The following is a 54,034-nucleotide window of genomic DNA, read 5'->3' on the forward strand; positions in this document are numbered from 1 at the left end:
CAGCCGCAGATTCCCCTACGGCTACCTTGTTACGACTTAAGCCCCCTTGCGAAGCCCAGATTCGACCTGGCAACCCAGGCCTCATCCGGACCTCACTCGGGTGCTTTGACGGGCGGTGTGTGCAAGGAGCAGGGACGTATTCACCGCGCGCTTGTGACACGCGATTACTACCGAATCCAGCTTCATGTGGGCGAGTTTCAGCCCACAATCCGAACTACGACCGGGTTTCTGAGATTACCGTCCCCTCTCGGGGTAGGAACCCATTGTCCCGACCATTGTAGCCCGCGTGTAGCCCAGCTCATTCGGGGCATACTGACCTACCGTTGCCCGTTCCTTCCTCCGCCTTGGCGGCGGCAGTCCTCCTAATGTACCCATCAGCCACAAGGGCCATGCTGGCAATTAGGAGCGCGGGTCTCGCTCGTTGCCTGACTTAACAGGACGCCTCACGGTACGAGCTGACGGCGGCCATGCACCTCCTCTCTGATCGTCTGACAAGCTCATCACACTGGTCTTCATTCGAACAGTCGGAGCTGGTGAGATGTCCGGCGTTGAGTCCAATTAAACCGCAGGCTCCTCCGGTTGTAGTGCTCCCCCGCCAATTCCTTTAAGTTTCATCCTTGCGGACGTACTTCCCAGGCGGTTCGCTTCTCGGCTTCCCTACGGCACAACACAGACTCGTAGTCTGCGTCGCACCTAGCGAACATCGTTTACAGCTGGGACTACCCGGGTATCTAATCCGGTTCGAGACCCCAGCTTTCGTTCCTGACCGTCGGATCAGTTCTCTCAAGGTGCTTTCGCCATCGGTGGTCCGTCCAGGATTACGGGATTTCACTCCTACCCCGAACGTACCCCTTGAGTCTCCCTGTCCCAAGCCGAGCAGTTTTCGCCGGACGCCTACCAGTTGAGCTGGTAGATTTCCCGACGAACTTGCCCGGCCGGCTACGAACGCTTTAGGCCCAATAAGATCGGTCATCACTCGAGCTGCCGGTGTTACCGCGGCGGCTGGCACCGGTCTTGCCCAGCTCTTATTCCTGTACCGCCTTAGGGTACAGAAAAGCGAAGGCACTATGCCTCCGCACTCGGAGTCCCCCTATCGCACTGTCGTGCAGTGTAAAGGTTTCGCGCCTGCTGCGCCCCGTAGGGCCCGGAATCTTGTCTCAGATTCCGTCTCCGGGTTCTTGCTCTCACAACCCGTACCGATTAATGGCACGGTGGGCCGTTACCCCACCGTCTACCTAATCGGCCGCAGCCTCATCCTACAGCGCCGGAGCGTTTCCGGTCCCGGCTGTTCAAAGCGTGGGACCGTATTCGCTATTGACCTCAGTTTCCCGAGGATATCGCGATCTGTAGGGCAGATTGGCCACGTGTTACTGAGCTTTCCGCCACGGGTCTAACCCCGTGCGACTAGCATGGCTAAATCGGACTCCGATAGCAATGACCTCCGGCAGGATCAACCGGAATGTCTCCCCGTGAAGGGAGGGTGGCGGGTCATATCGTGGCGACATCGTGGAACCGACCAGATGTCACCGAACTATCGGGGCTCACATCAGATACCGTCTTGCGGCGGACCGCAGGGGCGGAATCCTCATAGCGTGACGCCGCGCCGACCGCGGCGCGCTTCACATCACATCGAATGGCAGTGGTACGTATAAGCCCGTCGTCTCGCAGTCGGCGAGTTACTGCACCACGTGGGTACGGATCCCACAGTCGACTCCGGGGATGGGTGGCTGACGGGTGGCCGTCACAAACTATTCAACTCGGTGACTGAATCTTCGGCCACGTGGCCCTCCGAACGCGTCTCACGGTCGTCAGCTGTGCCCTCCGGACGGCACTCGCGCGCAGGCTGTTCGTCGACAGACGAGCGCTCGCCGTCCTCAGGGTCGCGCTGGGGGCGCTGTTGCTCGCGGATCTGCTGTTGCGCGCACGGTCGCTGGCGTTCTTCTACACGGATGCGGGCGTCCTCCCGCGGTCAGTCCTGTTCGCCCGCTATCCGATCACATCGACCCTCTCACTGCACGCCTGGTTCGGGGGGAGCTGGTGGATCACACTCCTGTTTGTGACCGCCGGCGTCGCCGCACTCGCGCTCGCGCTCGGGTATCGTACCAAGGTGGCGGCGGTCTGTTCGCTGCTCCTCCTGGTCTCGCTACACGCACGGAACCCGCTCGTGTTGAACGGGGGGGACTCGCTGTTGCGACGGACCCTCCTGTGGGGCCTCTTCGTTCCGCTCGGGACCGGTTTGGCCCTCGAAGATCGGACTCGATGCCGCCACCCGGCGGCCATCGGGCTGTTGCTTCAGCCGATCGTCCTCTACATGGTCAACGCGGTGATCAAACTACGGGGGAGCGCGTGGCCGAGCGGGCGGGCGGTGCAGATGGTGTTCAGCATCGACTCGCTGACCGTCCTCCTGGGGGAACGACTCGCAGCGTATCCGCAACTGCTCGGCGGGCTGGGTGCCGCGTGGGTTGTACTGCTGTGTTGTTCACCCCTGCTCGTGCTCACTACCGGTTCGAGACGAACGGCAGTCGTCGCCGTGTTCGCGGCCGCGCACACGGGGATGGCGTTCACCCTCGGGGTCGGGTTGTTCCCGGTCATCAGTCTCGCCGCGTTGCTCCCCTACCTTCCACCCGCCGTGTGGGAGTCGATCGAGGGGCCGTGGAATCGGACGGTTCGGAGGATCGACGGGGTGGCGACCGCGGGATCGAGTCGGGCGATCGGAGTGCTCGGGGCGAACAGGGTTGCCCGAGCGGGGTCACGACTCACCCGGCGACTCGGGAGCGGCGCGCGAGCGGGGATCGCGGCGGTCCCCCCGACGCTGACGGCGTCGGGTCGTCTCACGGGCCGGATCGAGGCCGACGGCGGGTCTGAAGGAGAGAACGGAACCGGAAAGATCGATAGCGCGTGGAACGCGGCCGGCGTCGGACGGATGGCTCGCGGCGCCGCGACGGCGCTGTTGCTCGTCGTCGTGCTGTGGAACGCGGCCGCGTTGGGCTACATCGACGCCCCGGAGACGGACGCGATCGGAGTTGGTCCCCAGGAGACCCGGTGGGACATGTTCGCGCCGTCGCCGCCGACCGAGGACGTCTGGTACGTCGCGATCGGGACGCTCGATTCCGGCGAGGAGGCGGACGTGATCCACGGCGGGGACCCGAGTCTGCATCGAACGGGCGATCGCGCGAGTACCTATCCCAGCGCGCGCTGGCGAAAGTACCTGGAGGTCGTCCGCTGGAACGACGACGACGTGCTCCGCGAGCAGTTCGCGTCGGCGCTGTGTGCGAGGTGGAGCGCGACCCACCGGACACGCGTCGAAACGATCACGGTACACGTGCGTTCGCAGCCGACTCGGCTGGACGGACCGGAGCCGGTGGAGGAGGTACGCACTCGGAGATACGCATGCTGAACGGGCGTACGTGGCTTACCGAGTGGTCGCGGGTGTGGCCAGCAGGGGGACGGAACGTTGCCGGCGGGGGTGAGGAGTGTGGTTGGCGGCGGTGAGGAGTGTGACCGGCGGCGATGAGGAGTGTACTCGACGGAAGTGTACACCGTGACTGCCCCTGTCCGGGTCGAGGGGGAGAGCACTCGAAAACCGGTGTCGGTGCGCGTGGGAGGTCGAACCGGCGGTGCGGGGGCCGGATGGGGTCGGATCGGAGGGGTAACAGCTCAGGTGTCGACGAGGCCGGCGTCACGGAGGATCCGTTCGATGTCGAGGGACACGCCGTCGAGCGGGAGTTCCGACTCGGCGATCGCGTCCCGGACCTGCGCGACGGTGAGCGCCTCGGACAGTTCGTAGGTGTTGTACTGGCCGCCGCGGAGCCCCTCGTTGTTCTGGTACGAGTGGAGGAACCCGAGCATGTCGAGCCGGGTGAGGTGGTTGTACATCCCGCGCTGGCTCAGCGGATCGTCGCCGGCGGCCTGCGCGAGCCGGCGGTACGCCGCGTGGATGGCCTTCGTCCGAACCGGCGTTCGGCCGTCGGCGTCGAGGCGCGCGACCGCCGAGAGGATGAGCTGTTTGTGCTGGTCCTGATCGGCGACCGACTCGACCATGTCCCCGTAGTCGAGTTCCTCCTTCGCCGCGTACACGTCGTCGGGCTCGATCGGGACGTGCCCCTCGTTCTCGGCGTGTTCGGCCGCCTGTTTGAGGAGGTCCATCGCGCGGCGCGCGCTCCCGGAGGAGTTCCGGACGGCGAGAGCGGCACACAGCGAGAGGACCTCCTTACCGTACGTGTCGGGATGGAGCGCGCGTTCGGCGCGCGCCTCGATGATCTCCTCCAACTCCTCGGCGGTGTACGCGGGGAACTTGATCTCCGTCTCACATAGCGTGTCGCGGACCTTCGGGGAGAGGTTCGACCGGAACGTGTAGTCGTTCGAGATCCCGATGAGCCCGATCCGCGTGTTCTCCACGTAACCGATGTCTCGCGCACGCGGGAGATCGTACAGCAGCGTATCGGACTCGCCGACGCGGTCGACCTCGTCGAGGACGATGAGGACGGTACCGCCGATGGCGTCGAGTTCGTCGTACAGCATCTCGTACACCTCGCGCGCGGCGTAGCCCGTCGACGAGACGGTCTCGCCGTCGCGAAGCTCGTTCACCAGCGCGATGGCGACCTGATAGGAGGAGGCGGTCCCGTCCGCCGGCGCGAGGTTCTGACAGTTGACGCGGACGTATGTGAACCCCCGCTCGTCGCCGGGCGCGTCGGCGTTGCGCGAGTCGATGTCGGCGTCGAGTTCCTGAAGCAGGTACTTCGTCGCCGCCGTCTTCCCGACGCCGGTGTCGCCGTAGAGGAAGGCGTTTCTCGGGGGCCTCCCCTTGTAAACGGGTTTCAGGGCGTTCACGTAGTCCTGCATCACGTCGTCGCGGCAGAGGATCTCCGCCGGCGTGTGCTCCTCCGTGAAGAGGTCCGCGTTCCGGATGATCTCCACGTCGTCCTCGAATATCGAACTCGACCCCATATCGCACCAACTCGTCCGGCCACCCGAGTGATAAGGCTGTGGAAGTTCGAGTGCTTTCGCGTGCTTTCGAGTGTTCCACCGGGTCCTTGCGAGTGCTCTGCGAGTGACTGCGGGTGACTGCGAGTGTTCCGGCCGACTACGAGGAGGACAACACCGGTTTTCGAATGCTTCCGGCGGGAAACACGCCGGGACGGTGGGAGGCGACGGCTCGAACACTCGCGGGGTGGTCGAACGATGGGATGGACCCGGTGCCGTGCGGTGGCCCGGCCGGAGATGAACCGGCCCGGGAACACACACCAGTTTTCGAGTGCTTTCGGGCCGGCTCCCCGTCGCGGGTTCGAGTCGATCGACGGTCGGACGTCGCGACACCGTATTTCGAGTGCTCTTCCCGTTCGGGGCTCCCGGGGATCCGCCGTCTCCGCGAAACCTCCGCCGTCTGGCGGCTGTAACGGAGTTCTTGAACGACCGCCGAGCTACGGCTCAGGGCTCTCGACTCACCCTCCCGGTCGTTCTCGGTGCCACCTGTCACACCGTATTTCGAGTGCTCTGCTCGATCGGGTATGTGGTCGACCTCACGGAGCGGAGGTTCTCGGACACATCGTATATAAATGGTGCAAATGTGTAGACTACATATCACATCTCGGCGGCTTGAACTAGCGTATTCACCGGATACAGGTGTGTTCTTCTCTCTCTTCTAGCTAGGATCGATAACGATATAATATACGCGAGAGCGACTCGTCTCGTTCTCACCGGGCCCGCTCGTGAGGAAAGCACATGAAAACTGGTGTCAGAGGGTGATACCCCCGACCACACCACTTTGCGAATGCTTCACAGACGGCCGAACCGCCCGGGCGTCACGTCAGCCGAGGCGACGACTCGACACCGGCACAGTCGCGACGGCACACACCGGATTTCGAGTGCTCACGAGCCCCTCCCGCCACGAGGACCCGTGTCTCATACGGGCGTCAACGACGCCGATCGAGGTCCGAACGGGTCACTCGATCCGCAACGAACGCACAGGTCACTCGAGCCCTACCCGTTCGCCGTCGTCGGGGACCACGACGTCGTCGACGGCGTCCCGGAGATCGTCGCGCGTCACGAGGCAGTGGTTGATCGCGTCCATGTGCACGGCGGCGACCGTCGCGTCGTCCGGCGTCGCCTCACGGACTTGCTTCACGTCGTCCGCGTCCATCGTTATCGGCTCCCCCTCGCGGAACCGCGCTCCGCCGGCGTTCGCGATCACGGCGCTCGGTCGGGTCTCCGCCAGCGTCTCCTCGACGCTGTCGTACCAGACGGTATCGCCGGTGAGGTAGATCGAGGGCGTCGCGTCCGGACCGCGCACGACGGCCCCGGTCACGGGCGCCATCGCCGCCGCGAGGTCCCCGTGTCCGTGTCGAGCGGGGGTGGGCGAGAGTCGTAGGTCCCCGACCGATAGCTCCCCGTCGAGCGGACGAACGTCGGTGAACCCCTCCGACTCGAACTCGTGTGCCTCCTCCGGGTGGGCGATCAGCGGCACGTCCGAGTCCAGTCGCTCGCGGGCGGCGTCGTCGAAGTGGTCGTTGTGGCGGTGGGTGACGAGCACCGCGTCGTAACCGAGATCGACCGACGGCAGCTCGACGAGCGGGTTGCGGCGCTGGTTCGGGGTGTTCTCGACCGGCGGGTCGCCGCCGCGGTCCCCGAGCATCGGATCCACGAGCAGCGTCGTGTCGCCAACCGTGACCAGAAGCGTTGCGTGACGGACGAGTCGAACGGTTGCGACCGGATCAGTCGACATGGCGACGACTGCGGACGCCGTGTGTATGGTACTGTCGACGGCATCTCGGACCGTCGGGCTGTCATACGAGACGGACGAGCCATCGAGGCCGCGACGCCGCGAACGGAACCGTGAACGAGTTCGTCCCCGACCGGTTCGACGAGTACGTTCAAGCCATGGGCGGCCCTTTCGGTGTCCATGCCGGAAGTCTCCCTCATCGACCGCGGTCGAGTCCGCGCGGATCAGGCGTACGTCGTCGACGGCGCGTCGATGGCCAGCGCGGCCGAGCCGAACCCTGAGCACACTCGCATCGAGTTCGTCGTCTGGAACGCCGTGATCGAGGCCGGCGGTCGAACGTACCTGTGGGACACGGGCGTGCCGACCGACGCCGCCGACTACTGGCCCGACCCGCTGTACGGCGCGTTCGAGGCGCACGACGCGAGCGAGCACTCCCTTGAGGGCGATCTCGCGAACGCGGGGTACGAACTCGCCGACGTCGACGCGGTGGTGATGAGCCACCTCCATCTCGATCACGCGGGGGAACTCGACGCGTTCGCCGGCACCGACACCCCCGTGTACGTCCATCGCGACGAGTTGCCGTTCGCATTCTACTCGGCACACACCGACGAGGGATCGATCGCGTACCTCGCGTCGGACTTCGACGGCGACCTGAACTGGCGGGTGATCCACCGCCACCGCCACACGCTCGCGGACGGGTTCGAGCTGCTGCACCTGCCGGGGCACACGCCGGGGCTCCTCGGCGCGCGGATCGAAACCCCGGAGGGAACCCTCCTCGTCGCCGGCGACGAGTGTTACGTCGACGCGAACTACGCGGAGGGCGCGCCGCTGGGACCGGGACTGCTGTGGAGCGAGCGTGACTGGCACGAGAGCCTCGAGACCCTCCGTGAACTGGAGCGACGGACCGACGCCGACGTGCTGTACGGCCACGACCTCGATCGGTTCGAGACGCTCGCGGCGCGCTACTGACTGCGACTCCTGCGCGGCCTCGGAGCTGTAGCTGCATCCGCGTGTGGTTGCTCCACCGCACGAAGCCGGGGATCGCCGTCGATCGCCCGCACCGACCACCCCGCCGTGACCCCGACGGCGTCATACCCGAAGGCGTCGATTCCTGCCGCCGCCAGTTCCCCCGGGAGGGGCGTCCGACGGCTGACCGTGCACGCCGCGGGAACGCTTCCGCCCCCGGAGCACACCGTACGAGTCGCCCCTGCTGTCGCGGCCATGATCGTGCCGCACTCGCTGAACGGGTCGTCGCTCGCGTCGTGGTCCGAGTGCACGGGGAGGGGCGACGGTCCGAAGTTCCCTTCGCCGGCGAACGCTGGGAACGATGGCGATTTGGAGGCCCGGCGGCGCCGGGACCCTCCCGGGCAATCTCGTAAAGTCTAACAACTATCTCGATTTACGAGCGGGCACATGAGTACCGCAACTGAGGACGTCGACCTCGTCGGAGAGGAGATCGCCGCCAACGTGGCGCGCGCCGCGCTGTTCGCGGCGCTGACCGGCGTGTTCGCGTACGTGTCGTTCCAGCTCCCGGTGACATCGGTCCCGTTCACCCTGCAGGTGTTGGGCGTGTTCCTCGCCGGGGTGTTCCTCGGCCCCGTGTGGGGCGCCGCGTCGATGGTCATCTACGTCGTCGCCGGGGCGGTGGGCGCGCCAGTGTTCGCCTACGGTTCCGCCGGACTCGGCTCGCTGTTCGGTCAGTGGGGCGGATACCTGTGGTCGTACCCGTTCGCCGCCGCAGTCGTCGGCGTGGGCGTCCACGGCGCGGGCGATCTCGTCGACCCGGACACGGTGGGCCTCGGACGCCTCGTCGGCGCGATGGCGGCCGGAACGGTCCTGATCTACGCGTTCGGGACCGTCGGATACGCGGTCGTCGGCGAGGTGAGCCTCGTGACGGCGGTGCTGGCCGCGGCGGTCCCGTTCGTCCCCGCGGAGGCGATCAAGGCGGCGGCGACGGTGGCGATCGTTCGCAGCGACGCCGTCGTCGCGCGGTAGCCCCGAGCAGTGATCGAGGTTCGCGGACTCACACACCGCTACGGTGGCGGTGAGTCCGGAGCCGACTCCGGCGACGCCGGCGGATCCGTTTCTGACGGCGACGCCGGCGGATCCGTTTCTGACGGCGACGCCGGCGGGTCGACCGCGCTTCGGGAGGTGTCCCTCCGGATCCCCGACGGCGAGTTCCTCGTGATCGCGGGGGCCAACGGCTCCGGAAAGTCGACGCTCGTCCGACAGTTCAACGGCCTGCTCACGCCCGACGAGGGCGAGGTGCTCGTGGACGGCACCCCGGTCGGCGACGACCTCGTCGCCGCACGCACGCGCGTCGGCATGGTGTTTCAGGAGCCGCGCGACTGCTTCGTCGCCGCGACCGTCGCCCGCGACGTGGCGTTCGGGCCGGAGAACCTCGGGTTGCCCCGCGACGAGATCGACCGCCGGGTCGAGCGCGCGCTCGCGGCCGTGAACATGGCCGGCCGCGGCGACGAGCGCATCGACAGGCTCTCCGGGGGCGAACAGGAGCGGGTCGCCGTCGCCGGCGCGCTCGCGATGGAGCCGTCGCATCTCGTCCTCGACGAGCCGTTCACCGGCCTCGACGAGCCGGCCCGCGAGTCCGTCCTCGCTCGCCTGATCGAACTCAACCGCGGCGGCACCGGGGTCGTGGTCGTGACCCACGACCTGCGGGACGTGCTCGAACACGCCGACCGCCTCGTCGTCCTCGCGGACGGCGAGGTCGCGGTCGACGTGCCGCCGGCAGCGGCCGTCGACGCCCTCGGCGACCTCCCGGTGCGCCGTCCAGAGCGATGCTGACGTACGAGCCGGGCGACTCGGTCGGCCATCGGCTCGACGCGCGCAGCAAACTCCTCCTGCAGGCGTCGTTCGCGGCGGCGGCGTTCGGACACACCGACCCGGTCGGCCTCGCCGTGCTCACCGGGCTCACGCTCGCGCTGCTCGCGCTCGCGTCGACGACGCCCGGAGTCGTTCTCGCCGAGTACCGCGGGGTGCTCCCCTTCCTTGCGGCGGCGCCGGTGATCGAGTCGCTACGGTTCGGCGCGCCGTGGGTCGACCCCGTGGCTGCCGTCGATCCGGCGCTGGCGGCGTACCGAACGGTCCTGTTGCTCGCGCTCGTCGCGGCGTACGTCCGAACGACGCCCGTCCGCGAGTCCGAGGCCGCCGTCGCGCGTCTCGTCCCCGGCAAGCTCGGGCGACTACTGGGCCTCGGCGTGGGGCTCGTGTTCCGGTTCCTCCCCGTGTTACAGGCGGATCTGGCCCGGACTCGCGAGGCGATGGCGGCACGGCTCGGCGACCGACGACCGCTGCGCGACCGCGTGCGGATCGTCGCGACCGCGGGGCTGACCCGCGCGCTCTCCCGCACCGACCGGCTGGCCGTCGCGTTGCGTGCGCGCTGTCTCTCGTGGAACCCCACGCCTCCGGAGGCGACGTTCGGGCGGGAGGACGCGCTCGCGCTTGGACTGGCGGCCGCGCTCGCGGGATGGGCGATGTGGCCGGCGGCCGCGACGGCGCCGTGGTAGCGGCGCCGCGCGCCCGCGCACCGTGATCCAGGTATCACGGTCACGACCCGTCGACCGACGCGACCATCCGACGCGCTTTTACCGGATCGAGAAGCAACCTCCGGACAACAATGAGTGAGCGCGAGGCTGAGGACTGGCTGATCCGGTATCTGGTCGTGATGGTCGTCGCCGCGACGGCCCTCTTGATGCTCATCTACGGGCTCGTGTTCGCGCCGAGCATGGCCGTGACCGCCGGCGCGGTCGTCGCGCTCGTGGCGGTCACGGCGGTCATCATCGTCGACCTGCGGTCGTGGCGGACGGCGTAGGACGGGACGCATCGGACCCGCCGAACCGATCGAATCGACCGAATCGACCGGACCGATCGCGACAGTTACGCTCCGGCGTCGGTGAGCCGCGAAACCTCCTCCTCCGTGAGCGACAGCGACGCCGCGGCCACGTTCTCCCGCAGGTGCTCGACGCTGGAGGTGCCCGGGATCGGGATCGTCACGTCCGAGTGGGCGAGCAGCCACGCGAGCGCGACCTGCCTGCGGGTCGCGTCGTGTGCCGTCGCGACCGAATCGAGCGCGTCCTCGACGGGGCCGAGGTCGCCGGCCGCGAGCGGATACCAGGGGATGAACCCGACCCCGGCGTCCTCACACGCCTCTAGGACCGCTTCGTCCTCTCGGTTGGCCACGTTGTACTGGTTCTGGACGGTCGCGATCTCGACCTGCTCGCGGGCCTCGTCCAGTTGCTCGACGCTGACGTTCGAGAGGCCGACGTGCTCGACGTGCCCCTCGTCCTTCAGCTCCGCGAACGCGGCCACGCTGTCGGCGAAGGGCGTGTCCGGGTCAGGACGGTGGAACTGGTACAGGTCGATGGTGTCGACGCCGAGCCGGTCCTTACTGACGAGTACCTGATTGCGAACGTAGTCGGGGTCGCCGTGGGGGAGCCAATCGCCGCCGGCCTCCCGGAGCAGTCCCGCCTTCGTGGCGACGACCGCCTCGTCGACGATCCCGGCCTCCCGAAGCAGGCGTTCGGAGGTGCCCGGCCCGTAGGAGTCGGCGGTGTCGACGAAGTCGACGCCGAGTTCGACGGCGCCGCGGGCGACCTCGCGGGCGTTCCCCTCGTCGTCGGGCGCGCCGATGATGTCGTCGCCGCACAGGCGCATCGCCCCGAACCCGAGCCGATTCACCGTCGTCTCGCCGTCCAGATCGAACGTCCCCGCGGCCGCCGCGTCGGGTGTCTCGCTCATACGTCGCCGTGAACGGGGGCCGAGGTCATAGTCGCGGCGGCGTCGGAACCCCGCGGCGGCGTCGGAACCTCGCCTAGCGGGAGGAAGCGCTCCAGGAACCGCTCACGTCGGCCCGAGGTATCCCCACGCCTGCAGGCGGTCGCCGTCGCCGCCGATCCACCGCTCCCCGATGTCGTCCCGGTAGTACATGTTGGGAATCACGATGTCGTCGATACGGTCGTACGCCTGCTCGCGTGCGGCGTGCATCGTGTCGCCCTTGCCGGTCACGACGATCGGCATCCCGTTGTCTCCAGCGACGCGCCACTGGCCGTCGACCCGCTTCGCGTCCTCGATGTGGATCCCCTCGCGGCTGTCCGTCTCGAACACCACGGCCGCGTTCCGGGAGTTCTCGTCGTACGTCTCCTCGTCGTCGAACGGGAACGGCGGGAGCACGACCCGAACGGCGATCTGGTAGCCGTTGTGCACCTCCGGCTCGGGATCGTTGCCGTTGGCGAGATCGTGGAAGAACTCGGCGGTGGACGACTCGATGGACTCCTCCTGCAGTGCGATCGTCGGATACCCGAACCGGGGGGTGAACTCCAACGGATAGATCCCGGACTCGTTCACGATACAGTTGATGTCGATGCTCCCGACGTAGCCCTCCTCGGCGAGCCAGTTCTCGAGCTTGCCGAGGGTCTCCTCGTACAGCTTGTTCTGCCCCGCCCAGAACATCGACGTTCCCATCTCGCCGGTCTGGGGGCCGATGTTTCCGGGGAACAACTTCTTGTGCTCGAAGTTGAAGTTGACCTGGTCGATGAACTCCTTGCCATTGAAGAACCCGCAGATGGCGATCTCCACGCCCTCGACTTTCCGCTGCAGCTGGAAACCCTTCATCCGGTGACCCCACGCCTTCTTGTACGCTCGAAGCACGTCGACCACGTCGCTGCCGTCGTCCTCGTTGCCGACGTACAGGAGCCGCTTGACGTTCTGCACCTCCCCGAGCGGCTTGATCACGTACGGCGCGGGGTTCTCTCGGACGTGCTGGATACCGGCATCGAAGTCATCGAAGATGTGGTGTTCGACGGTGTTGACGCCGTGCTCTTCGAGGATCTCCATCGCATATCCCCGGTCCTCCTCGAGATGGTCGGTGTTCGGCGTGCCACCGACGACGGCGTTCCCCTCCTCGCGGAGTTCCTGCGCGAGCTCGCCGGTGCCGATATCGGAGCCGACCCAGATGTCGTCGAAGACGATCACGTCGGCCCAGTCCACCTCCGCCTCCCAGTCGTCCGTCTTGGGGACGAAGCCGTCGCCGATCTCCCTGTCGCTCTCGGCCTCGATGTGGTACTTCACCGGGTGTCCCTCGCGGTGAACCTGACACGCGAGGTCAGTGATCAGCGCGGCGTCCGCGGATATGAACAGGAAGTTGTGCTCGTCCATACCGCCACAGCGGCGCGGACGGAGTTATAGCCGACGGCGTCGCCACCACGTGACTCGGTGGCCACACGCGACACAGTAGGGGAACGCCGCATGCCAGGGTGTGCCGAACCCCTCCGAATCCGAACCATTTTTGACTGACTGGCCAGTTAGTTATGACAGGCGCGACGACCGGTCCGTCGGGACCACTTGTCGCGGTCGGAGTCACACGATGAGTCAGGAGCGGGACACACGGACGGCGTTCATGGAGGCGACGTACCGCGCGCTGTGTACGCACGGGTACGCCGACCTCACCATGCAGGACATCGCCGACGAGACGGACAAGAGCAAGGCGGCCCTCCACTACCACTTCGACGGGAAGGACGACCTCTTCCGCGAGTTCCTCGCGTACCTCCACGAGGGGTTCGCCGAGACGATCGCCGATCACCCCGAGGGAACCCCCGTCGAGCGACTGGTCGCGCTCGTTCGCCGAGTCCTCGATCCCGTCGACGACAGCGCGGACCAACAGTTCAACACCGCGTTCATGGAGATCAAAGCGCAGGCACCGTACCGCGAGGGGTACCGCGAGGTCCTCCGTCGATTCGACGCCGATCTCCGGACCGAGGTCGCCGACCTGGTGCGGGAAGCGATCGAGAACGGGCAGTACGACGAGGAGACGGATCCTGAGGAGATCGCAGAGCACGTCCTCACCTACATCCACGGGACGTGGACCCGCGCGGCGGCCGTCGGCGCCGACGTGGTGGCGATGCGTGAGCACCTCGTCGACGACCTGCTCGACCTGCTCGTTGACGGCGCGAGCGTCCCCGTCGACGTGGATGCGACCGAGGACCGTGGGCTCGCCGCGGCTGATCCCGACGAGCCCCACGAGAACAGCTCTGAGGACGTGGTGGACCCCAGATGACCGTCCGCGACCGACTCTCGATGGTGTTCAAGGGGCGCGACGAGTTCGACCTCACCGACGGGAGTATCGGGAAGCCGCTGTTCTACCTGTCGCTGCCGATCGTGGTCACCAACCTCCTGCAGACGGCGTACAACCTCGCGGACACGCTGTGGCTCGGCCGCTACAGCACGGAGGCGCTGGCGGCGATCTCGTTCGCGTTCCCGATGGTGTTCCTCCTGTTCTCGCTGGGGATGGGGGTCACCGTCGCGGGATCGGTGCTCGTGGCACAGCACGTCGGCGCGGACGAGGAGAAGGAGGCGAGGTACGCGGCCTCGCAGACGGTCTCGTTCGCGATCATCGTCTCGCTGTTCCTCGGCGGCCTCGGCTACTTCGTCGTCGGCGATCTGCTCGGACTGCTCGGGGCGTCGCCCGACGTGCTCCCGCTCGCGACCGAGTACATGCGGGTCATCTCCTCCGGACTGGTGTTCATGTTCGGCTTCTTCGTGTTCACCGCGCTCATGCGCGGCTACGGGGACACGATCACGCCGATGCTGGTGATGCTGCTCACGGTCGTCGTGAACATCGTCATCGACCCGTTCCTCATCTTCGGCTGGTGGATATTTCCGGAGCTCGGCGTCGCCGGCGCCGCCTACGCGACCATCTTCTCGCGGGCGCTCGCGTTCGTTGTCGGCATGGCGATCATGCTTCGGGGCACGCGCGGCGTGCAGATCACCCCCGCCGACATGGTCCCGAACCTCACGTACGCGAAGAAGATCGTCCGCATCGGCGTTCCCGCCTCCATCGAGGGAACCGGCCGGTCGCTGTCGGTGAACCTGATGCTCGTCATCGTCGGGCTGTTCCCGACGACGGTCGTCGCCGGCTACGGGATCGGCGTCCGCGTGTTCTCTGTCATCTTCCTCCCGGCCATCGCCGTCGCTCGCGGGGTCGAGACGATGACGGGGCAGAACATCGGCGCCGAGAAACCCGATCGGGCGGCCGCCGCCGCCGGGATCGCCGCCAAGACGATGTTCGCCATCCTCGGAGCCCTCGGGATCGTGGTGATCCTCACGGCTCGGCCGATCGCGGCGGTGTTCACCAACGATTCGGCCGTAATCGCGGTGACCGCCGACTTCCTGCGGTGGGTCGCGCCGACGTTCGGGTGCATCGGCGTGATGCGCGCCTACACCGGTAGCTTCCGGGGTGCCGGCAAGACGATGACTGCCGCCGCCATCTCGATCCTGATGCTCGGGTTCATCCGGCTCCCGGTGGCGCTGGGGCTCGCGCGCCCGGACGTCCTCGGGCTGCCGCTGCCCGCGTTCGACTCGACCGGGATCTGGATGGCGTTCGCGGTCTCGAACACCGCCGGGGCGATCATCGCGTACCTCTGGTACCGGCGCGGTACTTGGCGCGACGCCGATCCCCGTGGGGAAGTCCCCGTCGGCGACGACGACGAGGACGACACGTCGGACGCGACAGTCGCGCCGACCGACGACTGAGACAGTCGCGCCGACCGACGACTGAGACAGTCGCGCCGACCGACGACTGAGACAGTCGCGCCGACCGACGACCGTCGCATCGGCTGGCGATCGACGACAGACCACGATCGGAAAACTGCGCTTCCGCTATCTGGACTACCGATCGGAGTACCCCGCTTCGACGTCGTTTTTGATGCTGACAGGCGACGCCGATATCGAGGATTCGGCAGGGTTCGGCGGCTCCGCGCCGTCGCTCTCGTCAGGATCCGCGGGACGAGGCGTCGCACACCCGTGTGCGCCCCGCGGCCGTGGTCAGGTGATACCGCGAGTGCCTCCGGCATCGGCTATGAACCTTCGTGGCGAGTCCGCCCCGTCGAATCCGCCGCGGCGGTTCGACCGCGCCCGGACGCGTGCCACCGAACCGCCGGGTCCCGAACGACGGTATTCGACGGGCCGTTTTTTGCTTCGACGCGGAAAGGTTCGGACATGAGCGCCGGATCGCACGAGGAGGAGGTAGACGGGGGCGAGGAGATCCGCGTGTGGCTCGTGGAGCGGACGTACGGCGACGACGAACTGAACATCGTCATCCTCGTGTACGCCGACGAGACCGGGACGCGGTACTTCCGGAAGGAGCGCGCGCTGACGAGCTTCGACGACGAGCGCGAGACGCCCGTCTCGATGGTCGTCCCCGCCGACGAGCTGGGAACGACCGACGAGGCGGATCGCGAACGCTACGCCGCGGAGGCGAGCAGGATGGCCGCCGATCACGATCCGACCGACAGCGTCTGAGCGCCGTTCGCTCCCCCGACCGCTCGCGACTGTCAAGCCGTTCACCCGACGGACTCTTGCGGGGTCGCCGAGTATCGGGGAGCGATGAGCGACGACGGATCCGACGCGACTGCGGCCGACATCGAGGGTGTGCCCACCGGGGACGGTGCGCCCGACACCGGTGACGATCCGGACGGGGACACGTTCGGCGTCGGTGTCCACGTGACGAGCGAGGAGTTCAGATTCGTCGTCCACGTTCCCTCGGAGATCGACTCCGGGTGGAGCGACCCCGACGAGTTTCAGCGGCTGATCGAGGAGGTGACGTGGGACACACTCGACCAGCGAGCGACGCTGCAGGCGGTCGCGCGGACGACCGCCGAGGGCGAGACCGCGACGCTGGGGACGGTGACGATGCGACCCGACGGCGAGGTCGTCGATCGGTCGTTGGCACCGCCCGAGGAGTGAGGAATCGCCGAGGTACGCCGCGGGATCACCGAGGCGACTCGTCCTCGACGGCTATCGACTCGAGCGACGAGCCGATCGTGTCGATACGGGCGGCGTCGTACCGGGTGAGGTCGTAGCGGTTCGCCCCGACGGTGTCGCCCCAGACGTCGAGCGCGCCGAGCGTGACGAGCCCCTGTAGCGCGGCCCCCAGCGTTCGGGGCGTCGTCTCGGGATCGGGGATGCACGCGTGGATCTGTTTCGACTGGGGATAGGTCATCTCCACCGCGGTCAGCCCCCGTCGCGCCTCGCGCCAGTGGTTACGGAGGTAGCCGAAATTCGTCGGATCGCTGCTGCGGAGGTGTGCGATCAGCCGCTCGGTCAGCGCTCGGTCGGCCTCGTCGTCGGCGGTCGGGAGTCGGCGCGAGAGCGCCGAGAGGGCGGCGTCACCGTTGGTCGCGGCCGCCGTGTGGAACCGGAAGCCGGCGGCCGCTGCCGCGTCCACCAGCCCCTCAACCACGGAGTCGACGCCGGTTCCGTCGGGAACCAGCGCGCCGATGTCGTCGACGACGACCGTGCCGCCGCCGCCGGATCCGCCGTCGGCCTCTGACAGCGCCGTCTCGAGGTACCCGACGGGATCGGAGAGCGGCGCCTCGACCGAGCCGACGACGATCTGCCGGTCGCCGGCGTCCGGCGGTGCGGTTGCCGCGCCGCCCCGGACCGTCTCGTCGACGCCGATGAGATACGAGCGACCGGGTGAGGACGGTCCCGCGGACTCGATGGCGCGGTACCACGCGTCGACCGATCGGCCGGCGAGGAGCGCGACGTGGACCCCCCCGGCGCCGGCGGCCTCGCTCGCGAGCGCCGCCTCGTCGACGTGGATCGCGCCGACCGAACGGTCGACGGCCTCACCGAGCATGATGATAAGAAAAGCACACGCAGCAGACATAAATTTACTGGGTACGTTATCGGAAGTGATGACGAACGTCGACAGGTTCTCCCCCGTATCCGACCGATGAGACGCGGCCCCGACCCGGAACGACCGATCGAGGCGGTGCAGAACGCCGCCGTCGAGCACGCGGTGACGGTCGGCGAGTCGCGCGACGCGCTCGCGCTCGTCGGCGCGCTCGACCCCCTCCGGGAGGGACCAGCCCCTACCGGAACCGATCCTCGGACCCACGCCGACGAACTCGCCGACGGTCACGACCGTGAGACCGTGCTCGATCCGCAGTCTCGCGAATCCGTCGCCGTGCCCTCGATGACTACCGCCGCGGTGCTGGCCGCGTGGTCCGGCCTCCGTCTGCGGTCCGACCGGGACCGCCCGGCTACGGGACCCGCCACGGGGACGCAGGAGCCACCCGGACCCGGCGACGGAATCGGCGACGGCGACGTGGCCCCGTCGCCGGCCGTGGTCGGCGCCGCAGTCGCCTGCGAACGGTTCGATCTGTCCCCGGCGTCCGCCGCGTCGCTCGCGGACTGCGGGATATCGGTGGTCCGACAGGTGCTCGCCGAGCGCGACGCCGCCGACGCCTCGTCGAACGACCCCCGACGCGACCGGTGACCGGGGGGCGGCGACCGCGGAGACACCCGGCTTTATAACCCCGCGGTTTATAAAGGAATCCAGAGGAACGACGACGCATGACGGACCCGGCAGAATCCATCGAGATTCAGAACGTTGTAGCATCGACGGGGATCGGGCAGGAGCTCGACCTCGAAGCGCTGGCCGAGGACCTTCCGGGTGCGGACTTCAACCCGGACAACTTCCCCGGGCTGGTGTACCGGACGCAGGAACCGAAGGCGGCCGCCCTCATCTTCCGCTCCGGAAAGATCGTCTGTACGGGGGCGAAGAGCATCGACGACGTGCACGAGGCGCTCGGGATCATCTTCGAGAAGCTCCGCGGGCTGAAGATCCCGGTGGAGGACGACCCGGACATCACCGTCCAGAACATCGTCTCGTCGGCCGACTTGGGCCACCAGCTCAACCTCAACGCCCTCGCGATCGGTCTCGGCCTCGAGGACGTCGAGTACGAGCCCGAGCAGTTCCCCGGGCTCGTCTACCGGATGGACGAGCCCGACGTGGTGATCCTCCTGTTCGGCTCGGGGAAGATCGTCATCACGGGCGGCAAGCGCACGGACGACGCCGAGGAGGCGGTCGAGGAGATCGTCGACCGGATCGAGGCCCTCGGCCTCCTCGGGTAGCCTCGCCCCGTTCTCGGGGGACGCTCCCCTCCACGGCTCCCCGCGACCACGGTAGCCACCGACTACCGTTTGGTCCACACTCCGATCGGCGTCCGAACGCCGTGTTGTCGGGGAAATAGGTATATACTCGGAGCGCACAGTTCCCGACACAGTGGCTTCCCGACAGGGCGCCGCTGACGCCCGCGCGGCGTCGGCGCACACCGGTCGCGGCGGCTCGTCCACGAACACCCGGGCACGCACCCGCACGCCCGACACACCGGAACGGGCGCGTGACGTCTCGGCCCCGCCCGAACGCGACCCCGGACGATACGCGCAGACGGACCACTTTCGACATCGACTGCGCCAGCAGGGTCGCTACATCACGCTTCCCGTCGCCGGCGACGCCATCGAGAACGGCCAGCTCCGCTGGAACTCCACGGACGGCTGGCGGTTCGCGATCGTTCGCGACGGGGTGCGGTTCGTGATCGTCATCGGCGACACTGACACGCCCTCCCCAGTGCTGGTCACCGGCTGGACGGAGATCGCCGACTGGGAGGCCGCGACGGCGTCCGAGCGCTGGGACGACGCCGACGTCAACACCATCCAGCTGCGCGCGGACCTCTCCGAGCACAAGGAACGACAGATCCCCGGCCGGATCCGCCCGCGCGTCGTCACCCGACCGTTCGCGGTCGGCGGTCACCACGTTCACACCGCCGCGGGCGACGGTCACGTCGAATGCGTCGATTGCGGCGCGCGCTTCCGCTCGAAGCGGGAGCTGTGTGAACTCCCCTGCGGCGCACACTGACCACGGTGGGCGCCACCTCTCGGTCCGCGTCCGAGGGCGACCGCCGAGCGCGGTTCCTTTACGCGCCGGCGACGTATCGAGGCCAATGACTGACGACGCCGGCGATCCGGCCGCGGGCGGTGACGGTGGTGACAGCGGTGGCGTCGGTGCCGGCGGCGCAGACACCGAGACGGACGGCGACGTTGTCGCCGACGAGACCCCCGCCGACCTCACTATCGACCGGTTCTACGACGCCGTCGAGGCGGCACAGCGGCCGGTACTCACGGCCACACAGGTCGCCCGTGAGACCGACCGCACGCAGGCCGAGGCGCGTGATCACCTCGATGCGCTCGCCGAGGAGGGAACCGTCGAGCGCGTCGACGTGGAGTCGGACCCGGTCGTGTACTACCCGACCTCGTGGGGCGACCTCGCCGAGCGCGAACGGGTGGTCATGTTTCCGACGCGGCGCCAGATCGTGGTCGATCAGCCGACGCAGTACACTCGTGCGATGCTCGCCGACTTCGCACACCTCGTCGACTCCACGGGGACGGAGCCGGGAACCCGGGGGTACCTCTACGAGATCCGGCAGGAGGACGTTTGGGCCGCGCCGTTCGAGGAGTTCTCGGGGTTGCTCGCGCGGATGCGATCGGTGCTGCCCCGGCGCTCTCCGCACCTGGAGGAGTGGGCCGAGAACCAGTGGAAGCGGGCACGCCAGTTCCGCCTGCGGACTCACGAGGACGGCTACGTGGTGCTGGAGGCCGACCGGGAGGAGCTGATGGGCAACGTCGCCCGCCAGAAGCTCGACGAGACGGTCCTACAGGCGGACCTCTCGGACACCGAGTCGTGGGTGAACGACGAGGAGATCGGCCACGTGAAGCGGGTGTTGTACGAGGCGGGCTACCCCGTGATCGACGAGCGCGATCTGGAGTCGGGGGAACCCCTCGACGTGACGCTGCAGGCGGAGCTTCGGGCGTACCAGACGGACTGGGTCGACCGGTTCATCGAGCAGCGGGCGGGAGTGTTCGTCGCGCCGCCCGGATCGGGCAAGACCGTCGCCGCGCTTGGCGTTCTGGAGGCGGTCGGCGGCGAGACGCTGATCCTCGTCCCCTCGCGGGAACTCGCGGGGCAGTGGCGCGCCGATCTGCTGGAACACACCGACCTCGACGACGCGCAGATCGGAGAGTACCACGGCGGTGAGAAGGAGATCGCGCCGGTGACGATCGCGACCTACCAGACCGCGGGGATGGACCGACACCGGTCGCTGTTCGACTCCCGCGAGTGGGGGCTCGTGATCATGGACGAGGCACACCACATCCCCGCGCCGATATTCCGTCGGGCCGCGGACCTTCAGAGCAAACACCGCCTCGGGTTGTCGGCGACTCCGATACGGGAGGACGACAACGAGGAGGAGATCTTCACGCTGATCGGCCCGCCGATCGGAACCGACTGGGGCGCGCTGTTCGACGCCGGCTTCGTGCAGGAGCCGGAGGTGGAGATCCGGTACGTCCCGTGGCGCGACGAGGAGGCGCAGAACGAGTGGGCCAGCGCCGACGGCCGTCAGCGGCACATGGCCGCCGCGCGCAACCCCGCGAAGGCCGAGGAGGTGCGTCGCCTCCGGGAGCGCCACGGCGACGCGAGGACGCTCGTCTTCGTCGACTACCTCGAACAGGGGGAGGCGATCGCGGCGGCGCTGGGCGTCCCGTTCGTCTCCGGGGAGACGCGTCACCACGTCCGCCAGCGCCTGTTCGAGGAGTTCCGGCAGGGCGAGCGCGACACGCTCGTCGTCTCGCGGATCGCCGACGAGGGGATCGACCTGCCGAACGCCGGGCTCGCGATCGTCGCGTCGGGGCTCGGCGGGAGCCGGCGCCAGGGCGCCCAACGTGCCGGCCGCACGATGCGCCCCGTCGGCTCCGCGCTGGTGTACGTGCTCGCCACGCGCGGGACCAGCGAGGAGGACTTCGCGCAGCGACAGATGAACCACCTCGCGGAGAAGGGCGTCCGCGTCCACGAGCGCACCGTCGAGTAGGCGGTTCCCGAGTCAGTGCTCCAGCGGTGCGTCCGTGAACCGTGCCCCGCAGTTGCCACACTCGACGACGGGCCGATCTTCGTCGTCCGTCGTGAACCCGAGCGCGTCGTCGCCGCAGTCGGGGCACGGTCGAGGCACGTGTTCAGCGTCGCAGTCGGGACAGCGGAAGGTCAGGTTCGCCCCGGCGGTATCGAGCCGTAGCTCCTCGCCACCGCAGTCCGGACACGGTGCCGGAACGCGCACGTCGTCCGTCCCGCGGGGCGCGCCGATCGCGAACGCCACGAGGTCGCCGTCGCCGCGGTTCTCGCCGGTCTGGAACTCGCCCGGGGCGAACCGAACCGCCTCGCCCGCGCCGACTGTCACATCGCCCTCCAGCGTCTCGAACGTCGCCTCCCCGGCGACGACGACGAACACCTCCTCCTGATCGGCGTGGGCGTGGAGGCCGCCGGGGAACCCGTCGCCGGGAGCGACTCGGTAGCGGTTGATCGCGACGTGCTCGGTCCCGAGGGCGTCGCCGAGTCGGACGAGCCTCGCGGATCGATCGATGCACGCCCGCCTCACGGGTCGTCGCTCCCGCGTTCGTCCTCGAACGACGGTTCCTCCCACTTCTCATCGGAGTCCACGGGGTCGATCGCGTGCTCGATCTGCTCCTCGGAGAAGTCCACCTCGTGGAGCGCCATGTTCAGCCGCTGCCAGCGGGCGCTCTGGTCGTCCTCGCCCTCCGGACCGACCCGGGCGCCGTGTGTCTTGAAGAACTCGCCGCCGCGGCCCAGACGACTGCCCTCGCCGGTGTGCTTGTCGAACGCGACGTCGTACTCCCCGCCGGGTTCGAACTCGCCGACCGGGAAGTCGATACTCGGCTCCTCCCCGCGTTCGTGTGCCTCCGCCCGCGCCTCGGCGGCGTTGCGGAAGAACTCGTCGGCGTTCGGCGACTCGCGCGAGGAGGTCGCCCGGGCGCACGCGAGGGCGGCGTGGACCGCACAGATCCGCCCGCGCCACTCGGCGGGCTCCCAGCGCTCGGTCGCGAGCTCCTCGTAGCGTTCGACCAGCAGGGCGACCTCCTGGCCGGCGCGGAGGTCCTCGACGACGTACAGGTGGAGGCGGTCCCAGAGGTTCCACGCGAACCCCGAACGAGCGAGCTCCCACGCGGCCCACGCGGCGACCTCCTCGTCGGAGCGGCGAACCGCCTTCTGAAGCAGACTCGACACCGCGTAGCGGTTGAACCCGCCGTCGGTCTCGTCGGCCTCCTTCGGCTCGCCGAAGTCGTTCGCGCCGTCGGCGTCGGGGTCGCGCTCGGAGAGTTCGCCGCCGGCGCCGAACGTCGCCTGTCTGCTCTCGTCGTCGGCCATGTCCGCGCGGTGTTCGCCGCGGGCGATAAACCCCGCGACGGGGCCGTGGCTCGGCGTGACGATGCGGGGTCGAATGAGAACCCTTAAGTCCGAATCGGCGGGTATCTGTTGATGTATCCGGGTTTAGCTCAGCCTGGTAGAGCAGCCGACTGTAGATCGGCTTGCCCCCCGTTCAAATCGGGGAACCCGGACTTCCTGTCGCCGCCGCAGCGAGGAGCGAAGCGACCGATCCGGCGGCGACGAAGCCGACCACCATCCTACATAAATGCTTCTACGAGTTGTCGAGCCGACATGGCTCGTCATCGGTTGAAGGGATGGCCGGTCGAACGCGGGAACGTGAGCGGACACCTCACGCGTCGCCGCGTCCTCGCGGGCGGCGCAACGGCCCTCCTTGCATCGATCGCCGGCTGTAGCGGCGCGACGCCGTTCGTCGGCAAGCGAAGCGAGCGCGACGAGACGATCGCCGTCGACGGCGCGGAGCGGCTCGTCGCCCGAACCGATCTGGGTGACGTGACCCTCCGCGCCGAGGAGCGCGACGACGTCGACGTGCGGATCACGAAACAGGCCAGCAGCGTCACGGCCGACCTCTCGGATCTCGCCTTCCGGGTCGAGCGGTCGGGAGGTGACCTCGTCCTCCGCTCGGAGTTCACCGGGGACACGGAGTTCCTCGGCGGTCGCCCGTCGATGTCGATCGACGTGACGCTGCCCCGATCCCTCCCGGTGTCGTCGGTCCGGAGTTCGGTCGGGGACGTCTCCGTCGAGGGCGTCGACGGCGACGTGGACGCCGAGACGGACACCGGCGACGTCCGCCTCCGCGGTGTTGCCGGGTCGGTCAGGGCGGCGGCGTCGACCGGCGACGTGACGGTGACCGGCCCGGACGCGATCCGAGGCGCCCTGACCCAGACCGGCGACGTGACCGCCGACGTTCCCGACGTCGACGGCGACGTCCGGATCGAGTCGCGAACCGGCGACGTCGCGGTCGCGGTCGGCGATGACGTCGACGCCGACCTTCGGGTCGCCACCAGCACCGGAGACGTGTCGGTCTCCGGAGTCTCGCTGTCGGACGCGACCCGAACCGACGACTCGGTGACCGGAACGCTCGGCGACGGCGGTCCCGCCCTCGCGGTCGAGACCCGCACCGGCGACGCGACGGTCTCCCCGCTGAACTGAACACGGTCCTCCGTTTCGGCCCTCCTCCTCGTCTTCCTCGTTTTCGGGAGGCTTCCAGACGGTTGCCGCCGAGACTGATCGCACTCGTCCCACGGTCGAGCGTTTCAGATCCACGATCGGCGGTCCCTCCGGGTCGCGAGCCGCCACCGTCGAGGTCCCCATGGGGGACCGTGCGGGTCGACGGGGGTGTCGTCCTGAAGGATACGCCGAAAAGAGCGCCGCGGTGTCTCAGGCGTCAGACGCCGCGGTGTCTCAGGTGTCAGATCGGGTGGTCCCGTCCGAACCGGGGCCTCCGACCGCCTCGGTGTCGCCGTCGTCCTCGCCGTCGATGAGCGTCGAGGTGACCGCCGCGGCGACGCGGCCGAGGAGGTTCGCGGCGTACAGCGTGAGCAGACCGACGAGCCCGCCGACCACGGCGGCGCCGAGCGCCCGCGGGAGCGTGTTCACGCGGTACACCCCGAGCTGGTAGTCGACCAACAGGAACTCGCCGTACGCGAGCGGCGCGATCAGCAGTCCCGACGCCACCGACAGGCCCGTCGTCAACACGACGAGCGCGATCACTGCCAACACCATCCGCCAGCAGAGGTACAGCAGGCCGGTCCACGTCGAGCGAGCGAACGCTAGCTGCTTGCAGAACTCCACGACCCCGAGGTCCCGGGACGGGAACCACGGCGACACCTCGACGCCGAGGAGGCCGGCCGTCAGCTTCGCGTCCGCCCAGACGACCGCGACCGCGAGCAGCAGCGTTCCCAGCAGCGCCACCGGGGCGAGGATCGTGACACTCAGCCCCAGCGATAGCGATCCGGCCACCGAGAACGCGATCAGGTAGCCGAACCCGAGCGGGACCGCCAGCGCGAGGTACAGGAGGCTTCGATACGTGCGGGGATCGAGGGGTGCGCCGGCGAACGAGGCCAGCGCGTCCCGGTAGTTCGTCGTCGTCATGCGACACTGAAGTCTCTGGTCCGATCCTCGGTAAAACGGGAACGCCGGCTGTTCGTCCGACGGACCGTCGAAGGATACAAGTACGGGTTCCCGGTCAGGTGCCGTCCAGCGAGTAGATCAGCGCGAGCAGTCCGGCGACGTTCACACACAACACTGCGAGCAGCGTCGTCGCGTCGTCGAGCCCGCCCAGCGGCGCGACGCCGTAGGTGATCGGGAACGGCGCGACCGCCACGAGGGCGATGCCGACCGCGAGATAGCGCATCATGTCGCTGTCGTGGCGACGATACCCTCGATAGGCCGTTACGGCGACGAGCGTGCCGGTGAGGGCCGTCGCCGCGGCCGTCAGGAACAACAGCGTGCCCGCGTCAACGGCGGTCATAGATCACCCCCAACACGACGAGGAGCCCGACGAGTTGGCTGGTCGTCACGGCGAGCGATCGAACCGCCGGGTCGGTTCCGGGGACGTTCGACAGCAGCAGGCGCAGGAGGATCGGAACCGTCGTCACGAGCACGAGCCCGACGCCGAGCAGGAGCCGGCGTCGACCGCCGCTGTCCCGGTAGCCGTCGTAGAGGCGACGGGCGAGGTACAGCGAGAGCACCACGGCCACGAACAGCGCGGCGAACACCAGCAGGACGACAGTCGGCGATCCGCCGGTCGTCGTCTGGAGCGCCGGGAGCGTGGCCGGGACGGCGGTTGCAGTCGTCATTTGAACCCCTCGTACAGCCGCGTGAACCGGTCCGCGGCGTCGGACTCGGGCCGGTCGACGGTCACCTCGAAGCCGTCGTCGGACAGTTCGAGGTGGACGGCCCTGACGCGGGCCCGATACGTCTTGTAGTGGTGGCCGCCCGGATCGAGTTGCTGTTCGTCCTCGAGCAGGCCGGCGTCGTGGAGGCGTTGGACCCGGCGGTAGACGGTCGAGGAGTCGGCGTCGCAGGCCTCAGAGAGCGACTCGACGGACTTCGTGTCGCCGTACGTCTCCCGGAGGATCGTTCGGGCGTAGTCGTCGCCGAGGAGGTCGACGATCCCGCCCCCGTCGTCCCCGCCCATGGTCACTGTCGTGTCGAGCAGCCGGCAAAAGCGTCCCGAATCCGCCGTCGGTGTCGACACATCGTCCCGGCGTACCCGGACGACACGCAAAACGACCGGCACACGGTTGCAGCGCCGCCAGACCGTCCCGAACGTTTATGGTCTCATATCTGACTCGTTCGCATGTATGTCCTCGCGAGCGAACGTCGGCGTCGGACGTGGCGTCGCTTCGTTCCTCCTCTCGCCGTTTCGGCGCCAGACGTATCGCAACTTGGCGTACCTCGCGCTGGCGGTCCCGCTGGGTTTCGCGTACTTCCTGCTCGTCGCGGTCGGCGTCCCGCTGGGGATCGGACTCGCGTTCGTGGTCGTCGGGATCCCGTTGCTCGCACTGCTTGTCGCGTTCGCCCTCGGCTTGGCGGGGGTGGAGCGGTGGCTCGCGACAGCGCTTCTCGGCGTGGAGATAGACCGTTCTGGCCCCGAACTCCCCGGGGACTCACGCCGCGAACGACTCGTCTCGCTCGCGACCGACCGGAGCACGTGGACGGCGCTTGCGTACCTCCCGAGCAAACTGGTCCTCGGGATCGCGTCGTTCACCCTGATCACGAGCACGCTGACGACCGGCGTCAGTCTCCTGCTCGTCCCGCTGTATTACGATCAACCGGGACTGTACGTCGGCGTGGTGACCGATCGCCCGGTGGAGTTCCACCCCGCGCTGTACCTCGGCTGGAACCGCCTGCTCGTCGGCTACGAGACGGTGTTCCGGGTCGACGCCTGGCGCGTCACGACCCTCGGTGAGGCGGCGGCGGTCGCCCTCGTCGGCGTGTTCGTCCTCCTGTTGGGTCTCCAACTGCTGAACTGGCTCGCGCGCCTGTCGGGATGGTACACGCGACTGATGCTCGACGGGACGTACGACGTCGCGGGCGCGGTCCGACGGGCGGTCGGCGGTCGCGTGTGACCCCGACGACGACTACTCGCGCCCGCCCCACACCCGCTTGTCCGTGACGAGTGCGACGGTCATCGGCTCTGAGACGATGATCTGACACGACAGCCGTGGGTAGCCGAACCGTTCCGCGAGCGAGTCGTGCCAGTGGGACGCGTTCGGGCCGTCGATGACCCGGACCCCGCACGTGGCACAGAGACCGCGCCCGCCGCAGTTGAGACGCTCCGTCGCCGTCGCGTACGGGGAGAGATCCAGATCCGCGCCGGCGTCACGGTCGGCGGCGAGCAGCGCGTCCCGGAGCCTCGCGCCTCGCTCGACGTGCAGCGTCACCTCGCCGTCGTCGTGCCGGACACGGACCGGAACGGGGCCGGGGGAATCGTCGCTCGTGTCGTCGTCCGAACTCACGGGGGTCCTTCGGCCGTCATGGACAAAAACTGCCGCCGCCGCGTTGGTCTCGCCGTGTCCCCGACCGCTGACCCGAGGATCCGTTCGGACAGCTATTTATGCGAGACGAGATATTCCAGAAGTATGATTGAGAGCATATCAAAGGAAGACCATGAACGGTCCACGACCGACGATGACGCGGTCGTCGAGCTGCTCGCCGACGCGGGCGAGCGGGAACTCGTCGTCGGCGGCGACCGACCGATCCGGTTCTCCGCGGGGCACCGGTTGCTCCGTCACGACGGCAAGTGTAGCCGACCGCACGGCCACAACTACGAGGCGACCGTCAGGGTCGCCGGGAGCCTCGGCGCCGAGGGGTGGGTCGTCGACAAGGGGAAGGTGACCGACGCGGTCGGCGAGTTCGACCACCGGTTCCTCCTGGAGTCGGGAGACCCGCTCGTCGAGGCGTTCGAGGCCGCCGGCGACGGCGACGCGCTGGTCGTCCTCGACGCGCCGCCGACGGCCGAGGTGCTGTCGGTCGTGCTGGAGGACCGGCTCCGCGAGCGACTCCCCGACCGTGTCTCGGAGGTGGCCGTCGAGGTGCGCGAGACCGCCGAACTGTGCGCGGGCGGGGTCTGATCCGTGCCGGTCACCAGCGAGGTCGACCGACCCGAGTCCGAAGCCGGGGGGTCATCGCTCCCGATCAACGAGCTGTTCGCGTCCCTTCAGGGGGAGGGACGACTCGTCGGCGTCCCGAGCACGTTCGTGCGAACGAGCGGCTGCAACCTCCGGTGCTGGTTCTGCGACTCGTATCACACCTCGTGGGAGCCGACACACGCGTGGATGGCGGTCGACGAGATCGTCGAGGAGGTGCGGACCCGCGATCCGAATCACGTCGTGCTCACCGGCGGCGAGCCGACGATCCACGGGGAGAGCTTCGAACTCCTCCGTCGACTCGGCGACGACCACCACCTCACCGTCGAGACGAACGGCACCGTCGTCCCGCCCGAGGGAACGCCGATCGATCTCGTCAGCGTCAGCCCGAAGCTGGCCTCGTCGACGCCGACGCCGGAGCGCATCCCCGAGGCGGCCGTCGACGCCCGCGGCGACGACGCCGAACCAGCAAGCGATTGGGCCGACCGCCACGAAGCGAACCGGATCGATATCGACGCGCTCGCCACCCTCGTGGAGCGGTACGAGAGCCAACTGAAGTTCGTCGCCACCGGGCGCGACGACATGGCGGAGATCACGGAACTCGTCGACCGTGTTCGCGATGCCGCGAGCGTGGATCTGCCGAACGACGAGGTGCTGCTCATGCCCGAGGGGCGGACCCGCGAACAGTTGGCCGGCACACGCGAGACGGTCGCGGAGTTGGCTGTCGAGTACGGCTTTCGATACACGCCGCGCATCCACGTCGACATCTGGAACGACGCCCCCGAGACGTGAACCCCGTATCGGACACCGACTTCACAGACCCGACCGATTCCATAGACCCTACCGACACCATGCCCAGCGACCCCACCGACCCTACCGACACCGCGGTACCGACCGCCGACCAGTCCGACCCTCCCGGCGCCGTCGTCCTCGTCTCGGGCGGGATGGACTCCGCGACGACCGCCTACGAGGCCCGCGAGCGCGGCTACGATCTCCACTTCCTCCACACCTCCTACGGCCAGAACACCGAGACGAAGGAACGCGAGTGCGCCGAGGCGCTGCGCGAGGAGTTGGACGTGCCGGCCGACCGATTCCTCCACATCGAGACGGATCACCTCGCGCGCATCGGCGCCTCCTCGCTCACAGACTCCTCGATGGCGGTCGACGACGCCGACCTCGACGCCGAGGACGACGGCATCCCCTCCTCGTACGTCCCCTTCCGCAACGCGAACCTCCTCTCGATGGCCGTCTCCTACGCCGAGGCGAACGACTGCGAGGCCGTCTTCGTCGGCGCCCACTCGGAGGACTACTCCGGCTATCCCGACTGCCGGCCGGAGTTCTTCGAGGCGTTCGAGCGGATGGTCGACGTCGGCACGAAGCCGGAGACCGCCATCGAGATCGTCGTCCCGTTCGTCGAGGACTCGAAGACCGACATCGCCGCCCGTGGCGCGGAACTGGGCGTTCCGTACGACCTGACGTGGAGCTGCTACCGCGAGGAGGCGCCCGCCTGCGGAACCTGCGACGCCTGTGCCTTCCGCCTGCAGGCGTTCCAGCGCCTCGGGATCGAGGACCCGATAGAGTACGAGACGCGCCCGGATTACACCGGCGAAGTGGACCCTACCGCAGAGTCGTAGCGCCCTCGCGAAGAACGAGCGAACCGGCGAACCTTCTTGCGGGATGACGGGACCACCGCCCCCGTGACCTGACTCCCCGCCCGCGGGCGTACAGCGGTCGTGCGACGCGACGCCCGCGGACTGATCCGTCGGATATCCGGCCGCTGACGGACGATACTCCCGCGTCGCCAGTTCGCCACATCGACCGTCGACCCGACCGAGCGTGACGGACCGGTACCGGCCACCCTGAACGGAACCGCAAGCGCTACCCACGCACCCGCGTAGCACCGGAACGTGTCGACGTTCGCCGCCATCGACGCGCTGGAGGAGCGCGTCCCCCCGCTCGTGGGCCTCGCCGTCGCCGTCGTCGCCGTCTCGACGAGCGCCATCCTCGTCGAGTGGAGCGGCGCTCCGAGCCTCGTGAAGGCGCTGTACCGCGTCGTCTTCACGATCGCGCTGTTGCTACCGATCACGCTCGCCCGTCCGCGCGACCGGGCCGCCTTCGGAAAGATCGGGACCCGAGACCTCCTGCTGGCGGTGCTGTCGGGGGTCGCGCTCGCGGTCCACTTCGCGTCGTGGTTCGAGAGCCTCCGGTGGACGAGCGTCGCCGCGAGCGTGACGCTCGTGCAGGCGCAACCGCTGTTCGTCGTCGCCGGCGCGTGGGCGCTCCTCGACGAGCGGGTCGGCCCGAAGACCGTCGCAGGGATCGCCGTCGCGCTCGTCGGGATGGCCGTGATGAGCGTCGGCGACGCGCTGCTCGGGGCCGCGCCGGCGGTCGCCGGTCCCGACCCGGTGTACGGGAACGCGCTCGCGGTACTGGGCGCGGCCATGGCCGCCGCGTACGTGCTCCTCGGGCGCTCGCTCCGGCAGCGACTGCCGTTGCTCCCGTACGTCGTCGTCGTGTACGCGACGTGTGCGCTCACGTTGCTGGCGGCGACGCTCGCTCGCGGTCACCCGCTGCTCGGCTACGGCACCGAGGAGTGGGTCCTGTTCCTCGCGATGGCCGCCGGACCGGGCGTGTTCGGTCACACCGTGATCAACTGGGCGCTCGCGCACGTCGAGTCCAGCGTCGTCTCCGTCTCGCTGTTGGGGGAGCCGGTCGGCAGCACGATCCTCGCGATGGTGCTGCTCGCCGAGTTCCCCTCGCTCGTGACGCTCGTCGGCGGGGGCGTCGTGCTCGCCGGCGTGATCACGACGGCACGGGCTCGGGAGTCCTGACGGCGGCCGAGTCCCGGTCGCGGCCGGTTCGGGGCTACCGCTGCTCCAACAGCTCGCGCGTCGTCCGGTGTCTGTACCGGAACATCGGCTCGAAGCCCACCCAGCCGAGCGGCGAGACCGTCCTGCCGAGGGCGCCGCCGGGCAGCTCGTATCGGACCTCGTCGTCGACGACCGTCGAGTCGCCGCGCTCGTAGAACCGGTGGGTGTGGCGCCACATGGGGAACGGACCTCCCTCCATCGAGTCGACGAACGACGCCCTGCCGTCGTCGAGGTCCTCCTCACGGTCCTCGATCCGGGAGGTCCACGTCTGCCGCGGGCCGACGCCGAACGGGCGGGCGCTCATCTCGATATCGGTGCCAGCCAGGAGGGCGTCGGGATCGGGCTCGCCGTCGGGACCGACGACGCGCTCGACGCGAAGGTTCATGAAGCCGGGAGTCAGCGCCTCGAGTCCGGAGATATCCGAGTGGAACTCCCACACCTCGTCCAACGGGGCCGCTACACGGACACGTCGTCGGTACGTCGACATGGTGGACCCACGGGCCGAAGCGGGAAACACGCATCGGCGCCGCCGCGGTATCGGTGCCTTTTACGACGACTGCACCCGAGGCATCCCGTATGAGCGACGACATCGACCAGAAGGAGGGATACCGAGCCGAGTCCGACAGCCTCGGCGAGATGCAGGTTCCCGCGGACGCCTACTGGGGCGCACAGACACAGCGAGCCGTCGAGAACTTCCCCATCAGTGGCGTGACGTTCGGACGGCGCTTCGTCCGCGCGCTGGGCGTCGTGAAGAAGGCGGCCGCGCAGGCCAACCGCGACCTCGGACACCTCGATGAGGACACCGCCGCGGCGATCGTCGAGGCGGCCGACGAGGTCATCGCCGGCGAGCACGACGACCAGTTCCCGGTCGACGTGTTCCAGACGGGGTCGGGCACGTCGTCGAACATGAACGCCAACGAGGTCATCGCCAACCGCGCCGCCGAGATAACCGGCGCCGAGGTCGGCGACCGCGTCATCCACCCTAACGACCACGTCAACTTCGGCCAGTCGAGCAACGACGTGATCCCGACGGCGATGCACGTCGCCGCGTTGGAGGCCGTCGAGAAGGACCTGCTGCCCGCGCTGGAGGGACTGCACGCCGCCCTGGAGGAGAAGGAGGCCGAGTTCGACGGCGTCGTGAAGACCGGCCGCACGCACCTGCAGGACGCGACGCCCGTCCGTCTCGGTCAGGAGTTCGGCGGCTACCGCGCCCAAGTCCGGAAGGGGATCAAGCGCGTCGGCGACACTCGCTATCACCTCCGTGAACTCGCGCTGGGCGGGACGGCGGTCGGTACCGGCCTCAACACCGACCCCGAGTTCCCGGAGCTCGCCGCGGAGTACATCTCCGAGGCGACGAACACGCAGTTCCGGGAGGCCGACAACCACTTCGAGGCGCAGGCCGCCCACGACGCGATGTCGGAGGCACACGGCGCCCTCCGGACGGTTGCCGGGAGCCTCAACAAGATCGCCAACGACCTCCGGTTGCTCGCCTCCGGCCCGCGAAACGGCCTCGGGGAGATCGAACAGCCCGAGAACCAGCCCGGCTCGTCGATCATGCCCGGGAAGATCAACCCCGTCGTCGCCGAGGCGGTGAACCAGGTCCACAAGCAGGTGGTCGGCAACGACGCCGCGGTCTCGGCGGGCGCCGCCGAGGGGCAGATCGACCTCAACCTCTACAAGCCGGTGCTGGCGCACAACTTCCTCCAGTCCGCCGAGCTGCTGGCGAACGCCAGCGAGGTGTTCGGCGAACGCTTCGTCGCGAAGTTGGAGGCCAACGAGGAGTACGCCGCCGAGCGCGTCGAGCAGTCGATGGCGTTGGCGACGGCGCTCAACCCCGCGATCGGCTACGACAAGGCCAGCGAGGTCGCCAAGACCGCGCTGAAGGAGGACAAGACCGTTCGCGAGGTCGTGCTGGAGAAGGGCTACCTCACCGAGGAGGAGGCCGACGAGGTGCTCGATCCGGAGGCGATGACCCACCGCGGCATCCTCGGCGAGGAGTAGGCGGCCCGCCCGCTCGGGCGTCGTTCCATCGCTCAGTCGGACTCGGCCGCGCCCTCCTCCATCCGCTCGTACCGTTCCGCGAACGTCGACTCGCAGGTCGGGCAACAGAAGTGGTACAGCGTCCCACCGACGCGGCTCGAGACGCCCTCGCTGGTGACGCTGTTGCCGCACTCGGCGCACTCCAGCGCGAACTCCGTGGCGCTGACGCTGGGGCTCCAGTCGACGTCCGAGACGAGTTCGACCGCGTAGTCGTCTATCGCGTCGGCGCCGACGACCGCGGCGACCCACTCGTCGACCGCCTCGTTCGCGACCCGCGCGTACGCGACCACGTCGCTCTCGGCGGTCGTGAACACGTGTTCGACCGCCTCGCTCGCACGCAGAGACTCTCGAACGTCGCCGGCGCCGCCCGGCGGGAGTTCGAAGCGGAGCAACACCGGCGTCCCCGCCCGCAGCAGCGACCGGTCCACGTCGATCGTGAACTGTCTGATGACGCCGGACTCCCGAAGTCGCGAGACCCGGTCCGACACCGCCGGTCCCGAGAGGTCGACCGCCTCGCCGATGTCGCTGTAGGACCGGCGTCCGTCGGCGGCGAGCATGCGAAGGATCTCCATGTCGGTCTCGTCGAGGTCGCGCATCGGTCGCCCCGACGTGCGGAGCGGTGAAAAACGACGCCCCAGACCGGATCGACTGTCGTGACTCGGCGCGTCCGCGACGGGACGGTCGCCACGGGACGACCCCGACAGGTCGGCGCCGATCGCGGCGCCGACTGTCGATCCTCCAGACGGCCGCTTGCGGCCGGCTACCGCCGGAACAGACCGGTACGTTCAATTCCTCCCGCTCGAAGGTATCAGGTATGCCTCAGCTCACGGCGCGAGCGACCGGTCGGGATCTCCTGCGGTGTCGACGATGCGGGACGGAGTTCCCGGAGGGACGTGCGACCGAGGACGGCTGGCACTACGCGTGTCCCGAGGAGGGCTGTGACGCGAGCGGGCTCGGTGACGGCCTCAAGCGCGTGGAGTAACTCACACCCTTTTTCTCCCCGGCCGCCGCAGGTTCGCGCAATGACCGATCGCTCGTTCGACCCCGAGGAACTCGGCCTCGTCGCGGGGCTGGAGATCCACCAGCAGCTCGACACGGCGACGAAGCTCTTCTGTGACTCGCCGACGACGCTCCGCGAGCCCGAGGAGGCCGAGCGCACGATCACGCGCTACCTTCACCCCACCAAGTCGGAGCTGGGAGAGATAGACGACGCGGCCCTAGAGGAGTCGCAGGTCGACCGGACGTTCGAGTACCTCGGGTACGACAGCACCTGTCTCGTCGAGGAGGACGACGAGCCGCCCCACGAACTGGACGAGGAGTCGCTGGAGGTCGCGATGCAGATCGCGGACCTCCTCGACATGGAGGTGGTCGATCAGGCCCACGTGATGCGCAAGATCGTCATCGACGGGTCGAACACCTCGGGCTTCCAGCGCTCCACCCTGCTCGCGCAGGAGGGCGAGATCGAGACCGACGACGGTCCCGTCGGGGTCGAGGACCTCATGCTCGAGGAGGAGTCGGCGAAGCGCGTCGAGGAGACCGACGAGGGAGTGCGCTACTCGTTGGACCGACTCGGCATCCCGCTGGTCGAGATCGGCACGAAGCCGGACATCTCGACGCCGGAACAGGCCCGCGAGGCCGCCCAGCGGATCGGGATGCTCCTGCGCTCGACCGGGACGGTGAAGCGCGGCCTCGGGACCATCCGGCAGGACGTGAACGTCTCGATCGAGGAGGGCGCCCGCGTCGAGATCAAGGGCGTGCAGGCGCTCGACCAGATCGACGAGATCGTCGAGACGGAGGTCAGGAGACAGAAGGAACTGGTCGACATCGCCACGGAGCTCGACGAGCGAGACGCCGCCGTCGGCGACCCGGTCGACGTGACGGACACCTTCGCCGACACCGACTCGGACGTCATCGCCGGCGCGCTGGACTCGGGCGGCGTCGTCCACGCGGTCCGGCTTGCGGGCTTCGAAGGTCTCGTGGGGAAGGAGATCGCTCCCGATCGCCGCCTCGGAACCGAACTGTCCGACCACGCGAAGCGCCACGGCGCCGGCGGCATCTTCCACACCGACGAACTCCCGGCCTACGGCGTCACCGAGGCGGAGGTCGAGGCGCTCCGGGACGCCGTCGACGCCGGCGAGGACGACGCGGTCGCGCTCGTCGCCGACGACCCCGAGACGGCGGAGCTGGCGATCGACGCGGCCGCCGAGCGCGCGGAGACGGCCATCGAGGGCGTCCCCGAGGAGACGCGCGGCGCCAACGACGACGGCACCACGCGCTACCTCCGGCCGCTCCCGGGCGCCGCGCGACTGTACCCCGAGACGGACGTGCCGCCGGTCGAGCCGGACCCGAGCGAGGTCGAGACCCCCGAGTTGCTGACCGAGAAGGTCGAGCGCTATCAGGAGGAGCACGGCCTGGGAGCCGGCCTGGCCGAGCAGGTCGCCTACGGCCACCGCATGCCGCTGTTCGAGGAGGTCGTGGCCGACGGCGTCGACCCCACGTTCGCGGCGTCGACGCTGGAGTCGACCCTCACCGAGCTCCGGCGCCACGACGTCGCCATCGACCGGATCACGGACGACCACCTCCGCGGGGTGTTCGCGCTCGTCGAGGACGGCGACCTCGCGAAGGAGGGCGTCGGCGACGTGCTCACGGTGATCGCCGAGCAGCCCGGCCTCACTGCCGAGGAAGCCGTGGAGGAGGCAGGCCTCTCGGGCGTCGACGAGGACGAGGTGCGCGAGGCGGTCGCCGAGGTCGTCGAGCGAAACGCCGAGCAGGTCGAGACCGAGGGCATGGGCGCCTTCTCGGGCCTGATGGGCGAGGCGATGGGGGCGCTGCGCGGCAAGGCCGACGGCGAGGTCGTCAGCGACGTGTTGCGCGAGGAGATCCAGAAGCGCGCCTAGGGGATCCGGAAGCGCGAATGAGGGAGCGGGAGTTCGGCGACCGGCGTCGACCCGCAGTATTATTCTCGCCCGGACCGGACGAGGACGTAGTGCCGCACCAGGAGGAGCTGTCGAACCCCTACGGGATGGACACCGACTGCCAGCACTGTCCCGCGCTCGTCGACTGTCGCGAGCGCGTCGTCCACGGCTACGGCGACGCCGAGGCGGAGATCCTGTTCCTCGGGGAGGCTCCGACCGCGGGCGCCGAGCGGACCGGCGTCCCGTTCACCGGCGACGAGGCGGGCCGGCGGATCCAGCGCGTGCTCGGCGAACTCGGGCTGTCGCGGTCGCCGCCCGACGCCGACGAGCCGGACCTGCAGAACGTCTACACCACCTACCTCACTCGGTGTCGACATCCCGAGCGTCCGCCGACCGACGACGAGGAGCGCAACTGCGAGCCGTTCCTCAACGCCGAGGCGCGGATGATCAACCCCGAACTCATCGTCCCCGTCGGCCAGCGCGCGCTGGAGGCGCTGGCCATCGAGTACACCACCCGCGCGCCCGACTCCTTCGACGCCGACGCCGAACACGCGACGACCGTGCGCGGCCGAGGGTTCGAACTCCTCCCGATGAAGGGTCTCGACGTCCTCACCGACGCCGACGCGGACCGGTTCGTCGAGCACGTCCGGGAGAACGTCTTCTCGCGCGACTACCGCCAGACGAAGGGTCGGCGGAGTCGCTGACGGCCGCCGGTCGCTCCCTCACTGACTCACCAGTACGGCGTCTCCCACCGAGCGCGGGCGGTCCCGCGTCCCCACGCGACGGCCGCGAGGGTGGCGACGACGAGCAGTCCGGCGGTCGCGAGCAGGCCGACCGTCGGAACGTCGCGCACCGCGCCCCCAGTCGCGAGCAGGAACGCGACGGCGGCGGCGGCCGTGAGAACCGACAGCAGCGACCCCATACGGACCAACGACGCGGTGAACTCCATGTCCCGCCTGCGTCGGGGCGTGTGATAACCCCTTTGCCCGTGCCGCGCCATGCCCGGGTATGACCGTCGTCGCCGTCCTCGCGGATCCGCCACGCCCCGGACTCGCCCTGCCCGACCTCGCCGAGACGACGCCGCTGTCGGGCGCGGACGCGGCCGAGTTGTACGCCGCGGTCCTGAAGGACACGTTCCGCGCCGTCGAGCGCTCCGGCGGCGACCTGCTCGTCAACTTCCGTCCCGACGACCTGCTTCCGGACGAACACGTCACCGACACCGCCAGCGAGGCGCAGTTGCGCGCCCTCGCGGGCGAGGCGCTCGACGACGTGACCGACGCGCGATTCGAGCGGCAGGTCGGCTCGACCCTCTCGGCGCGGGCGGGCAACACGGCCACGCACCTGCTGCGCGAGGAGGGCGTCGACTCCGTCGCCCTCACCCGGGGGACCGCGCCGCTGCTCACCCGCACCGTGATCGACTCGGCGGCGATGAAGCTCCGCGGCAACCAGACCGTCCTCGGGCCGTCGACCCGCGGCCGGACGTACTACGCGGGCTTCACCGCCCCAGTCGACTACGAGGCCGCCCTCGAGGGGCCGGAGCTGGAGACGCTCGTCGACCGCGCGAACGACGCCGGCCACCGCGTCGAGTTCCTCCCGATGCAGGTCGGCGTCGAGACGGCCGCGGACCTGCGCGACCTGCTGCCGGTGCTGTGGGGACGGATCGAGACGGAGCGCGTCGTCCCCGAACACACCGCGACGTTCGTCCACGAGCACGGCTTGCGCGTGCGCGACGGCGCGGTCGTCCTCGACGGCTGAGACGGGAGCGGTTCCGACACCGTCCCCGGATCGGTCGGACGGCCGGGGACCGTTAGCTCTTAGACGCCGACCGCGAAAGGTGACTCCGTGGTGGGGTGGCAGAGTGGCCTATTGCGTCTGCCTTGAAAGCAGATGGCGCAAGCCTCCTGGGTTCGAATCCCAGCCCCACCGAACTTCTCGACGGAAGCAGCGACGCGTGAGCGACTCGACCTCCCTCAGACGAACTGTCCGGCCACGTACCGCCACACGCCCAGCGACACCGAGCCGACGACGAACATCACGATCGCGAAGGTGATCGCGACGCCGCCCTCGACGACCGGCGTCGCGCGAATGACCAGCCCGACGGCCGCGGCGGGGATCCACGACCGGATCGCCAGCGGCACCGACGCCTTCGCCGACTCGGCGGCGCCCGCGGAGTACGCGCCGATCAGCGGCGCCGCGACGACCCAGCCGACGAGGAACGGCGCCGCCACGGTCAGGAGCGCGAGCGCGTCGCTCGCGCCCGTCGGGGGGAACGAAACGGTCCCGTGCTGGATCGTGCCGACGTAGATGAACGCGACGATGACGAGCAGGTCGCCGACCGCGAGCGGGAGCGCGGCCCTGTCGACCCGGTTCGCGAGGAACGAGTCCGTACCCGAGGATGCCATACGCGCCCGTTCGTGCCGTTCGGCTTAACGCCCGCGTTCCTCGGCCGTCGTCTTCGCGGGGGCGTCGTCGTTCGCGGCGTCGGCGTCGTTCCTCTCCGCATCGTCGTCGCTCGCGCGACGGGGAGCCGGTTCGGTCGGCTTCACTCCGACGACGGTGTAGCCGAAGCCCGGGTCGACGACGTGCCCGCGCAGGCCCGCGCTCTCGAGCATGTCGGCGAGCGTCTCGGCGTCGAGGAACCGCGAGTCCATGCCCGCGACCGACTCCAGCGTCGCCAACGCACGCCCGCGCCGGGTGGTCGGGTCGAACTCGCGGATCACGAGCACACCGCCGGGGGCCAGCGCGCGGGCGACCTCACCGATCGCGGCCTCCGGGTCGGGGAAGTGGTGAAGCGCGTCCGTGACGACGACGGCGTCGACGCCCCCGTCAGGAACCGGCAGCGACGCGGCGTCGGCACGAACGCCCGGGAGCCCCTCCTCGCCGGCGCGTCGAAGCATCCCCGCCGAGTAGTCGAACACGACCGGATCGAGACCGATCTCGCGGAGGCGCCGGCTGGCGCGTCCCGTCCCCCCGCCCAGATCGACGACGCGCTCGACCGGACGGTGCGCGAACGCCAGCCCGGCGCGCAGGTCCTCGGCGCCCGCGGGCGGCATGAACACGTCGTACAAGGGGGCGATGCGGTCGAAGAACCCCACGTCGCCGTGACCGAACATGTCGATCCTGACGCGCCCTCACGACAAAGCGGTGGCGCCGAACTGAAGCCCCGCCGGCGCCAACGACGCTCGTGGAGTTTCGACTGCTCGGCTGGCCCGCCGACGGCGTCGTCCTCCGGCTCGATCACCGCGAGTACGCCTACGCCGGGAAGTTCGTCATGTCGAGCACGGGGAAGGCCGTCGCCCTCGACCGCGACGGCATCGACGACGGACGCGACGGCGACGAGCGCGGCGGTCGCCCCGGCGACGAGAGCGACGACCGCCACGGGGAGGACGGAGCCGGCGAGTTCCGACTCCCCGAGGACCCGAAGCGCGAGTTCGTCGCGCCCGCGGGGGCCGTGGCGTTCAACGAGGACCGAACCGACCCCGGCGCGCTGTGGCTCCGGTACGTGACCGTCCGCGGCGACCGGCGCGGCGAGGGGATCGGCCCGCGGCTGTGCGCGTTCGTCGTCGGCCGCGCCGCCGAGCGCGGCTACGAGCGCGTCCGGATCGCCGTCAACAACGCCTACAGTTACGAGGCGCTGCACAAGGTCGGGTTCGCGTGGACCGGCCGCGGGACCGGGATCGCGGAGCTCGTTCTGGAGCGTCCGGCCGACCGGCCGGCCGTCGTCGACCCGGACGCCTACGGCGAGGGACTGGCGACGATCGCCGCCCGCGAGGACGTGGGCGACGACGAGCGGGCGTTCGCCCGGCGAAAGCGCGATCGGGGGCCGCCGACTGTCGAGGGGGCGTCCGGGTGAGGCGTTCCGCTGCGAGCGGGGGGGACTGAACCGGTCAGGGCGTCCAGATAACCGTCGTGACGACGTCGTCGCCCTCGACGGTCTCGTACTCGTATCCCCGGTCGCTCAGCTTCGGGTACAGGTGCCGGGGCGCCCGGTCGTTTCGCTGGACGAGGACCGTCCCCGCGTCGAGTTCGGCCAGCCGTTCGAGGGTGTTCTGGAGCGGCTGCGGCGGCGGGAGGTCCCGAGCGTCCAACGTCTCTCGCGGTCGGTCCGTCGGCGCGCCCGTCTCCGTGATCGGCGAGGTCTCTTCGGTCACGTCGAATCAATGGGGTCGCGGGAACCAGCGAGTTGCTCCGAACATGTTCGATCGCGGGCGCCGGACCGATCACTCGATCCGGGAGAGCGCGATCTCCTGTGCCGTGTCGTCCTCGGACGGTCGCTCCTCACGTATCTCGATCTCGGTCGCCCACTTGACGCTCTCCCAGCAGTCGCGACCGCCGTCGGTCGGGACGAGGCGGGCGGGTCCGCCGTGCTCGACGCCGAGGGGGTCGCCGTCGAGCTCGACGGCCAGCACCGACGCCGCGAGCCGATCGAGGGAGAACGCACAGGCGTACCCGTCGTCCATGGACCAGACCAGTCCGTACTCGGCCCCGTCGGCGAGGCCGGCGCGGTCGAGGAGGCGACGGACCCGGACGCCGCGCCATTCGAGCCCCTCGGCCACCCATCCCTCCTCGCAGGCGAAGTCGCCGACGAACGTCTCGGCCTCGAACGACGAGAGGTCCGACGCCGTCAGTTCCAGCGGGGTCCGGACGGCGCCGGTGACGCCGAGCCTCCAGTCGGTCGGATCGACCTCGTCGGGGACGTCGTGGGACGCGAGATCGGCCATCGTCCGATGGACGGTCACGGCGACCAAAGTCGTGTGTCCGAACGTGTGCGGGTCTATCGGACTCGGTCGTGTCGTCAACCCGTGAGACGGCCGAGTCACCGCGAGGCCACGGTACGCAGCGACCGAACGATGAGATAGCTGTACACGACAGCGCCCGCGAGGGCGAGCGCGTGCCCGACGGTCACCGCGACGTGGACACCGCCGAGCGTCCCCGCGACGATCCACACGAGCCCGCCACAGAGGGCGGCCACCCCCAGCCACGCGGAGGCGTCGTTCGCACCCCGGAACCGACCCGCGGTCGGCGGGAAGAACTGCATCGCGAAGCCGACGATCGTCACCCCGAGGAACCCGAGGAGCATGAGCTGTCGGTGTGCGACGATCCGCTCGGTGGCGATCCCCCCGAACGCGAACGAGAGCCCGATCACGACGCCGGTCACGCCGCAGGTCAGGCCCCCGAGGACGGCCGTGAGACCCACCGTCCGTCGCTCCGAGCGGACGAACGAGCGGGCGTACAGGCCCGCGAAGCCCACCACCGCCGTCGCCTCCGCGAGCGCCCCCACGACGAGGCTCAGGCCGCCGCCGAGTCCGTTCGCGAGGAGCGCCGGACCGAGCGCGCCGGCGGGGAGAACGACGCCGACGACCCGCCTCGGCGCCGGGACGCCGAGGAATCGCGGGGCGAGCCGGGCGCCGAGCGCGAGGAGAAGCAGCGTCGCTCCCCCGCCCGCCAGGAGGTGTGTGACGCGTGGCGCATACCCGTCCGTCAGCCCGGGGAGGGGAGTCGTCCCCGCGAGCAGCTCCCAGGTTCCGATCAGCACGTAGCCGAGCGAGACCAGCACGAAGGGGTTGGCGTACCGATCGACCCACCGGAACTCCCGCTTGCCCGCGGCGGTCCCCGTCTCCCCGCCCGTCAGGTTGTCGCGGACCGTCCACAGGATCGTCGCCAGAAACACCGCGACCCCCAGCGTCCATGCGGCGGCGCCCAGCGGTTCGAGGAGCCGTGGACCCTCGCGGATCGACGCCGCCGCCAGGGTCGCGGTTCCGAACCCGGTCAGGCCGAGGTGGACCGCGGGGGGCCACGTCGCGTCCAGAACCCGTTCGAAGTAGGAGGGTATCAGCAGGTACCCCATCCCGAACACCGTGTGAAACACGAACCCGAGCAGGGCCACCGTGACCTCGGCCCGTACCGGGACGCCCACGAGCGCTCCGACCCGCCACGAGAGGAGGTACCCCGCACTGACGAGGAGGAAGCGGCGAGGCCATCGACCGCCGCCGCCCGTCACCATGCGGACCGAACCGACGTGGACGGACGGTCAGGTGTCGCCCGGAACGGCCCGGTTTCGGGTCGGGAGTTCGTCGTCGTTCCTGTCCGTCGCATCCGGTCGGACCCTGTGGCGCCGTCGGCGAAGCCGTTCGGGCGAACACGTTCGGAGACACCGGCAGGGGTCCCGGGACCGTACGATCGTCCATGGCCGCAGTTCCGGGAGACGTCGACACGGATCACCAGCCGCCGATGACGGTTCCGCTGCGACACTTCGTCGTCGGGCTCGGACTGTTCCTCGTCGGGCTCCTCGTCGCGCTCGGCGTCGCGCTCGACGCCGCCGGCGGGTACGCGATCCTCTCCCACGTCCACCTGTTGCTGGCCGGCTGGGTCTGCCTCACGATAATGGGCGCGATGACGCAGTTCGTCCCCGTCTGGTCCGGCACGGACCTCCACTCGCGACGACTGGCGTCCGTGCAGCTGTGGCTGGTCACGGTCGGGCTGGTCGGATTCGCGGGAAGCCTCCTCGCCGGCCGCGTGGCGTTGGTTCCGGCCTTCGGGGGCGCGATGCTGCTCGGCTTCTGGACGTTCGTGTACAACATCGCGCGAACGCTCGCAGCCCTCCCCTCCTACGACGTGACCGAGCGGCACTTCGGCATCGCGCTCGGGTTCTTCGTGCTCGTGAGCACGCTCGGGGTTCTGCTGGCCGTGGACTTCGTCCGTCCCCTCCTCGCGGGCTCGCCGGTGAGCCGGGCGAACGTGCTCGGTGCCCACGCGACGGTGGCCGTCTTCGGGGCGGTCCTCACGACAGTGCTGGGGGCGCTGTACCAGCTCGCGACGATGTTCACGCAGACGGAGCTCCACGGGATCGACGTGCAGCTCCGGCGCGTGGAGGAAGTGGCCTACCCGACGGGCGTCGTCCTTCTCGCGCTCGGTCGGCTGCTCGGCGTGGCGACGCTCGCACGGATCGGCGGACTGCTCGTGGTCGGCTCGCTGCTGGGCTTCGCGGTGATCCTCGCGCGACGGCTCCACGAGACGCGAGTCGAACGGACGCCGATGCTCTCGCGGTACGCGGTCGTCGTTCCCGCGCTCGTGCTGTGGGGGGTCCTCACGCTCCCGGCTTGGCTCGCGGATCCGCTCTCGGCGTCCGCCGTGTTCGGCGCCCCCGGAACCGCCCATCTCCTCGTGTTGGGCGTGATCGGCTTCGTCGTTCTCGGGACGCTGTACCACGTCGTGCCGTTCATCGTCTGGGTCCACCGGTACAGCGACCTGCTGGGATACGAGGCCGTCCCGATGATAGACGACCTCTACGACGACCGGATCGCGACCCTCGACTTCGCCCTGCTGACCGTGGGAACAACGGTGCTCGTCGCCGCGGACCTGCTCGGGCTTCCCGGGGCCGCGGCCGCCGCCGGCGGCGGGCTCGTGTTCGTCGGGGCGCTCTGCTTCGTCGCCAACGTCCTCCAGGTGATCAGGGATCACAGTCCCCATTCACTTCCGGGAGTCCTCTTCGAGACGCTTCAGACGAACTCGACCCCGGGACACGACGACGGCGTCGGCCCCGTCGAACCGAAGTAGATCGGAGGGTTCACAGCCGGCGTTCCCCGCGGACAGGAGCCGGGTCGGGATCCGGGCGTCGATCGTGGAGTTCGAGCCCGTATCCGAACGTCGCGCGGGACCCCGGACAGCGATCCGAGCCTCGATCAGAAGGGCGCGTTCGGACCGTCGCTGCTCGTCCGGTCCGCCCCCGCCGTGCGTCCCATGCCGGGAGAACGCATCTCCTCGTCGTCGACGTGGCCGATCTCGCCGGTCGATCGGTACTCCTCCTCCAGTTCCGCGAGCCGCTCGTTGATCGACTCGCTGTTCTGGTGCATCGGTGCGGCCCGAACGCGGACCAGATCGTACTCGTGTCGCTCCGAGAGGCCGTTCCACGCGCGGAAGGAGCCGACCGTCAGGGTGTTCGTCTGCGGGCAGAACTTCGTCGTCGGCGTGAACTCCGCCCGGAGGACGGCTGGGTCGTCCGCCTCCTCGGCGTACCGGTACCCCGCCGTCTTGTGCCGACTGTCGAGGTTCAGCCGGGCGAGGTTGTAGTCGAAGGTCATGTCGTACACCGTCCGCTCCTCGAACAGGTCGCGAGTCACCTCGTGAAAGTGCACGTGTTCCTCGTCGGTGAGGACCCGGTGGCCGTCGAGGAACGGACCCGGCGTCGGGACGTGCCCCGGGACGAACTCGTCGTACTCGTCGAAGAGGTCGCCGTCGTCGGCGTCGCCGAACGGTGAGGGGAATCCGGCCATGGACGCGTGTACGGTCCCGTCCGGCCTATGGGTGCCCCCGAACATGATCGCACGCGAGCGGAGGAACGGGCGTCGACGTGGCTCAGGCAGGGACCGACCCGCGGCCGTTCACTCGACGTACACTCTGGTCACGTGGCCGCCGCAGCCACACTGCTCGATGTACTCCCACTCGAGGTCGCCGTCGGTCCGGTCCTCGAGAGCCGCATAGAGGTACTCCGAGGGATGACCGTGGTCGCCGTGCGTGACGAGGTTGACGTGGTTCCCGGGTTCGGTGTGCTCGATCGCGTCGACCGCCTGCGAGAGAAGGAGCTCCCGGTCGGACGCGTGCTTCGGGTGTTCGAGGTTCGCCGACCAGGATGTGTCGTGCATCCGGTCGGTGATGGGGTCCGCCTCGGCGTGGTCGTGATCGTGGGAGGTACTCATCGGTACGTCAGTGTACGAACTCCCCCCGCAAAGCCCCGACGGCGAACATGTTCCCCAACACTGATACCGTGGTCCTCGCCCGACTCCGGGACATGCGAACAGTCACGGCGACACGGGAGCTGCCGGCCCCGCCCGACGCGGTTCGGGAGGCGATCCTCGACATCGAGCCGTTCACCCGCGCCGCGGGGTTCGACGAGGTTCGCGTCGACGGACGGCGGATCGAGGTCGCGAACGACGTCGGGATCACGGAGATCGCGCTGGAGCTGGAGGTCGTGGACGACGCCGACGCCGTCCTCGCCTACGAGCAACGCGAGGGGATCTTCGAGGAGATGCGGACGACGTACACGGCGGAGCCGACCGACGCCGGAACACGGGTCCGCGCGAGGACCGAGTTCGCGCTCGACGTGCCGGTCGTCGGCGAGGTGCTCGACGCCACCGTCATCACGCGACAACGGCGGGCCGAGTTGAACGCGCAGTTCGATCACCTCGAATCCGTCACCGGATCGGCGTAGGCCGACCGGATGGGTCGCCCGGACGGATCGACCCGGTGGGTCGCCGGGGCGGAACTTCCCGCCAACGCGGAGTCAGGACCCCTGTCTACTCCGTCGACCGAGGCGCGAGAACGATCAGCGCGACGCTGTCCTCCAGCGCGCGCGGCGATATCTCCCGCTCGCCCTCGAACCGGGCGATGTCACCGGCCGCCACCTCGTGGGTTTCCTCGTCGAGCTGGAGTTCGATCGCGCCCTCGATGAGGTAGAACACGATGTCCCGGCCCGGATGCGTGTGCGACGGGACCGACTCCCCCTCCGCGAGCGTGAGCCTGATCGTCTTCGGCTCGTCGTCCGGGAAAGCGTTCGCGTGCGGTTCACCCTCCAGGTCGGCGAGCGCGCGGACGGTCGTCATTCGGCGCCCCCACGCGGGTCGAACTCGCCCCGCCGCAACCCGGCGCGCACCGGTTCGTGTTCGGCGTCGGTCGGCGGCGGCGCGGTGACGAGCAGCGCCTCCAGCCTGTCGTCCTCGTCCGCTTTGATCCCACGATCGGTGTCCGATTCGACCACGACCACGTCGCCCGGCTCGACGCGGCGGTCCGTCTCGCCGTCCCTGACGACCCCGGTCCCCGAGCGGACGGAGATCACCACGTCGCTCGACGGGGCGTGGACCGGAATGAACTGTCCCGGCTCGAAGTAGCCGCAGACGACCTTCATCCGGTCGCTGCGGAACGCCTCGACGGCCGAGAACTGGTCGCCGTCGTACTCGCGCGCCTCGTCGAACTCGACCGCGGTCACGCGGATCCCTCCATGGGGGAGCCTGCTCGGTCGCCAGCCGACGCGGCGGAATCGGGCTCGAAGCCGACGGCACTGTTCCGGATTGTTTTAGGTACACCTAAATCCATGCGATCGATGCTTCACCGGCTACCACAAAGAGCGTTCGTCCGAACACGTTCGCCGCGAAGGACGGCGTCCGTCGATCCGGCGGTCACGCCACACAGCCGCCGCTCGGTCCGTCGGCGGCCGGACACAGCGCGAGACAGGGTCCCTCGACGAGGTCGTGGAGGCGGGAGACGGCGTCCTCCGGCAGTTCGATCCCGATGTCGAGGGCCGAGCGCTCGTCGATCGCGGCGTTCACCGTGGACTCGAAGAAGCTCGCGACGACACAGGACCGACTGGCGACCTCGACGGCGAGGGTTCGACCCCGCTCGGTGAGACGCGCGCCGCGATACGGCTCGTGGTCGATCAGTCCCCTGTCGTCCAGCCTCGAGACCATCTCGGTGACGCTCGCCGGGGTCACGCCCAACTCGTCGGAGAGTTCTCCCGTGGACACTCGGGGATCGCCCGTCGCCGACCGAGCGAGGATCGCATGGAGGTATCGTGCCACGGACCGGTCGATCTCCGAGGCGGAGCGGGCGCCCGGAGCACACCCGTCTCCCGTGGGAACTGAGGCCATGCCGACGTGTCCCTCGGCCATCATCCAAAGTGTGGTCCCGAACTCCTTCGCACTCATCGGATAAACGGGGTCGTCACAGGGGCGAGATCGCCGCCTGCGCCGATCGCGCGTTCGCTGCGGTCTCCGGACGTCCGGCGATCAGAACGGCGCGCTGGGGACGTCGTCGTCGACGGCCGTGGCACCGTCCCCACTCTCCCTGCCGATGAGGACTCTGAACTCGCCGGGGTCCTTCGCGCGGTACTCCCAGTGGAACTCATCGCCCGCCTCGGCCTCGAACTGGTGATACAGCGGCTTGGGATCGTGGTCGTTGACCAGCACGAACCCCTCGCCGGTCTCCAGGTCCCCGTACGTGTCGAAAATCCGCTCGTGACGCTGTGCGGGCGGGAGTTCGCGCACGTCGAGTTCCTCCGCCACGGTCACCGACGCGTCCCCGGAGGACGCCGCTCGATCGTCGTCGGTGGAGCTGCCGGACTCCCCACCCTTCGTGACGTGTACCCGGCACCGCCCCGGCTCCGTCTCGATGACGGACCAGTCGAACGCCTCGCCGTAGCGCTGCTCGAACTCGCGACGGAGCGGCACGGGCTCGTGGGGCGCGACGATCTCCATCGTCTCCCCCTCGTCGATGTTGCCGTACCGATGGTGGATCGTCGGGTGGCGCTCCTGCTTCGGTATCTCCCGCACGTCGAACGACGCCGTGACGGCACCGTCCCCCGACTCCGTCTCCCCGGTCTTCCGGATCTCCACGCGCCACTCCCCCGGGTCACGCCTCGTGTACTCCCACTCGAAGCTCTCCCCGCGGGTCGACCGGAGCTCGTGATACAGCGGCTTGGGGTCGTGGTCGTTCACGAGTTCGAACCCCTGGCCGGGATCGAGTCGGTCGAACGTCCCCGTGAGCGCCTCGTGGCGTCGGCTCGGCGGCACGTCCCGCACGTCGAACTCTGTCAGCTCGTCCCCCTCGTGGGCCGCCGCCTTCGTCACCGCGTGTTCCACGACGCCGTCAACGTGGTGTTCGGTCGTCACGTCGAGGTCACGGCCCCGCGTGATACGGTAGCGCGTGAGGAGGACGGTCAGATCGCGTCCCGCCTCGACGGTGATCGTCTCGTCGGCGTCCGCCTCGTCGAGCGCGTCGAAGAGCCGGTCCCGGTCGGCCTCCTCGTCCTCGGAGCGGAGATCGAGCGTCGTCATCGATCGCACCGATGGTCCGGTACCCCATAGCGGCTGTCGCGAACAACTTCGCCCCCGAATCCGGCGGGAGGTGCGAGCGAGCGCGGGCGAGCGACCTCCTCGTCGCTGTGGGCCGGGGAGCGGCGGCCGCGTCGACTCGGGGGGTTCAAACGGCGGCGGGCCGTGGGACCGACGATGGGAAACGCGGACCTGCGTGACATCGCGCACATCGAGGACGTCGCCTTCGGGGACCTCTCCGGGGTGGTCGCGGTGGACGCGCACAACTGGCTGTACCGGTACCTCACGACGACGGTGAAGTTCACCGGCGATCACCGCTACACCACGGAGGACGGCGAGGAGGTCGCGAACCTCATCGGGATCGTGCAGGGGCTCCCGAAGTTCCTCGATAACGACCTCACCCCGGTGTTCGTGTTCGACGGCGGCGTCACCGACCTGAAGGACGACGAGGTGGCGAAGCGGCGCGCGGCGCGGGAGGACGCCGAGGAGCGACGGAAGGAGGCCGAGGAACGCGGCGATTCCGTCGAGGCGGCACGGCTGGAGGCGCGCACGCAGCGGCTCACCGACACGATCCACGAGACCTCCCGCGAGGTGCTGCGCCTGCTCGACGTGCCAGTCGTCGAGGCGCCCGCGGAGGGCGAGGCGCAGTGCGCGTACATGAACCGCGTCGGCGACGCCGACTTCTCGGGGAGCGAGGACTACGACACGATGCTGTTCGGCGGGCCCCGGACGCTCCGACAGCTCACCTCGAAGGGCGACCCGGAGGTGATGGACCTCGAGAAGACCCTCGCGGACCACGACATCACCCAGGAACAGCTCGTGGACGTGGCGATGCTGTGTGGCACGGACTTCAACGAGGGCGTGCGCGGGATCGGTCCGAAGACCGCCCTGAGGGCGGTGAAGGAGCACGGCGACCTGTTCGCGGTGCTCGATGCGCGCGACGCCGACATCGCCAACGCCGAACGGGTCCGCGAGTTCTTCCACTCGCCGCCGGTGACCGACGACTACGCGTTCGACACGACGATCACTCCGGACGTCGACGCCGCCCGCGCGTACGTCGTGGACGAGTGGGAGGTCGACCCACAGGAGGTGGAACGCGGCTTCGAGCGGATCGAGGAGGCGCTCACGCAGACCGGCCTCGACGACTGGACCTGAGCCGTCGCGGGCGGTCCGGCGAGCGGCCGTTCACCCGGCGGCCCGGCGGGTTCGGTTCGGATCCGATGGGATTAACATACCGCGCCGGGTAGCCATTATCGCGCTCGGTTGGTGTAGTCCGGCCAATCATGTTGGCCTTTCGAGCCGACGACCAGGGTTCAAATCCCTGACCGAGCATGGTTCTTGAAACGAAGTGGAGAGAACCACGCGCAGCGTCGGGATTCGAAGTAGAGAGCGGCGAGCGGAGCGAGCCGTTCGTGTGGTTCAAATCCCTGACCGAGCACTTCTCGCGCATCGTCACGTGTCGTGCGACGCCGCCCTCGGAGCGAGAGTGTCGTCGACCGTCGCCCGTCGTCGCGTCAGGGGCGCTCGCCGTCGTACGCGTCGAGCCAATCGCCCACCACTGACTGGATCGCTCCGGCGGTGCTTCCGAGATTGAGGATCTGATAGCCGTCGTCGACCTTCTCGTTCACGTCGTCCATGCCGAACCCGAGCCCGCCCACCGGCACGTCCGCATCCAGCGCCGCGGTGCGGACGCGGTCGACGGCCTCCCGGACCTCCGGGTGATCGAGCTCCCCGGGGTGGCCGAGCCCCACCGAGAGGTCGAGGGGGCCGATGAACACGAATCCCAGATCCGGGACGTCGAGGATCGACTCGATGTTCTCGACCGCCTCGACCGTCTCGACGGTGGTGCCGACGAGCGTCTCGCGGTCCTCCGCCTCGACGTACTCCTCCTTGAGCCCCCAGCGGCGCGCCCGCGGCGCGGCGAGGCCGCGGTCCCCCGGCTCGCCGTCGTAGCGGAATCGGGCGGACCTGACGGCGGTCTCCACCTCCGCGGCCGTCTCCACTCGCGGGAGGAACAGCGATCGGACGCCGAGGTCCAGCGCCTTCCGAACGAGCGTCGGTTCGCTGTCCGGGAGGCGCACGAGCGGCTCGATCCCGGTTCGCTCGGCCGCCCGCAGGAGGTGTTCGACGGTCGGGCCGTCCCACGGGTCGGGTCCGCCGTGTTCCATGTCGAGCCACACGAAGTCCAGCCCGAGCTCCCCGTACAGCTCGACCATCGAGGGGTCGTACGTCGAGTCGAGCACGCCCAGCGCGACGCCGCCGTCCTCGATCCGTGCGCGAAGGCCGTTTCGGGGCTCCGAGTTCGCCATGCGATCGGTTCGACGGCGTGTCGGAAAAGCGCCACGCGGATTCCAACTCGACGGATGTCCGCAGGTTCCGGGCCACACGAGCGACGCTCGGACGGGGGGCTACCGGAGCTTGCGGTAACTCTCCTCCAGATCGATCATCGGCTCGGGGTAGTCGATCCCCAACTGGACGCCGTGCTCCGCCTGCCGTTGCTCGCTCATCGTCCACGGCTCGTGGACCGTCCCGGGCGGGACATCCGACAGCTCCGGGATCCAGTGTTTCACGTACTCTCCGTCGCCGTCGTACTTCCTCGCCTGCTTGAGGATGTTGAAGTAGCGGTCCCTGCTGTCGTTGCCGACGCCGGCGATGTACGCCCAGTTGCCGTAGTTGGACGCCGGGTCGTAGTCGACCAACTGGGTCTCGAAGTAGGCGGCCCCGCGGCGCCAGTCGATCCGGAGGTTGTTCGCGAGGAACGACGCCGCGTTCTGCCGGGCACGGTTGCTCTGGTACCCGGTCGCGTTCAGCTCGCGCATCGCCGCGTCGACGAAGGGGACTCCGGTCTCGCCGTCCGCCCACCGGCGGAACCCCTCGTCGTCCTCGCGCCAGTGAACGTCGTCGCGGCCGCGGATGCCGCCGCGGCGGAAGAAGTCGCCGCCGTGTTTGGCGAACTGGAACTGGAAGAAGTCACGCCAGATCAGCTCGAACAGCAGCCAGTACGTGGAGTCGTTGGCGACGCGCTCGCGCTCGTACCGCTTCACCTCGCGGCGCACCCGCCGCGGCGATAGGCAGCCCTCGTTGAGCCACGGCGACAGCTTCGAGGAGAACCCCTGCCCGAGCAGTCCGTTTCGGGTCTCCTTGTACTCGCGGAGGCGGTCCTCCGCGAACAGATAGCGATCTAGCCGCTCGATCCCGGCCGACTCCCCGCCCTCGAACCGGAGCACGGCGCGGTCGTCGTGCTCGACCTCCTCGACCCCCAGATCCTCCGGCGTGGGGATCGATCCGGCGCCGATCGCTCCGACGGGTGCCGCCGGCAGGTCCGGTTCGGGGAGGGGCTCGCGAACGCTCGCGCGGTTCTCGACGGTCTTCCGGAAGCTCGTGTAGGTGTCGGAGATCTCGGTGTACTCGACCGGCAGGTCGTTGAGGTGATACAGCGTGTGCGTCCAGTGGCGCCGGGGCGTCACGTTCAGCCCGCGGAGCCGTTTGCGGACCGTGTTCTCGACGCCCATCTCCTCGGGGATCGGCAGCGTCCCGAAGTGTACCTCGTCGGCGTCGAGGACCTTCGCGACCGCCGGGACGACCCGTTCGGGCGTGTCGTGGCGGACGACGAGGTCCGAGTCCCGCTCTCGGAGCCGCTCGCGGAGGTCGGCGACCGACTCGCGACGGAAGCGGGCGCGGTGTGGGCCCGTCTTCTCGAAGCGGAAGGAGTCGTCGCCGCCGAACTCGCGTTCGCCGTACTCGCGCGGGTCGAACGCGTACACCGGGACCACCTCCTCGGCGTCGGCGGCCTCCAACAGCGCCTCGTTGTCGTGGACGCGGAGGTCGCGGCGGAACCAGACGACGGCGGTGTCAGCTGCCATCGGATCGATCACGGCCGCGACGAACTTGAACCCGTCCGCCGCGACGGCCAGTAGTGCTCACGAGCGGGGGCCGTGACCGACGAACGGTGGGCCGTGACCGACAACCGACGGGGAGTGACCGACGAGCGGCTGGACCGCCCGGGCGACACCTCAGGCCAGCCAGTCCTCGGGCGTGGTGTCGTAGTCGACCTCGTCGGCCGCGATCTGCTCGGCGAGTTCGGGCTCCAGCGCGTGGCGTTCGACCGCCTCGCCGTCGTAGCGGAGTCGGATCGGCACCTCCTCGCCGTGGGGTTCGCTCCCGCGGCGACGGGCGACCTCCACCTCGTGGTCGTCGTACTCGGTGACGATCGTCGCGAGGTTCACCGGTCGCCCCCACAGCTCGAACACGCGTTCGAGCGTTCCCTTCGCCTGCCCGAGGTCGAGCGCGACGCCGTTGTAGCGGTGGCCCAACAGGAGCTCGCCACGGTTGTCGTAGTTGCCGTCGTACACCGCGATCGTCGGGTTCCCGAAGTTGGTGAACCGGAGGAGGAGCTTCCGTTTCACGTCGTCCGGGTCGACGCTGGCGACGCGATACCCCTCGGCCGCCTCGGAGTACTCGTAGGTGAAGTAGTTGCCCTCGACGACGAACTCCTCGGTGAGGAACTCGTCGACGAAGGTCACGTCGTTGTGGCTCTCGCGCACCTCGCGCATCCGCGTCCAGCCGGCGCCGTAGTCCACGTCCGAGAGCGCCGACTCCACGTCCGGGTACACCTCGTCGTCGAACATGTACCGGGCGACCCGCTCCAGTTCCGATCGGCCGATCCGGCGCAGGAACCCCCTGTTCGCGGGCTTCGCCAGCGAGAAGTGCCGCTCGCACAGCCCCTCGTGGGTCAGCACGGCCCACGGGTACGCGTCGACGTCAAGGTCGCCCTCCCTAGCCCGCGCGAGCGCGTCGGCGTCGACGCGGGGGTCGTCGGGGTCGAGGTCGTCCAACGTGTCGGCTGTGACGCCCGCGATCGCCGGGTCGGGCTCCAACAGGTCGGCCACCTCGTCGAAGTCGATCACGTCGTGGAAGGTGCGCCACGTCACGCCCTCGACGCGGAGCAGTTTGTCCACCACCTCGCGGCGGTTGGCGTCGTTCTCGACGTACTGCCAGATCTCGAAGCCGAGCTTGTATGGATTGAGCCCCGGCGACCCCAGCACCCGCGCCATGTGGTCGGCGTAGGTGAGGAACTCGTCGTCGCCGGCGAAGCGCTCGTCGCCCATCATCAGCGACTCCCAGTACGCGGCCCATCCCTCGTTCATGACCTTCGTCATCCGCTGGGGCGCGAAGTAGTACGCCTCCCGACGGAGGAGCTCGATCACCTCGTCGGCCCACGGCTCGCGCTCGACGGCCTTGCCCTCCTCGTCGTCGAACCGCTTGCCGTGCTCGCGAAGGTACGCGAGCACGTCCGGCCGCGGCTCCGGCAGTCGCTCGCGGTCGCGCTGGTCGTCGACCCAGTCGGCGTCGAACACCTGATCGCGGACCTCAGCGGAGAGGCCCAGACGGTCGAGGCGCTCCTCGATGTCGGTCAGCTCCTCGTCCAGCTCCTCGTCGCCCCCGCGCTCGGCAGCGAGCGCGCGATGTTGGTCGATCGTGTCCTCGACGCACAACACGGCGTCGATGAGGCGCTCGACCTCCTCGCGGTCGATCTCCGGGTCGGACATGTGGTCCGCGACGGTCTCGGCGTGTCGCTCCAGCATGGCCGCGGCGTCGGGGTCCTCGCGCTCGCCCGCGAACCGGCCGAACCACTCGTTGTTGCGGAAGAAGTCGGCGTGCGCCTCGACGTGCGTGATGACCGCCTTCTGGTCGGCGATGGTGTTCGACTCCTGCAGGAACGCGTGGCAGGGGTTGTCGTTGTTGACGATCTCGAACGCCTTCCCCATGCCGAAGGTGTCCTGCTTGCGCTGGCGGTCGTACTTCATCCCCCACCGCCAGTGCGGGTACCGCGTCTGGAACCCGTCGTAGGCGATGAGCTCGTTCATCTCGTCGTGGGTCACGACCCAGTAGTTCACCGGGTACGGGCGGAGCCCGAGCTTCTCGGCCAGTTCCCTGGCGCGCTCGGCCGGCTCCGCCAGTTCCGCGGCGACGCGTCGGGTCGCGACTCGTTCGTCGTGGATCATGTCAGGTGTCCTCCCCGCCCTCGGTCGAGAGGATCGTGCGGATCGCGTCGGTCACGTCCTCGGGGCCGGCCACGCGTGCGACGACGACGTTGTCGCGGTCGGCCAGCTCTCGCTCGATCTCCTCGGCGTGGGTCGCGTTGATCGTGTTGCCGCCGGGCTGGGTCTCCACGTACGCGTGGAGGTTCGCCGGGATGTCGCGCATCAGCGGCACGACGTTCTCGACGGTGTCGTCGCTGGAGTTCTCGGAGTCGCCGGCGGCGAACACGTAGCGGTTCCACTCGCTGAAGGGGTACTCCTCGAGGATCTCCGCGGCCAGCTCGTACGCGCTGGAGATGCGCGTCCCGCCGCCCGAGCGGATCCCGAAGAACTCCCCGCGCTCGACCTCCCACGCGTCGGCGTCGTGGGCGACGTAGCGGAACTCCGCCTCGTCGTACTTGCCGGTGAGATACCAGTCCAGCGGCGTGAAGGTGCGCTCGACGAG

Annotated in this window: 59 protein-coding genes, 3 tRNA genes and 1 rRNA gene (1 of these 63 cut by a window edge); 32 read left to right on the top strand and 31 right to left on the bottom strand. The window is 69.1% G+C overall.

Annotated elements, in window-relative coordinates:
- A 16S ribosomal RNA gene (locus tag GRX01_RS12730) occupies nt 1-1,461 on the bottom strand; the annotation flags it as partial.
- A gap of 319 nt (nt 1,462-1,780) precedes the next feature.
- On the opposite strand from GRX01_RS12730, the gene GRX01_RS12735 reads away from it, so the two are divergent.
- The gene (locus GRX01_RS12735; RefSeq protein WP_159668057.1) at nt 1,781-3,397 is read left to right on the top strand and encodes an HTTM domain-containing protein; all 1,617 of its coding nucleotides are present in this window, start codon (nt 1,781-1,783) and stop codon (nt 3,395-3,397) included.
- 260 nt (nt 3,398-3,657) lie between these two features.
- Here the strand turns inward: GRX01_RS12735 and GRX01_RS12740 are convergent, their stop codons facing one another.
- Nucleotides 3,658-4,947 (bottom strand): Cdc6/Cdc18 family protein, encoded by a 1,290-nt coding sequence (locus GRX01_RS12740; protein ID WP_159668060.1) that lies wholly within the window; start codon nt 4,945-4,947, stop codon nt 3,658-3,660.
- 1,021 nt (nt 4,948-5,968) lie between these two features.
- Nucleotides 5,969-6,721, bottom strand: a complete 753-nt coding sequence (locus GRX01_RS12745) for an MBL fold metallo-hydrolase (RefSeq protein ID WP_159668063.1) — start codon at nt 6,719-6,721, stop codon at nt 5,969-5,971.
- 177 nt (nt 6,722-6,898) lie between these two features.
- On the opposite strand from GRX01_RS12745, the gene GRX01_RS12750 reads away from it, so the two are divergent.
- The 5 genes from GRX01_RS12750 (at nt 6,899) to GRX01_RS12770 (ending at nt 10,547) form a co-directional block, all read left to right on the top strand.
- Nucleotides 6,899-7,687, top strand: a complete 789-nt coding sequence (locus GRX01_RS12750) for an N-acyl homoserine lactonase family protein (protein WP_159668066.1) — start codon at nt 6,899-6,901, stop codon at nt 7,685-7,687.
- Between the two features lie 444 nt (nt 7,688-8,131).
- A complete protein-coding gene (locus GRX01_RS12755; protein WP_159668069.1) occupies nt 8,132-8,713 on the top strand; it encodes a biotin transporter BioY in 582 nt (193 codons plus the stop codon).
- 9 nt (nt 8,714-8,722) lie between these two features.
- Nucleotides 8,723-9,520 carry an energy-coupling factor ABC transporter ATP-binding protein gene (locus GRX01_RS12760; protein WP_321168089.1) on the top strand — a complete coding sequence of 266 codons (798 nt, stop codon included), beginning with the start codon at nt 8,723-8,725 and terminating at the stop codon, nt 9,518-9,520.
- Nucleotides 9,514-10,242, top strand: a complete 729-nt coding sequence (locus tag GRX01_RS12765; protein WP_159668072.1) for an energy-coupling factor transporter transmembrane component T family protein — start codon at nt 9,514-9,516, stop codon at nt 10,240-10,242. Before GRX01_RS12760 ends, GRX01_RS12765 begins: the two co-directional genes overlap by 7 nt.
- A 110-nt stretch (nt 10,243-10,352) precedes the next feature.
- Nucleotides 10,353-10,547, top strand: a complete 195-nt coding sequence (locus tag GRX01_RS12770) for a hypothetical protein (RefSeq protein ID WP_159668075.1) — start codon at nt 10,353-10,355, stop codon at nt 10,545-10,547.
- Nucleotides 10,548-10,612: 65 nt separating this feature from the next.
- On the opposite strand, the gene GRX01_RS12775 is transcribed toward GRX01_RS12770, so the two are convergent.
- Both GRX01_RS12775 and GRX01_RS12780 read right to left on the bottom strand, forming a co-directional pair.
- Nucleotides 10,613-11,473 carry an aldo/keto reductase gene (locus GRX01_RS12775; protein WP_159668078.1) on the bottom strand — a complete coding sequence of 287 codons (861 nt, stop codon included), beginning with the start codon at nt 11,471-11,473 and terminating at the stop codon, nt 10,613-10,615.
- Nucleotides 11,474-11,575: 102 nt separating this feature from the next.
- Complete coding sequence (locus GRX01_RS12780; protein WP_159668081.1) at nt 11,576-12,889, bottom strand: phosphoribosylamine--glycine ligase; 1,314 nt, start codon at nt 12,887-12,889, stop codon at nt 11,576-11,578.
- A gap of 208 nt (nt 12,890-13,097) precedes the next feature.
- Between GRX01_RS12780 and GRX01_RS12785 the strand changes: the two genes are divergently transcribed.
- The 4 genes from GRX01_RS12785 (at nt 13,098) to GRX01_RS12800 (ending at nt 16,474) form a co-directional block, all read left to right on the top strand.
- Nucleotides 13,098-13,787 (top strand): TetR/AcrR family transcriptional regulator, encoded by a 690-nt coding sequence (locus tag GRX01_RS12785; RefSeq protein ID WP_159668084.1) that lies wholly within the window; start codon nt 13,098-13,100, stop codon nt 13,785-13,787.
- Nucleotides 13,784-15,262, top strand: coding sequence for an MATE family efflux transporter (locus GRX01_RS12790; protein WP_159668087.1), 1,479 nt, complete (start codon nt 13,784-13,786; stop codon nt 15,260-15,262). The genes GRX01_RS12785 and GRX01_RS12790 overlap by 4 nt, the downstream gene beginning before the upstream one ends.
- Nucleotides 15,263-15,727: 465 nt before the next feature.
- Nucleotides 15,728-16,030, top strand: a complete 303-nt coding sequence (locus GRX01_RS12795) for a hypothetical protein (RefSeq protein WP_159668090.1) — start codon at nt 15,728-15,730, stop codon at nt 16,028-16,030.
- Between the two features lie 84 nt (nt 16,031-16,114).
- Nucleotides 16,115-16,474 (top strand): hypothetical protein, encoded by a 360-nt coding sequence (locus GRX01_RS12800; protein ID WP_159668093.1) that lies wholly within the window; start codon nt 16,115-16,117, stop codon nt 16,472-16,474.
- A 25-nt stretch (nt 16,475-16,499) separates the two neighbouring features.
- Here GRX01_RS12800 and GRX01_RS12805 read toward each other — a convergent pair whose 3' ends face one another.
- Nucleotides 16,500-17,369: a hypothetical protein gene (locus GRX01_RS12805; protein ID WP_159668095.1), complete on the bottom strand. Its 870-nt coding sequence runs from the start codon at nt 17,367-17,369 to the stop codon at nt 16,500-16,502.
- A 96-nt stretch (nt 17,370-17,465) separates the two neighbouring features.
- Between GRX01_RS12805 and GRX01_RS12810 the strand changes: the two genes are divergently transcribed.
- The 4 genes from GRX01_RS12810 (at nt 17,466) to GRX01_RS12825 (ending at nt 21,438) form a co-directional block, all read left to right on the top strand.
- Nucleotides 17,466-18,011 carry a hypothetical protein gene (locus tag GRX01_RS12810; protein ID WP_159668098.1) on the top strand — a complete coding sequence of 182 codons (546 nt, stop codon included), beginning with the start codon at nt 17,466-17,468 and terminating at the stop codon, nt 18,009-18,011.
- A gap of 77 nt (nt 18,012-18,088) precedes the next feature.
- Nucleotides 18,089-18,649 carry a TATA-box-binding protein gene (locus GRX01_RS12815; protein WP_159668101.1) on the top strand — a complete coding sequence of 187 codons (561 nt, stop codon included), beginning with the start codon at nt 18,089-18,091 and terminating at the stop codon, nt 18,647-18,649.
- 151 nt (nt 18,650-18,800) lie between these two features.
- Nucleotides 18,801-19,433 carry a hypothetical protein gene (locus GRX01_RS12820; RefSeq protein ID WP_321168090.1) on the top strand — a complete coding sequence of 211 codons (633 nt, stop codon included), beginning with the start codon at nt 18,801-18,803 and terminating at the stop codon, nt 19,431-19,433.
- 85 nt (nt 19,434-19,518) lie between these two features.
- A complete protein-coding gene (locus GRX01_RS12825; protein WP_159668104.1) occupies nt 19,519-21,438 on the top strand; it encodes a DEAD/DEAH box helicase in 1,920 nt (639 codons plus the stop codon).
- A gap of 12 nt (nt 21,439-21,450) precedes the next feature.
- On the opposite strand, the gene GRX01_RS12830 is transcribed toward GRX01_RS12825, so the two are convergent.
- Both GRX01_RS12830 and GRX01_RS12835 read right to left on the bottom strand, forming a co-directional pair.
- Nucleotides 21,451-21,999, bottom strand: a complete 549-nt coding sequence (locus GRX01_RS12830; protein ID WP_321168091.1) for a cupin domain-containing protein — start codon at nt 21,997-21,999, stop codon at nt 21,451-21,453.
- Entirely contained in the window at nt 21,996-22,787 is a 792-nt protein-coding gene (locus GRX01_RS12835; RefSeq protein ID WP_159668107.1) for a hypothetical protein, read from the bottom strand. The genes GRX01_RS12830 and GRX01_RS12835 overlap by 4 nt, the downstream gene beginning before the upstream one ends.
- Nucleotides 22,788-22,904: 117 nt before the next feature.
- Between GRX01_RS12835 and GRX01_RS12840 the strand changes: the two genes are divergently transcribed.
- Together GRX01_RS12840 and GRX01_RS19520 are read left to right on the top strand one after the other, a co-directional pair.
- Nucleotides 22,905-22,978, top strand: a tRNA-Tyr gene (locus GRX01_RS12840).
- Between the two features lie 145 nt (nt 22,979-23,123).
- The gene (locus GRX01_RS19520) at nt 23,124-23,957 is read left to right on the top strand and encodes a DUF4097 family beta strand repeat-containing protein (RefSeq protein ID WP_159668110.1); all 834 of its coding nucleotides are present in this window, start codon (nt 23,124-23,126) and stop codon (nt 23,955-23,957) included.
- Nucleotides 23,958-24,209: 252 nt separating this feature from the next.
- Here the strand turns inward: GRX01_RS19520 and GRX01_RS12850 are convergent, their stop codons facing one another.
- From GRX01_RS12850 to GRX01_RS12865, 4 genes are all read right to left on the bottom strand, one after another.
- Entirely contained in the window at nt 24,210-24,899 is a 690-nt protein-coding gene (locus GRX01_RS12850) for a sensor domain-containing protein (protein ID WP_159668113.1), read from the bottom strand.
- A gap of 94 nt (nt 24,900-24,993) precedes the next feature.
- Nucleotides 24,994-25,278, bottom strand: a complete 285-nt coding sequence (locus GRX01_RS12855; protein WP_159668116.1) for a DUF7521 family protein — start codon at nt 25,276-25,278, stop codon at nt 24,994-24,996.
- Nucleotides 25,265-25,606, bottom strand: coding sequence for a hypothetical protein (locus tag GRX01_RS12860; protein WP_159668119.1), 342 nt, complete (start codon nt 25,604-25,606; stop codon nt 25,265-25,267). The genes GRX01_RS12855 and GRX01_RS12860 overlap by 14 nt, the downstream gene beginning before the upstream one ends.
- Nucleotides 25,603-25,947, bottom strand: coding sequence for a helix-turn-helix domain-containing protein (locus GRX01_RS12865; protein WP_159668122.1), 345 nt, complete (start codon nt 25,945-25,947; stop codon nt 25,603-25,605). The genes GRX01_RS12860 and GRX01_RS12865 overlap by 4 nt, the downstream gene beginning before the upstream one ends.
- A gap of 166 nt (nt 25,948-26,113) precedes the next feature.
- On the opposite strand from GRX01_RS12865, the gene GRX01_RS12870 reads away from it, so the two are divergent.
- Nucleotides 26,114-26,881 carry a sensor domain-containing protein gene (locus GRX01_RS12870; RefSeq protein ID WP_159668125.1) on the top strand — a complete coding sequence of 256 codons (768 nt, stop codon included), beginning with the start codon at nt 26,114-26,116 and terminating at the stop codon, nt 26,879-26,881.
- 12 nt (nt 26,882-26,893) lie between these two features.
- Here the strand turns inward: GRX01_RS12870 and GRX01_RS12875 are convergent, their stop codons facing one another.
- A complete protein-coding gene (locus tag GRX01_RS12875; RefSeq protein WP_394351387.1) occupies nt 26,894-27,271 on the bottom strand; it encodes a 2Fe-2S iron-sulfur cluster-binding protein in 378 nt (125 codons plus the stop codon).
- A gap of 123 nt (nt 27,272-27,394) precedes the next feature.
- On the opposite strand from GRX01_RS12875, the gene GRX01_RS12880 reads away from it, so the two are divergent.
- From GRX01_RS12880 to GRX01_RS12895, 4 genes are all read left to right on the top strand, one after another.
- On the top strand, nt 27,395-27,886 hold the full coding sequence (locus GRX01_RS12880; protein ID WP_159668128.1) for a 6-pyruvoyl trahydropterin synthase family protein: 492 nt from the start codon (nt 27,395-27,397) through the stop codon (nt 27,884-27,886).
- Between the two features lie 3 nt (nt 27,887-27,889).
- Nucleotides 27,890-28,693 (top strand): 7-carboxy-7-deazaguanine synthase QueE, encoded by an 804-nt coding sequence (locus GRX01_RS12885; protein ID WP_321168092.1) that lies wholly within the window; start codon nt 27,890-27,892, stop codon nt 28,691-28,693.
- Between the two features lie 59 nt (nt 28,694-28,752).
- Nucleotides 28,753-29,535 carry a 7-cyano-7-deazaguanine synthase QueC gene (gene queC, locus GRX01_RS12890; protein ID WP_159668131.1) on the top strand — a complete coding sequence of 261 codons (783 nt, stop codon included), beginning with the start codon at nt 28,753-28,755 and terminating at the stop codon, nt 29,533-29,535.
- 273 nt (nt 29,536-29,808) lie between these two features.
- On the top strand, nt 29,809-30,732 hold the full coding sequence (locus tag GRX01_RS12895; protein WP_321168093.1) for a DMT family transporter: 924 nt from the start codon (nt 29,809-29,811) through the stop codon (nt 30,730-30,732).
- A 34-nt stretch (nt 30,733-30,766) separates the two neighbouring features.
- Here GRX01_RS12895 and GRX01_RS12900 read toward each other — a convergent pair whose 3' ends face one another.
- Nucleotides 30,767-31,258, bottom strand: a complete 492-nt coding sequence (locus GRX01_RS12900) for an SRPBCC family protein (protein WP_159668134.1) — start codon at nt 31,256-31,258, stop codon at nt 30,767-30,769.
- Nucleotides 31,259-31,347: 89 nt separating this feature from the next.
- Here GRX01_RS12900 and GRX01_RS12905 point away from each other — a divergent pair, with 89 nt between their 5' ends.
- Nucleotides 31,348-32,772, top strand: a complete 1,425-nt coding sequence (locus tag GRX01_RS12905) for a class II fumarate hydratase (RefSeq protein ID WP_159668137.1) — start codon at nt 31,348-31,350, stop codon at nt 32,770-32,772.
- A gap of 32 nt (nt 32,773-32,804) precedes the next feature.
- Here GRX01_RS12905 and GRX01_RS12910 read toward each other — a convergent pair whose 3' ends face one another.
- A complete protein-coding gene (locus GRX01_RS12910; protein WP_159668140.1) occupies nt 32,805-33,407 on the bottom strand; it encodes an AsnC family transcriptional regulator in 603 nt (200 codons plus the stop codon).
- 218 nt (nt 33,408-33,625) lie between these two features.
- Between GRX01_RS12910 and GRX01_RS18900 the strand changes: the two genes are divergently transcribed.
- From GRX01_RS18900 to GRX01_RS12920, 3 genes are all read left to right on the top strand, one after another.
- Nucleotides 33,626-33,793 carry an HVO_2901 family zinc finger protein gene (locus tag GRX01_RS18900; protein ID WP_201289599.1) on the top strand — a complete coding sequence of 56 codons (168 nt, stop codon included), beginning with the start codon at nt 33,626-33,628 and terminating at the stop codon, nt 33,791-33,793.
- A 40-nt stretch (nt 33,794-33,833) separates the two neighbouring features.
- The gene (gatE, locus tag GRX01_RS12915; protein WP_159668143.1) at nt 33,834-35,708 is read left to right on the top strand and encodes a Glu-tRNA(Gln) amidotransferase subunit GatE; all 1,875 of its coding nucleotides are present in this window, start codon (nt 33,834-33,836) and stop codon (nt 35,706-35,708) included.
- A 125-nt stretch (nt 35,709-35,833) separates the two neighbouring features.
- Nucleotides 35,834-36,430: a uracil-DNA glycosylase gene (locus GRX01_RS12920; protein WP_233741038.1), complete on the top strand. Its 597-nt coding sequence runs from the start codon at nt 35,834-35,836 to the stop codon at nt 36,428-36,430.
- A 26-nt stretch (nt 36,431-36,456) separates the two neighbouring features.
- Here the strand turns inward: GRX01_RS12920 and GRX01_RS12925 are convergent, their stop codons facing one another.
- Nucleotides 36,457-36,675, bottom strand: a complete 219-nt coding sequence (locus tag GRX01_RS12925; protein WP_159668149.1) for a hypothetical protein — start codon at nt 36,673-36,675, stop codon at nt 36,457-36,459.
- A gap of 59 nt (nt 36,676-36,734) precedes the next feature.
- Between GRX01_RS12925 and GRX01_RS12930 the strand changes: the two genes are divergently transcribed.
- The gene (locus tag GRX01_RS12930; RefSeq protein WP_159668152.1) at nt 36,735-37,481 is read left to right on the top strand and encodes a hypothetical protein; all 747 of its coding nucleotides are present in this window, start codon (nt 36,735-36,737) and stop codon (nt 37,479-37,481) included.
- Nucleotides 37,482-37,570: 89 nt separating this feature from the next.
- Nucleotides 37,571-37,652, top strand: a tRNA-Ser gene (locus GRX01_RS12935).
- Between the two features lie 44 nt (nt 37,653-37,696).
- Here the strand turns inward: GRX01_RS12935 and GRX01_RS12940 are convergent.
- Nucleotides 37,697-38,128 (bottom strand): DUF3054 domain-containing protein, encoded by a 432-nt coding sequence (locus GRX01_RS12940; RefSeq protein WP_159668155.1) that lies wholly within the window; start codon nt 38,126-38,128, stop codon nt 37,697-37,699.
- A 24-nt stretch (nt 38,129-38,152) separates the two neighbouring features.
- Entirely contained in the window at nt 38,153-38,839 is a 687-nt protein-coding gene (locus tag GRX01_RS12945; RefSeq protein WP_159668158.1) for a class I SAM-dependent methyltransferase, read from the bottom strand.
- A gap of 71 nt (nt 38,840-38,910) precedes the next feature.
- On the opposite strand from GRX01_RS12945, the gene GRX01_RS12950 reads away from it, so the two are divergent.
- Nucleotides 38,911-39,579 (top strand): GNAT family N-acetyltransferase, encoded by a 669-nt coding sequence (locus GRX01_RS12950; RefSeq protein WP_321168094.1) that lies wholly within the window; start codon nt 38,911-38,913, stop codon nt 39,577-39,579.
- 34 nt (nt 39,580-39,613) lie between these two features.
- On the opposite strand, the gene GRX01_RS12955 is transcribed toward GRX01_RS12950, so the two are convergent.
- The 3 genes from GRX01_RS12955 to GRX01_RS12965 all read right to left on the bottom strand — a co-directional run bounded on the left by GRX01_RS12955 (nt 39,614) and on the right by GRX01_RS12965 (nt 41,730).
- Complete coding sequence (locus GRX01_RS12955) at nt 39,614-39,877, bottom strand: DUF2249 domain-containing protein (protein WP_321168095.1); 264 nt, start codon at nt 39,875-39,877, stop codon at nt 39,614-39,616.
- Nucleotides 39,878-39,946: 69 nt separating this feature from the next.
- Nucleotides 39,947-40,447 (bottom strand): molybdopterin-dependent oxidoreductase, encoded by a 501-nt coding sequence (locus GRX01_RS12960; RefSeq protein ID WP_159668161.1) that lies wholly within the window; start codon nt 40,445-40,447, stop codon nt 39,947-39,949.
- 95 nt (nt 40,448-40,542) lie between these two features.
- Nucleotides 40,543-41,730 (bottom strand): hypothetical protein, encoded by a 1,188-nt coding sequence (locus GRX01_RS12965; RefSeq protein WP_159668164.1) that lies wholly within the window; start codon nt 41,728-41,730, stop codon nt 40,543-40,545.
- Between the two features lie 182 nt (nt 41,731-41,912).
- Here GRX01_RS12965 and GRX01_RS12970 point away from each other — a divergent pair, with 182 nt between their 5' ends.
- Nucleotides 41,913-43,283: a hypothetical protein gene (locus tag GRX01_RS12970; RefSeq protein WP_159668167.1), complete on the top strand. Its 1,371-nt coding sequence runs from the start codon at nt 41,913-41,915 to the stop codon at nt 43,281-43,283.
- A 125-nt stretch (nt 43,284-43,408) separates the two neighbouring features.
- Here the strand turns inward: GRX01_RS12970 and GRX01_RS12975 are convergent, their stop codons facing one another.
- Nucleotides 43,409-43,999 (bottom strand): hypothetical protein, encoded by a 591-nt coding sequence (locus GRX01_RS12975; protein WP_159668170.1) that lies wholly within the window; start codon nt 43,997-43,999, stop codon nt 43,409-43,411.
- Between the two features lie 108 nt (nt 44,000-44,107).
- Entirely contained in the window at nt 44,108-44,422 is a 315-nt protein-coding gene (locus GRX01_RS12980) for a CGCGG family putative rSAM-modified RiPP protein (RefSeq protein ID WP_159668173.1), read from the bottom strand.
- Nucleotides 44,423-44,514: 92 nt separating this feature from the next.
- Here GRX01_RS12980 and GRX01_RS12985 point away from each other — a divergent pair, with 92 nt between their 5' ends.
- Nucleotides 44,515-44,934 (top strand): SRPBCC family protein, encoded by a 420-nt coding sequence (locus GRX01_RS12985; protein ID WP_159668176.1) that lies wholly within the window; start codon nt 44,515-44,517, stop codon nt 44,932-44,934.
- Between the two features lie 85 nt (nt 44,935-45,019).
- On the opposite strand, the gene GRX01_RS12990 is transcribed toward GRX01_RS12985, so the two are convergent.
- The 4 genes from GRX01_RS12990 to GRX01_RS13005 all read right to left on the bottom strand — a co-directional run bounded on the left by GRX01_RS12990 (nt 45,020) and on the right by GRX01_RS13005 (nt 47,551).
- Complete coding sequence (locus GRX01_RS12990; protein ID WP_159668179.1) at nt 45,020-45,325, bottom strand: cupin domain-containing protein; 306 nt, start codon at nt 45,323-45,325, stop codon at nt 45,020-45,022.
- On the bottom strand, nt 45,322-45,708 hold the full coding sequence (locus GRX01_RS12995; protein ID WP_321168096.1) for a cupin domain-containing protein: 387 nt from the start codon (nt 45,706-45,708) through the stop codon (nt 45,322-45,324). Before GRX01_RS12995 ends, GRX01_RS12990 begins: the two co-directional genes overlap by 4 nt.
- 190 nt (nt 45,709-45,898) lie before the next feature.
- The gene (locus tag GRX01_RS13000; RefSeq protein ID WP_233741030.1) at nt 45,899-46,423 is read right to left on the bottom strand and encodes a metal-dependent transcriptional regulator; all 525 of its coding nucleotides are present in this window, start codon (nt 46,421-46,423) and stop codon (nt 45,899-45,901) included.
- A gap of 81 nt (nt 46,424-46,504) precedes the next feature.
- Nucleotides 46,505-47,551, bottom strand: a complete 1,047-nt coding sequence (locus tag GRX01_RS13005) for a DUF2249 domain-containing protein (protein ID WP_159668182.1) — start codon at nt 47,549-47,551, stop codon at nt 46,505-46,507.
- Between the two features lie 174 nt (nt 47,552-47,725).
- On the opposite strand from GRX01_RS13005, the gene fen reads away from it, so the two are divergent.
- Both fen and GRX01_RS13015 read left to right on the top strand, forming a co-directional pair.
- The gene (gene fen / locus GRX01_RS13010) at nt 47,726-48,703 is read left to right on the top strand and encodes a flap endonuclease-1 (RefSeq protein WP_159668185.1); all 978 of its coding nucleotides are present in this window, start codon (nt 47,726-47,728) and stop codon (nt 48,701-48,703) included.
- 102 nt (nt 48,704-48,805) lie between these two features.
- Nucleotides 48,806-48,880, top strand: a tRNA-Glu gene (locus tag GRX01_RS13015).
- Between the two features lie 182 nt (nt 48,881-49,062).
- Here the strand turns inward: GRX01_RS13015 and GRX01_RS13020 are convergent.
- From GRX01_RS13020 to GRX01_RS13035, 4 genes are all read right to left on the bottom strand, one after another.
- On the bottom strand, nt 49,063-49,857 hold the full coding sequence (locus GRX01_RS13020) for an HpcH/HpaI aldolase family protein (protein WP_159668188.1): 795 nt from the start codon (nt 49,855-49,857) through the stop codon (nt 49,063-49,065).
- Nucleotides 49,858-49,956: 99 nt separating this feature from the next.
- Nucleotides 49,957-51,411 carry a DASH family cryptochrome gene (locus GRX01_RS13025; RefSeq protein ID WP_159668191.1) on the bottom strand — a complete coding sequence of 485 codons (1,455 nt, stop codon included), beginning with the start codon at nt 51,409-51,411 and terminating at the stop codon, nt 49,957-49,959.
- Nucleotides 51,412-51,561: 150 nt separating this feature from the next.
- On the bottom strand, nt 51,562-53,553 hold the full coding sequence (locus GRX01_RS13030) for a SpoVR family protein (RefSeq protein ID WP_159668194.1): 1,992 nt from the start codon (nt 53,551-53,553) through the stop codon (nt 51,562-51,564).
- Between the two features lies 1 nt (nt 53,554).
- Nucleotides 53,555-54,034: the end of a DUF444 family protein gene (locus GRX01_RS13035; RefSeq protein ID WP_159668197.1), read on the bottom strand. The gene runs 858 nt beyond the window's last position; only the last 480 of its 1,338 coding nucleotides appear in the window; its start codon lies off the right edge, out of view; the stop codon is at nt 53,555-53,557.

The organism is Halobaculum saliterrae (assembly GCF_009831625.1).
Classification (GTDB): domain Archaea; phylum Halobacteriota; class Halobacteria; order Halobacteriales; family Haloferacaceae; genus Halobaculum; species Halobaculum saliterrae.

Excerpts from the sequence above, each read along its gene's own strand:
- gatE (WP_159668143.1), top strand. The coding sequence starts at position 33,834 with ATGACCGATCGCTCGTTCGACCCCGAGGAACTCGGCCTCGTCGCGGGG.
- GRX01_RS13020 (WP_159668188.1), bottom strand. The coding sequence starts at position 49,857 with ATGGCGAACTCGGAGCCCCGAAACGGCCTTCGCGCACGGATCGAGGAC.
- GRX01_RS12920 (WP_233741038.1), top strand. The coding sequence starts at position 35,834 with ATGGACACCGACTGCCAGCACTGTCCCGCGCTCGTCGACTGTCGCGAG.
- GRX01_RS12910 (WP_159668140.1), bottom strand. The coding sequence starts at position 33,407 with ATGCGCGACCTCGACGAGACCGACATGGAGATCCTTCGCATGCTCGCC.
- GRX01_RS12805 (WP_159668095.1), bottom strand. The coding sequence starts at position 17,369 with ATGCTCGGTGAGGCCGTCGACCGTTCGGTCGGCGCGATCCACGTCGAC.
- GRX01_RS18900 (WP_201289599.1), top strand. The coding sequence starts at position 33,626 with ATGCCTCAGCTCACGGCGCGAGCGACCGGTCGGGATCTCCTGCGGTGT.
- GRX01_RS12750 (WP_159668066.1), top strand. The coding sequence starts at position 6,899 with ATGCCGGAAGTCTCCCTCATCGACCGCGGTCGAGTCCGCGCGGATCAG.
- GRX01_RS12850 (WP_159668113.1), bottom strand. The coding sequence starts at position 24,899 with ATGACGACGACGAACTACCGGGACGCGCTGGCCTCGTTCGCCGGCGCA.
- GRX01_RS12785 (WP_159668084.1), top strand. The coding sequence starts at position 13,098 with ATGAGTCAGGAGCGGGACACACGGACGGCGTTCATGGAGGCGACGTAC.
- GRX01_RS12930 (WP_159668152.1), top strand. The coding sequence starts at position 36,735 with ATGACCGTCGTCGCCGTCCTCGCGGATCCGCCACGCCCCGGACTCGCC.
- GRX01_RS13030 (WP_159668194.1), bottom strand. The coding sequence starts at position 53,553 with ATGATCCACGACGAACGAGTCGCGACCCGACGCGTCGCCGCGGAACTG.
- GRX01_RS12800 (WP_159668093.1), top strand. The coding sequence starts at position 16,115 with ATGAGCGACGACGGATCCGACGCGACTGCGGCCGACATCGAGGGTGTG.
- GRX01_RS12745 (WP_159668063.1), bottom strand. The coding sequence starts at position 6,721 with ATGTCGACTGATCCGGTCGCAACCGTTCGACTCGTCCGTCACGCAACG.
- GRX01_RS12790 (WP_159668087.1), top strand. The coding sequence starts at position 13,784 with ATGACCGTCCGCGACCGACTCTCGATGGTGTTCAAGGGGCGCGACGAG.
- GRX01_RS12980 (WP_159668173.1), bottom strand. The coding sequence starts at position 44,422 with ATGAGTACCTCCCACGATCACGACCACGCCGAGGCGGACCCCATCACC.
- GRX01_RS12755 (WP_159668069.1), top strand. The coding sequence starts at position 8,132 with ATGAGTACCGCAACTGAGGACGTCGACCTCGTCGGAGAGGAGATCGCC.
- GRX01_RS12865 (WP_159668122.1), bottom strand. The coding sequence starts at position 25,947 with ATGGGCGGGGACGACGGGGGCGGGATCGTCGACCTCCTCGGCGACGAC.
- GRX01_RS13000 (WP_233741030.1), bottom strand. The coding sequence starts at position 46,423 with ATGAGTGCGAAGGAGTTCGGGACCACACTTTGGATGATGGCCGAGGGA.
- GRX01_RS12905 (WP_159668137.1), top strand. The coding sequence starts at position 31,348 with ATGAGCGACGACATCGACCAGAAGGAGGGATACCGAGCCGAGTCCGAC.
- GRX01_RS12765 (WP_159668072.1), top strand. The coding sequence starts at position 9,514 with ATGCTGACGTACGAGCCGGGCGACTCGGTCGGCCATCGGCTCGACGCG.
- GRX01_RS12945 (WP_159668158.1), bottom strand. The coding sequence starts at position 38,839 with ATGTTCGGTCACGGCGACGTGGGGTTCTTCGACCGCATCGCCCCCTTG.
- GRX01_RS12975 (WP_159668170.1), bottom strand. The coding sequence starts at position 43,999 with ATGGCCGGATTCCCCTCACCGTTCGGCGACGCCGACGACGGCGACCTC.
- GRX01_RS12870 (WP_159668125.1), top strand. The coding sequence starts at position 26,114 with ATGTCCTCGCGAGCGAACGTCGGCGTCGGACGTGGCGTCGCTTCGTTC.
- GRX01_RS12740 (WP_159668060.1), bottom strand. The coding sequence starts at position 4,947 with ATGGGGTCGAGTTCGATATTCGAGGACGACGTGGAGATCATCCGGAAC.
- GRX01_RS13005 (WP_159668182.1), bottom strand. The coding sequence starts at position 47,551 with ATGACGACGCTCGATCTCCGCTCCGAGGACGAGGAGGCCGACCGGGAC.
- GRX01_RS12985 (WP_159668176.1), top strand. The coding sequence starts at position 44,515 with ATGCGAACAGTCACGGCGACACGGGAGCTGCCGGCCCCGCCCGACGCG.
- GRX01_RS12795 (WP_159668090.1), top strand. The coding sequence starts at position 15,728 with ATGAGCGCCGGATCGCACGAGGAGGAGGTAGACGGGGGCGAGGAGATC.
- GRX01_RS12780 (WP_159668081.1), bottom strand. The coding sequence starts at position 12,889 with ATGGACGAGCACAACTTCCTGTTCATATCCGCGGACGCCGCGCTGATC.
- GRX01_RS12900 (WP_159668134.1), bottom strand. The coding sequence starts at position 31,258 with ATGTCGACGTACCGACGACGTGTCCGTGTAGCGGCCCCGTTGGACGAG.
- GRX01_RS12815 (WP_159668101.1), top strand. The coding sequence starts at position 18,089 with ATGACGGACCCGGCAGAATCCATCGAGATTCAGAACGTTGTAGCATCG.
- GRX01_RS12925 (WP_159668149.1), bottom strand. The coding sequence starts at position 36,675 with ATGGAGTTCACCGCGTCGTTGGTCCGTATGGGGTCGCTGCTGTCGGTT.
- fen (WP_159668185.1), top strand. The coding sequence starts at position 47,726 with ATGGGAAACGCGGACCTGCGTGACATCGCGCACATCGAGGACGTCGCC.
- GRX01_RS12860 (WP_159668119.1), bottom strand. The coding sequence starts at position 25,606 with ATGACGACTGCAACCGCCGTCCCGGCCACGCTCCCGGCGCTCCAGACG.
- GRX01_RS12770 (WP_159668075.1), top strand. The coding sequence starts at position 10,353 with ATGAGTGAGCGCGAGGCTGAGGACTGGCTGATCCGGTATCTGGTCGTG.
- GRX01_RS12825 (WP_159668104.1), top strand. The coding sequence starts at position 19,519 with ATGACTGACGACGCCGGCGATCCGGCCGCGGGCGGTGACGGTGGTGAC.
- GRX01_RS12990 (WP_159668179.1), bottom strand. The coding sequence starts at position 45,325 with ATGACGACCGTCCGCGCGCTCGCCGACCTGGAGGGTGAACCGCACGCG.
- GRX01_RS12960 (WP_159668161.1), bottom strand. The coding sequence starts at position 40,447 with ATGGCCGATCTCGCGTCCCACGACGTCCCCGACGAGGTCGATCCGACC.
- GRX01_RS12940 (WP_159668155.1), bottom strand. The coding sequence starts at position 38,128 with ATGGCATCCTCGGGTACGGACTCGTTCCTCGCGAACCGGGTCGACAGG.
- GRX01_RS12810 (WP_159668098.1), top strand. The coding sequence starts at position 17,466 with ATGAGACGCGGCCCCGACCCGGAACGACCGATCGAGGCGGTGCAGAAC.
- GRX01_RS12835 (WP_159668107.1), bottom strand. The coding sequence starts at position 22,787 with ATGGCCGACGACGAGAGCAGACAGGCGACGTTCGGCGCCGGCGGCGAA.
- GRX01_RS12965 (WP_159668164.1), bottom strand. The coding sequence starts at position 41,730 with ATGGTGACGGGCGGCGGCGGTCGATGGCCTCGCCGCTTCCTCCTCGTC.
- GRX01_RS12855 (WP_159668116.1), bottom strand. The coding sequence starts at position 25,278 with ATGACCGCCGTTGACGCGGGCACGCTGTTGTTCCTGACGGCCGCGGCG.
- GRX01_RS12970 (WP_159668167.1), top strand. The coding sequence starts at position 41,913 with ATGGCCGCAGTTCCGGGAGACGTCGACACGGATCACCAGCCGCCGATG.
- GRX01_RS13025 (WP_159668191.1), bottom strand. The coding sequence starts at position 51,411 with ATGGCAGCTGACACCGCCGTCGTCTGGTTCCGCCGCGACCTCCGCGTC.
- GRX01_RS12775 (WP_159668078.1), bottom strand. The coding sequence starts at position 11,473 with ATGAGCGAGACACCCGACGCGGCGGCCGCGGGGACGTTCGATCTGGAC.
- queC (WP_159668131.1), top strand. The coding sequence starts at position 28,753 with ATGCCCAGCGACCCCACCGACCCTACCGACACCGCGGTACCGACCGCC.
- GRX01_RS12880 (WP_159668128.1), top strand. The coding sequence starts at position 27,395 with ATGATTGAGAGCATATCAAAGGAAGACCATGAACGGTCCACGACCGAC.